General features: G+C 39.8%; 59 protein-coding genes and 6 pseudogenes (2 of these 65 running past the window's edge). 36 read left to right on the top strand and 29 right to left on the bottom strand.

From position 1 onward, the window contains the following. From gyrA to dnaA, 7 genes are all read right to left on the bottom strand, one after another. Positions 1-790, bottom strand: partial view of a DNA topoisomerase (ATP-hydrolyzing) subunit A gene (gene gyrA, locus Q3W56_RS09455; RefSeq protein ID WP_302895275.1) — the start only. It extends 1676 nt beyond the left edge of the window; the window shows 790 of its 2466 coding nt (coding positions 1-790); the start codon lies at positions 788-790; its stop codon lies beyond the left edge, outside the window. A gap of 210 nt (positions 791-1000) precedes the next feature. Next, complete coding sequence (gene gyrB, locus Q3W56_RS09450) at positions 1001-2917, bottom strand: DNA topoisomerase (ATP-hydrolyzing) subunit B (RefSeq protein ID WP_019716415.1); 1917 nt, start codon at positions 2915-2917, stop codon at positions 1001-1003. Between the two features lie 54 nt (positions 2918-2971). Beyond that, positions 2972-3217, bottom strand: coding sequence for an extracellular matrix regulator RemB (remB, locus tag Q3W56_RS09445; protein WP_019716414.1), 246 nt, complete (start codon positions 3215-3217; stop codon positions 2972-2974). Positions 3218-3234: 17 nt separating this feature from the next. Continuing rightward, positions 3235-4347 carry a DNA replication/repair protein RecF gene (recF, locus tag Q3W56_RS09440; protein WP_014112268.1) on the bottom strand — a complete coding sequence of 371 codons (1113 nt, stop codon included), beginning with the start codon at positions 4345-4347 and terminating at the stop codon, positions 3235-3237. Between the two features lie 15 nt (positions 4348-4362). Beyond that, positions 4363-4578 (bottom strand): ribosome maturation protein RlbA, encoded by a 216-nt coding sequence (gene rlbA, locus Q3W56_RS09435; RefSeq protein ID WP_302895274.1) that lies wholly within the window; start codon positions 4576-4578, stop codon positions 4363-4365. A 131-nt stretch (positions 4579-4709) separates the two neighbouring features. Continuing rightward, a complete protein-coding gene (gene dnaN, locus Q3W56_RS09430; RefSeq protein WP_302895272.1) occupies positions 4710-5846 on the bottom strand; it encodes a DNA polymerase III subunit beta in 1137 nt (378 codons plus the stop codon). 189 nt (positions 5847-6035) lie between these two features. Further along, the gene (gene dnaA, locus Q3W56_RS09425; protein ID WP_019716412.1) at positions 6036-7376 is read right to left on the bottom strand and encodes a chromosomal replication initiator protein DnaA; all 1341 of its coding nucleotides are present in this window, start codon (positions 7374-7376) and stop codon (positions 6036-6038) included. A 619-nt stretch (positions 7377-7995) separates the two neighbouring features. Between dnaA and rpmH the strand changes: the two genes are divergently transcribed. From rpmH to noc, 8 genes are all read left to right on the top strand, one after another. Then, on the top strand, positions 7996-8130 hold the full coding sequence (gene rpmH, locus Q3W56_RS09420; RefSeq protein WP_003178075.1) for a 50S ribosomal protein L34: 135 nt from the start codon (positions 7996-7998) through the stop codon (positions 8128-8130). Positions 8131-8282: 152 nt separating this feature from the next. Further along, on the top strand, positions 8283-8633 hold the full coding sequence (gene rnpA, locus Q3W56_RS09415) for a ribonuclease P protein component (protein WP_019716411.1): 351 nt from the start codon (positions 8283-8285) through the stop codon (positions 8631-8633). Positions 8634-8777: 144 nt separating this feature from the next. After that, complete coding sequence (gene spoIIIJ, locus Q3W56_RS09410; protein ID WP_050542701.1) at positions 8778-9563, top strand: YidC family membrane integrase SpoIIIJ; 786 nt, start codon at positions 8778-8780, stop codon at positions 9561-9563. Further along, a complete protein-coding gene (gene jag / locus Q3W56_RS09405) occupies positions 9560-10186 on the top strand; it encodes an RNA-binding cell elongation regulator Jag/EloR (protein ID WP_302895265.1) in 627 nt (208 codons plus the stop codon). The genes spoIIIJ and jag overlap by 4 nt, the downstream gene beginning before the upstream one ends. A 309-nt stretch (positions 10187-10495) precedes the next feature. Further along, the gene (mnmE, locus tag Q3W56_RS09400; protein ID WP_003219255.1) at positions 10496-11875 is read left to right on the top strand and encodes a tRNA uridine-5-carboxymethylaminomethyl(34) synthesis GTPase MnmE; all 1380 of its coding nucleotides are present in this window, start codon (positions 10496-10498) and stop codon (positions 11873-11875) included. Positions 11876-11895: 20 nt separating this feature from the next. Then, a complete protein-coding gene (mnmG, locus tag Q3W56_RS09395; protein ID WP_019716408.1) occupies positions 11896-13782 on the top strand; it encodes a tRNA uridine-5-carboxymethylaminomethyl(34) synthesis enzyme MnmG in 1887 nt (628 codons plus the stop codon). 13 nt (positions 13783-13795) lie between these two features. After that, positions 13796-14515, top strand: a complete 720-nt coding sequence (rsmG, locus tag Q3W56_RS09390) for a 16S rRNA (guanine(527)-N(7))-methyltransferase RsmG (protein ID WP_302895264.1) — start codon at positions 13796-13798, stop codon at positions 14513-14515. Between the two features lie 121 nt (positions 14516-14636). After that, positions 14637-15488 carry a nucleoid occlusion protein gene (gene noc / locus Q3W56_RS09385; RefSeq protein WP_302895263.1) on the top strand — a complete coding sequence of 284 codons (852 nt, stop codon included), beginning with the start codon at positions 14637-14639 and terminating at the stop codon, positions 15486-15488. 49 nt (positions 15489-15537) lie between these two features. Here noc and Q3W56_RS09380 read toward each other — a convergent pair. Then, positions 15538-15959: pseudogene (locus Q3W56_RS09380) on the bottom strand (PH domain-containing protein). Positions 15960-16194: 235 nt separating this feature from the next. Here Q3W56_RS09380 and soj point away from each other — a divergent pair. Together soj and spo0J are read left to right on the top strand one after the other, a co-directional pair. After that, positions 16195-16956: a sporulation initiation inhibitor protein Soj gene (gene soj / locus Q3W56_RS09375; RefSeq protein ID WP_003219244.1), complete on the top strand. Its 762-nt coding sequence runs from the start codon at positions 16195-16197 to the stop codon at positions 16954-16956. After that, the gene (spo0J, locus tag Q3W56_RS09370; protein WP_302895262.1) at positions 16949-17800 is read left to right on the top strand and encodes a stage 0 sporulation protein Spo0J; all 852 of its coding nucleotides are present in this window, start codon (positions 16949-16951) and stop codon (positions 17798-17800) included. Before soj ends, spo0J begins: the two co-directional genes overlap by 8 nt. Positions 17801-17838: 38 nt before the next feature. Here the strand turns inward: spo0J and yyaC are convergent, their stop codons facing one another. Next, positions 17839-18456 carry a spore protease YyaC gene (gene yyaC / locus Q3W56_RS09365; RefSeq protein WP_302895261.1) on the bottom strand — a complete coding sequence of 206 codons (618 nt, stop codon included), beginning with the start codon at positions 18454-18456 and terminating at the stop codon, positions 17839-17841. Positions 18457-18966: 510 nt separating this feature from the next. On the opposite strand from yyaC, the gene Q3W56_RS09360 reads away from it, so the two are divergent. The 8 genes from Q3W56_RS09360 to xth all read left to right on the top strand — a co-directional run bounded on the left by Q3W56_RS09360 (position 18967) and on the right by xth (position 25623). Continuing rightward, complete coding sequence (locus tag Q3W56_RS09360; protein ID WP_019716402.1) at positions 18967-19983, top strand: YkvI family membrane protein; 1017 nt, start codon at positions 18967-18969, stop codon at positions 19981-19983. Between the two features lie 93 nt (positions 19984-20076). Further along, entirely contained in the window at positions 20077-20283 is a 207-nt protein-coding gene (locus Q3W56_RS09355; RefSeq protein ID WP_003219236.1) for a DUF951 domain-containing protein, read from the top strand. Positions 20284-20333: 50 nt separating this feature from the next. Then, positions 20334-22337: a molybdopterin-dependent oxidoreductase gene (locus tag Q3W56_RS09350; protein WP_302895260.1), complete on the top strand. Its 2004-nt coding sequence runs from the start codon at positions 20334-20336 to the stop codon at positions 22335-22337. 126 nt (positions 22338-22463) lie between these two features. After that, the gene (ychF, locus tag Q3W56_RS09345; protein WP_268399598.1) at positions 22464-23564 is read left to right on the top strand and encodes a redox-regulated ATPase YchF; all 1101 of its coding nucleotides are present in this window, start codon (positions 22464-22466) and stop codon (positions 23562-23564) included. A gap of 110 nt (positions 23565-23674) precedes the next feature. After that, positions 23675-23962 (top strand): 30S ribosomal protein S6, encoded by a 288-nt coding sequence (rpsF, locus tag Q3W56_RS09340; protein ID WP_019716398.1) that lies wholly within the window; start codon positions 23675-23677, stop codon positions 23960-23962. A 40-nt stretch (positions 23963-24002) separates the two neighbouring features. Then, complete coding sequence (gene ssbA / locus Q3W56_RS09335; RefSeq protein WP_003219228.1) at positions 24003-24521, top strand: single-stranded DNA-binding protein SsbA; 519 nt, start codon at positions 24003-24005, stop codon at positions 24519-24521. Positions 24522-24564: 43 nt separating this feature from the next. After that, positions 24565-24804, top strand: coding sequence for a 30S ribosomal protein S18 (gene rpsR, locus Q3W56_RS09330; protein WP_003219224.1), 240 nt, complete (start codon positions 24565-24567; stop codon positions 24802-24804). Positions 24805-24864: 60 nt separating this feature from the next. After that, positions 24865-25623, top strand: a complete 759-nt coding sequence (gene xth, locus Q3W56_RS09325; protein ID WP_302895258.1) for an exodeoxyribonuclease III — start codon at positions 24865-24867, stop codon at positions 25621-25623. Between the two features lie 103 nt (positions 25624-25726). On the opposite strand, the gene Q3W56_RS09320 is transcribed toward xth, so the two are convergent. Further along, positions 25727-27082 carry an MFS transporter gene (locus tag Q3W56_RS09320; protein ID WP_302895257.1) on the bottom strand — a complete coding sequence of 452 codons (1356 nt, stop codon included), beginning with the start codon at positions 27080-27082 and terminating at the stop codon, positions 25727-25729. Positions 27083-27308: 226 nt separating this feature from the next. Here Q3W56_RS09320 and Q3W56_RS09315 point away from each other — a divergent pair, with 226 nt between their 5' ends. After that, entirely contained in the window at positions 27309-28208 is a 900-nt protein-coding gene (locus Q3W56_RS09315; RefSeq protein ID WP_302895282.1) for a CPBP family intramembrane glutamic endopeptidase, read from the top strand. Here Q3W56_RS09315 and Q3W56_RS09310 read toward each other — a convergent pair. Then, positions 28205-30274 carry a thioredoxin domain-containing protein gene (locus Q3W56_RS09310; RefSeq protein ID WP_302895256.1) on the bottom strand — a complete coding sequence of 690 codons (2070 nt, stop codon included), beginning with the start codon at positions 30272-30274 and terminating at the stop codon, positions 28205-28207. The genes Q3W56_RS09315 and Q3W56_RS09310 overlap by 4 nt on opposite strands. A 264-nt stretch (positions 30275-30538) precedes the next feature. Between Q3W56_RS09310 and Q3W56_RS09305 the strand changes: the two genes are divergently transcribed. After that, a complete protein-coding gene (locus Q3W56_RS09305) occupies positions 30539-31312 on the top strand; it encodes a DUF6414 family protein (protein WP_302895255.1) in 774 nt (257 codons plus the stop codon). Further along, on the top strand, positions 31309-32400 hold the full coding sequence (locus Q3W56_RS09300; protein ID WP_302895254.1) for an AAA family ATPase: 1092 nt from the start codon (positions 31309-31311) through the stop codon (positions 32398-32400). Before Q3W56_RS09305 ends, Q3W56_RS09300 begins: the two co-directional genes overlap by 4 nt. A 352-nt stretch (positions 32401-32752) precedes the next feature. Here Q3W56_RS09300 and Q3W56_RS09295 read toward each other — a convergent pair whose 3' ends face one another. From Q3W56_RS09295 to Q3W56_RS09270, 6 genes are all read right to left on the bottom strand, one after another. Further along, complete coding sequence (locus Q3W56_RS09295; RefSeq protein ID WP_302895253.1) at positions 32753-33550, bottom strand: hypothetical protein; 798 nt, start codon at positions 33548-33550, stop codon at positions 32753-32755. Between the two features lie 740 nt (positions 33551-34290). Beyond that, entirely contained in the window at positions 34291-34701 is a 411-nt protein-coding gene (locus Q3W56_RS09290) for a hypothetical protein (protein WP_268290384.1), read from the bottom strand. Positions 34702-34725: 24 nt separating this feature from the next. Further along, complete coding sequence (locus Q3W56_RS09285) at positions 34726-35205, bottom strand: hypothetical protein (RefSeq protein ID WP_302895252.1); 480 nt, start codon at positions 35203-35205, stop codon at positions 34726-34728. Positions 35206-35671: 466 nt separating this feature from the next. After that, complete coding sequence (locus Q3W56_RS09280) at positions 35672-36058, bottom strand: DUF2178 domain-containing protein (protein WP_302895251.1); 387 nt, start codon at positions 36056-36058, stop codon at positions 35672-35674. After that, a complete protein-coding gene (locus Q3W56_RS09275; protein ID WP_088680234.1) occupies positions 36045-36266 on the bottom strand; it encodes a helix-turn-helix transcriptional regulator in 222 nt (73 codons plus the stop codon). Before Q3W56_RS09275 ends, Q3W56_RS09280 begins: the two co-directional genes overlap by 14 nt. A gap of 338 nt (positions 36267-36604) precedes the next feature. Then, a complete protein-coding gene (locus tag Q3W56_RS09270) occupies positions 36605-36790 on the bottom strand; it encodes a DUF255 domain-containing protein (RefSeq protein WP_302895250.1) in 186 nt (61 codons plus the stop codon). A gap of 235 nt (positions 36791-37025) precedes the next feature. On the opposite strand from Q3W56_RS09270, the gene Q3W56_RS09265 reads away from it, so the two are divergent. Further along, the gene (locus Q3W56_RS09265) at positions 37026-37475 is read left to right on the top strand and encodes an AraC family transcriptional regulator (RefSeq protein ID WP_302895249.1); all 450 of its coding nucleotides are present in this window, start codon (positions 37026-37028) and stop codon (positions 37473-37475) included. A 556-nt stretch (positions 37476-38031) separates the two neighbouring features. Here the strand turns inward: Q3W56_RS09265 and Q3W56_RS09260 are convergent. The 4 genes and pseudogenes from Q3W56_RS09260 to Q3W56_RS21000 form a co-directional block, all read right to left on the bottom strand. Then, positions 38032-38430: a hypothetical protein gene (locus Q3W56_RS09260; RefSeq protein WP_302895248.1), complete on the bottom strand. Its 399-nt coding sequence runs from the start codon at positions 38428-38430 to the stop codon at positions 38032-38034. Continuing rightward, the gene (locus Q3W56_RS09255) at positions 38390-38617 is read right to left on the bottom strand and encodes a hypothetical protein (RefSeq protein WP_302895247.1); all 228 of its coding nucleotides are present in this window, start codon (positions 38615-38617) and stop codon (positions 38390-38392) included. Before Q3W56_RS09255 ends, Q3W56_RS09260 begins: the two co-directional genes overlap by 41 nt. Next, a pseudogene (locus tag Q3W56_RS21005) lies at positions 38610-38876 on the bottom strand (ATP-binding cassette domain-containing protein); the annotation flags it as partial. The pseudogene Q3W56_RS21005 and the gene Q3W56_RS09255, both read right to left, overlap by 8 nt. 21 nt (positions 38877-38897) lie before the next feature. Then, a pseudogene (locus tag Q3W56_RS21000) lies at positions 38898-39041 on the bottom strand (DUF255 domain-containing protein); the annotation flags it as partial. A 278-nt stretch (positions 39042-39319) separates the two neighbouring features. On the opposite strand from Q3W56_RS21000, the gene Q3W56_RS09245 reads away from it, so the two are divergent. The 5 genes from Q3W56_RS09245 (at position 39320) to Q3W56_RS09225 (ending at position 44227) form a co-directional block, all read left to right on the top strand. Then, a complete protein-coding gene (locus tag Q3W56_RS09245; protein WP_302895245.1) occupies positions 39320-40630 on the top strand; it encodes a hemolysin family protein in 1311 nt (436 codons plus the stop codon). A gap of 336 nt (positions 40631-40966) precedes the next feature. Next, positions 40967-41146 carry a response regulator aspartate phosphatase gene (locus Q3W56_RS09240; RefSeq protein WP_302895244.1) on the top strand — a complete coding sequence of 60 codons (180 nt, stop codon included), beginning with the start codon at positions 40967-40969 and terminating at the stop codon, positions 41144-41146. A 40-nt stretch (positions 41147-41186) separates the two neighbouring features. Then, complete coding sequence (locus Q3W56_RS09235) at positions 41187-41687, top strand: NUDIX domain-containing protein (RefSeq protein WP_302895243.1); 501 nt, start codon at positions 41187-41189, stop codon at positions 41685-41687. A gap of 260 nt (positions 41688-41947) precedes the next feature. Then, positions 41948-42505, top strand: a complete 558-nt coding sequence (locus tag Q3W56_RS09230) for a P-loop nucleotide/nucleoside kinase family protein (RefSeq protein ID WP_302895242.1) — start codon at positions 41948-41950, stop codon at positions 42503-42505. 1296 nt (positions 42506-43801) lie between these two features. Continuing rightward, positions 43802-44227 (top strand): MaoC family dehydratase, encoded by a 426-nt coding sequence (locus Q3W56_RS09225; RefSeq protein ID WP_019716366.1) that lies wholly within the window; start codon positions 43802-43804, stop codon positions 44225-44227. A 197-nt stretch (positions 44228-44424) separates the two neighbouring features. Here Q3W56_RS09225 and Q3W56_RS09220 read toward each other — a convergent pair whose 3' ends face one another. Next, positions 44425-45015, bottom strand: coding sequence for a YczE/YyaS/YitT family protein (locus Q3W56_RS09220; RefSeq protein ID WP_302895241.1), 591 nt, complete (start codon positions 45013-45015; stop codon positions 44425-44427). Continuing rightward, positions 45012-45437: a GNAT family N-acetyltransferase gene (locus Q3W56_RS09215; protein ID WP_302895240.1), complete on the bottom strand. Its 426-nt coding sequence runs from the start codon at positions 45435-45437 to the stop codon at positions 45012-45014. The genes Q3W56_RS09220 and Q3W56_RS09215 overlap by 4 nt, the downstream gene beginning before the upstream one ends. Positions 45438-45555: 118 nt before the next feature. Here Q3W56_RS09215 and Q3W56_RS09210 point away from each other — a divergent pair, with 118 nt between their 5' ends. Then, positions 45556-46008 carry a MarR family transcriptional regulator gene (locus Q3W56_RS09210; protein ID WP_302895239.1) on the top strand — a complete coding sequence of 151 codons (453 nt, stop codon included), beginning with the start codon at positions 45556-45558 and terminating at the stop codon, positions 46006-46008. A gap of 176 nt (positions 46009-46184) precedes the next feature. On the opposite strand, the pseudogene Q3W56_RS09205 reads toward Q3W56_RS09210, so the two are convergent. After that, positions 46185-46504, bottom strand: a pseudogene (locus Q3W56_RS09205) (winged helix-turn-helix transcriptional regulator). 387 nt (positions 46505-46891) lie between these two features. Between Q3W56_RS09205 and Q3W56_RS09200 the strand changes: the two are divergent. After that, complete coding sequence (locus Q3W56_RS09200; RefSeq protein WP_302895238.1) at positions 46892-47707, top strand: AAC(3) family N-acetyltransferase; 816 nt, start codon at positions 46892-46894, stop codon at positions 47705-47707. A gap of 136 nt (positions 47708-47843) precedes the next feature. After that, positions 47844-48115 (top strand): annotated as a pseudogene (locus Q3W56_RS09195) (LysR family transcriptional regulator); the annotation flags it as partial. A 51-nt stretch (positions 48116-48166) separates the two neighbouring features. On the opposite strand, the gene Q3W56_RS09190 reads toward Q3W56_RS09195, so the two are convergent. Continuing rightward, positions 48167-48601: a GNAT family N-acetyltransferase gene (locus Q3W56_RS09190; RefSeq protein ID WP_302895281.1), complete on the bottom strand. Its 435-nt coding sequence runs from the start codon at positions 48599-48601 to the stop codon at positions 48167-48169. Between the two features lie 17 nt (positions 48602-48618). Next, positions 48619-49467, bottom strand: coding sequence for a pentapeptide repeat-containing protein (locus Q3W56_RS09185; RefSeq protein ID WP_302895237.1), 849 nt, complete (start codon positions 49465-49467; stop codon positions 48619-48621). 143 nt (positions 49468-49610) lie between these two features. On the opposite strand from Q3W56_RS09185, the pseudogene Q3W56_RS09180 reads away from it, so the two are divergent. Continuing rightward, positions 49611-50000, top strand: a pseudogene (locus tag Q3W56_RS09180) (YybH family protein). 401 nt (positions 50001-50401) lie between these two features. On the opposite strand, the gene Q3W56_RS09175 reads toward Q3W56_RS09180, so the two are convergent. Then, the gene (locus Q3W56_RS09175; RefSeq protein ID WP_302895280.1) at positions 50402-51712 is read right to left on the bottom strand and encodes an MFS transporter; all 1311 of its coding nucleotides are present in this window, start codon (positions 51710-51712) and stop codon (positions 50402-50404) included. A gap of 437 nt (positions 51713-52149) precedes the next feature. Between Q3W56_RS09175 and Q3W56_RS09170 the strand changes: the two genes are divergently transcribed. Next, positions 52150-52596, top strand: a complete 447-nt coding sequence (locus tag Q3W56_RS09170; protein ID WP_019716356.1) for a DUF6376 family protein — start codon at positions 52150-52152, stop codon at positions 52594-52596. A gap of 234 nt (positions 52597-52830) precedes the next feature. Here the strand turns inward: Q3W56_RS09170 and Q3W56_RS09165 are convergent, their stop codons facing one another. Beyond that, a complete protein-coding gene (locus Q3W56_RS09165) occupies positions 52831-53760 on the bottom strand; it encodes a manganese-dependent inorganic pyrophosphatase (protein WP_302895236.1) in 930 nt (309 codons plus the stop codon). Between the two features lie 205 nt (positions 53761-53965). Between Q3W56_RS09165 and hypR the strand changes: the two genes are divergently transcribed. Further along, the gene (hypR, locus tag Q3W56_RS09160; protein ID WP_019716354.1) at positions 53966-54343 is read left to right on the top strand and encodes a transcriptional regulator HypR; all 378 of its coding nucleotides are present in this window, start codon (positions 53966-53968) and stop codon (positions 54341-54343) included. Between the two features lie 29 nt (positions 54344-54372). On the opposite strand, the gene cotF is transcribed toward hypR, so the two are convergent. Beyond that, positions 54373-54855 carry a spore coat protein CotF gene (gene cotF, locus Q3W56_RS09155; RefSeq protein ID WP_302895235.1) on the bottom strand — a complete coding sequence of 161 codons (483 nt, stop codon included), beginning with the start codon at positions 54853-54855 and terminating at the stop codon, positions 54373-54375. Between the two features lie 143 nt (positions 54856-54998). Between cotF and Q3W56_RS09150 the strand changes: the two genes are divergently transcribed. From Q3W56_RS09150 to gdpP, 3 genes are all read left to right on the top strand, one after another. Continuing rightward, on the top strand, positions 54999-55148 hold the full coding sequence (locus Q3W56_RS09150; RefSeq protein ID WP_014115856.1) for a hypothetical protein: 150 nt from the start codon (positions 54999-55001) through the stop codon (positions 55146-55148). Between the two features lie 227 nt (positions 55149-55375). Beyond that, positions 55376-56305, top strand: coding sequence for a YybS family protein (locus tag Q3W56_RS09145; RefSeq protein WP_302895234.1), 930 nt, complete (start codon positions 55376-55378; stop codon positions 56303-56305). A gap of 36 nt (positions 56306-56341) precedes the next feature. After that, positions 56342-57671: the 5' portion of a cyclic-di-AMP phosphodiesterase GdpP gene (gene gdpP, locus Q3W56_RS09140; RefSeq protein ID WP_302895233.1), read on the top strand. 650 nt of this gene lie beyond the right edge of the window; 1330 of the gene's 1980 nt are visible here — the first part of the coding sequence; the start codon lies at positions 56342-56344; its stop codon lies off the right edge, out of view.

The raw sequence follows: 57671 nt of genomic DNA, 5'->3' as shown, positions 1-57671 counted from the left end.
ACTCTGTAACGATAATTCTTTCTTTACCTGAAGATGTTTGTTCAATCTCAGCTTTTGCCCGAATCGTAATAGAGCCTCGGCCCGTTTCGTATGCCTTCCGTATACCGCTTCGTCCCAAGATTTGACCGGCAGTCGGGAAATCTGGCCCTGGAATAACTTCCATAAGCTCTGAGATTGTCATGTCCGGATTCTCACTGACAGCTAGTACACCGTCAATGATTTCTCCAAGCTGATGCGGAGGAATGTTTGTTGCCATACCTACCGCAATGCCGGCAGCGCCGTTTACAAGCAGATTCGGAAATCTTGAAGGCATTACAACGGGTTCTCTTTCTGACCCGTCATAGTTGTCCTGATAATCGATTGTGTCTTTTGTGATATCTCGAAGAATTTCCATCGAAATCTTAGACATTCTTGCTTCTGTATAACGCATGGCAGCCGCTGAGTCTCCGTCAACAGAACCGAAGTTCCCGTGACCGTCAACGAGCATGTAACGGTAGTTAAAATCCTGCGCCATTCTGACCATGGATTCATATACCGCTGAATCACCGTGCGGGTGGTATTTCCCGATAACTTCTCCGACGATACGCGCCGATTTTTTATAAGGCTTGTCACTCGTCATGCCCAAATCATTCATTGCATACAGAATCCGTCTATGAACCGGTTTTAAACCGTCACGAACATCTGGAAGAGCACGTGACACAATAACGCTCATTGCATAATCCAAGAAGGACGTACGCATTTCCTGACTGATATTTATTTCACGAACTTGTGGTGTGTGTTGTTCACTCATTAAAAAACCTCCCTGAAGTATCACATGAAATATGTGGGAGTAGATTGTCCATTATGATCTTCAATACGATTTCACTATTCTCCATTATATCAATAAACTTATGATTATACACATTAAATTGCTAGAATATATAGGTATTGCAAGCTTTACTGCATCTGCCCTTGTTCAGAAAAAAGCCTTATTTCTAATTGGAAATAAGGCTTTTTATGATTAGATGTCAAGATTTTTAACGTATCTCGCATTCGCTTCTATGAAGTTTCGGCGCGGTTCTACTTTGTCACCCATTAGCATTTCAAATGTCTCATCCGCATCCATAGCATCTTCTAGAGTTACCTGAAGAAGTGTTCTAGAGCTAGGGTCCATGGTTGTTTCCCATAGCTGGGTAGCATTCATTTCACCAAGACCTTTATATCGCTGCAATCCCGGCTTAGGCGTTTGAGGCAGAGCCTTTAACAGATCATCAAGCTCCTTGTCATTGTATGCATATTCAACACGTTTCCCCTGCTGAACCTTATAGAGCGGCGGTTGCGCAATGTACACGTAGCCATTTTCGATAATTTGGCGCATATATCTGTAAAAGAACGTTAACAACAGTGTCCTGATGTGCGCGCCGTCAACGTCGGCATCTGTCATAATGACAACTTTATGGTAACGGGCTTTCTCCAGGTTGAAATCTTCCCCAATACCTGTGCCGAGTGCTGTAATCATAGAGCGTACTTCGTTGTTAGAAAGGATTTTATCCAGTCTGGCTTTTTCAACGTTCAGGATTTTACCTCTAAGCGGCAAAATGGCTTGAAAATGCCTGTCGCGGCCCTGTTTAGCAGATCCTCCGGCAGAGTCACCCTCTACGATATACAACTCGGAGATGCTCGGGTCTTTTGAAGAGCAGTCCGCTAACTTACCAGGAAGGTTTGAAATTTCCAAAGCGCTCTTGCGGCGTGTTAATTCACGCGCTTTTTTCGCAGCCATTCTTGCTCTTGCCGCCATTAAACCTTTATCGACAATTTTTTTGGCCGCGTCTGGATTTTCCAGCATAAATGTTTCCATTGCCGTAGAAAATAACGTGTCGGTAATCGTCCGCGCTTCTGAGTTGCCTAACTTTGTTTTCGTTTGGCCCTCAAACTGCGGATCAGGGTGTTTGATTGAAATAATCGCGGTCAGCCCTTCTCTTACATCATCCCCGCTTAAGTTTGGGTCATTTTCTTTAATAAGCCCTTTTTTTCTGGCGTAATCGTTGATAACACGAGTCAGACCCGTTTTAAAGCCCGCTTCGTGGGTACCGCCTTCATACGTGTTAATGTTATTTGTAAATGAGTAAATGTTGCTTGTGTAGCTGTCATTGTATTGTAAAGCCACCTCAACCGTAATGCCGTCCTTTTCGCCTTCAATGTAAATCGGCTCTTCATGGACAACTTCTTTAGAACGGTTTAAATACTCTACATAACTTTTAATTCCGCCTTCGTAATGGTACTCATTTTTGCGCTCTTGTCCTTCACGTTTATCTTCAATCGTGATGTTTACGCCTTTTGTCAAAAAGGCTAATTCGCGCACGCGGTTAGCAAGCAGATCATAATCATACACAGTTGTTTCTGTGAAAATTTCAGGATCAGGGACAAAATGTGTCGTCGTTCCAGTATGATCTGTTTCGCCAATGACTTCAAGGTCTGAAACCGGAATTCCGCGTTTATAGGTTTGACGGTGGATTTTACCGTCACGGTGTACTGTTACAACAAGCTCGGTTGAAAGCGCGTTTACGACTGACGCACCTACACCGTGCAATCCTCCTGACACTTTATAACCGCTTCCGTCAAATTTTCCTCCAGCATGAAGCACTGTCATAATGACTTCTACCGCAGGACGGCCCATTTTTTCATGAATACCGACTGGAATGCCACGGCCATTATCTATTACCGTGATGCTGTTGTCTTTCTCAATTTGAATATTGATATCCGTACAATAACCGGCGAGGGCTTCGTCAATACTATTGTCGACAATTTCCCATACCAGGTGGTGAAGGCCTTTGCTGTTTGTTGAACCGATATACATCCCTGGTCTTTTACGAACAGCTTCCAATCCCTCTAGTACCTGTATCTGATTTTCATCATAACTGTTTTGCTGCTGTTCCATAGCCACGTCATTCACCTACACTTTTCTAAACGATATATTCGTGATCAAAAATTTCTAAGAATCTATTTCAAACATAAATTGCGCACGTTTTTTTAATGTGCCGGAAGATAAGGGAGAGTAATATATATTCTGAACCGTGACTACGATAGATTTGGGCGTGCCGTTTACGGAAGGCACCACCTTGTGTTTCTGTTTTTTCAGAAATTCTTCAACAATAGGCGACATGTTGGCCTTAAAGTCAAAAATGCCGACAATATCTCGTGTTGAAACCACAAAGTCATCACCTAAATGAATATACAATTGCCCACCTCATTTCTTCACTTCACTAACGCACCGTTTTGCACACGGAACATTCCTGCTTGACGTAAGGTTTCGTGATCAATGCCATCAACGCTTGTCGTTGTGACAAACGTTTGCACACGGCCTTGGATCGTATGAAGCAAGTGTGACTGGCGATAATCATCCAGCTCACTCAGTACATCATCCAATAGTAAAATGGGGTATTCTCCGATTTCTTCATGGATCAGGTCAATCTCCGCCAGCTTAAGGGACAATGCCGTGGTTCGCTGCTGTCCTTGAGAACCATACGTCTGCACATCGCGTCCGTTCACATAGAAAAGAACATCGTCACGATGAGGCCCTGACAGCGTAACACCGCGCTCAATTTCTTTTTCTCTTAATTTAGAAAACGCTTCTTGATAGCTATCTCCTATTTTCGACAAGTCTTTAGGATCTGATACCTCAAGAGCCGTATGGTACTTCAGGGTCAGCTCTTCAAGCCCTCTTGAGATGCCCGCATGGATAGGCTGAGCCCATTTTTCGAGCTGCGCTGTAAACTGCAGGCGTTTTACGACGACTTTTGCCGCAACTTCTACAAGCTGATCGGTTAAAACATCGAGCATCGTTCTGTCAGTTTGTTTTCTTGTTTGCAGCTGCTTCAAAAAATGATTTCGCTGGGAAAGGATTTTCTGGTAAAGAGAAAGGTCATGCAGGTAAACAGGAGAAACTTGTCCGATTTCCATGTCAAGAAACCGCCTTCTCACTTGAGGGCTTCCCTTTACAAGATTTAAATCTTCCGGCGCGAACATAATGGTGTTGAGGGCCCCGACATACTGGCTGAGCTTTTGCTGTTCAATATGATTGACCTTGCCCTTTTTACCCTTTTTGGAGATGACGAGCTGCATCGGGATCGCCCCGTTTTGCTTCATCACTCTTCCCTCTATTTTAGCATAGTCTTTGTCCCATCGTATAAGTTCTTTGTCATTTGACGTCCTGTGCGACTTCGCCATGGACAAGACATAGATCGCCTCCATGAGATTTGTTTTCCCCTGGGCGTTTTCTCCGATGATCACATTTACTTTATTTTCAAATTGAAGTTCAGCATGGTCGTAGTTGCGGTAAGATGTCAGTTCTAAGTTCTGGATATACAATCATTGTCACCCGCTTTAATTGACGACTTGAAATGAACCAAATCCTTCAATCTCTACCACATCTCCAACATACAGCTTTCTGCCGCGGCGGTTGTCCGGCTCGTTGTTCACAAGCACATCATGCTCACTTAAAAACCACTTCGCCATACCGCCTGACTGGATGACATCGGCTAATTTCAAGAATTGCCCGAGTGTAATCATCTCTGTATCAATTGAAATCGGATTTGCCATTATATCGACCTCTTTCAAATATCACTAATATCTAATTGTACTAAAAAAAAACGAAATAGGGAAAGGGAAAACTTGTCGGAGCAGATACCGAATAGAAAAGCTGCCGAAAGGGTCGGCAGCAGTGTATCGGATTAATAGGTTCTGACAGGAAGGATAAGTTGTACAATCGTTTCATCATTCGGTGTGCGAATTAAGAAAGGTCTCATTGCACCTGTAAAGCTTACTCGTATTTCTGCTCCTTCAAGCACCTTTAGTGCATCCAGCATATATTTTGGACTAAATGAGATATTTAATTCCTCACCTTCGATCTGATCAGCAAGAATCGCTTCTACAACTTTTCCGATTTCAGGTGAGTTGGAAGAAATCTCAATGGATTCAGCTGGTTTCGCAGACAGCTTCACCACGTTGTTGCGTCCTTCTCTGGCTAAAAGAGATGCACGATCAATTGCCTGAAGGAATTCTTTTGTGTTCACAATGATTTCTGTTTTGCTTTCTTGCGGAATTAGGCTGGTTGTATCTGGATAATTTCCGTCCAGAAGCCGTGAGAAGAATAAAACATTTTTCGCTTTAAACAGAACTTGGGTTTCCGTGATCACGATATCTACCAGTTCCTGGTTGTCGTCCAAAATCTTGCTGAGTTCAGTTAAGCTTTTTCCTGGAATCACGACGTTATAAGATCTGTCTTCTGGAATATCAAGTTTTGCCTTTCTTAATGCAAGACGGTGGCTATCCGTCGCAGTGCATAATAATTCGCTTTGCTCCACTTTCCAGTTTACACCTGTCAAGATAGGGCGTGTTTCTGAGGTGGACACCGCGAATACTGTTTGTCTGATTAGATTTTTTAACAAGTCAGTTGGAATCTGAATCGCGTGATGTTCTTCAATCTGCGGCAAGTGCGGATACTCATCAGCATCCAGGCCGTTTAGATTAAATTCAGCTTTGCCTGAACGGATAATCGTCAGATACTGATTTTGCACTTCGATTTCTACAGTTGCCATCGGCAGTTTTTTTACAATCTCACTAAAGAAGCGGGCTTGCAGAACGATGCTTCCAGGCTGTTCTATTGTGACGAGCTCCTTATCTCCGTCTTCTTTTGGAATGAAGGATTCAATTGAAATATCTGAATCACTTCCTGTAAAGGATACGCCATCATCTGATGCAACAATTTTAATACCAGTCAGAATGGGAATCGTAGTTCTGGATGAAACTGCTTTTAATACATCTTGGACACTTTCAACAAGACGATCTTTTTGAATCGTGAATTTCATTTTTATCCTCCTAACGGATAATGTATTAATATATATATTTTTAAAAAAATAGTAGAAGTAATAGTAGGGCTTGTGGATTTGTGGATAAGTTGTGAAAAAGACAGGAAACACAGCCTATCCACATGTGGACAGACTGTGTATGACTTCTGAAAAGTTATTCACACTTTCCCCGATTAATCCCCGGTCCTGCTATTTAAGCTGTTCTTTAATTTCTTTTACATGCTGCTGAAGCTGTTCATCATCTGCCAGCAGTTTTGAAATTTTTTCATGCGCATGAATAACGGTCGTGTGGTCACGGCCTCCAAACTCTTCACCGATTTTAGGAAGAGAGGAATCAGTCATTTCCCTCGATAGGTACATGGCGATTTGTCGCGGATAAGCTACTGATTTTGTTCGTTTTTTTGCTTTGAAATCCTCGAGTTTAATATTAAATTGCTGGCCTACTACCCTCTGAATTTCTTTTATCGTGATGACTTTCGGTTTTGAAGAAGGAATAATATCTTTCAACGCCTCAGCGGCCAGATCAGCATTAATATCTTTATTAATTAAAGATGAGTAAGCAACAACTCTGATTAATGCTCCTTCAAGTTCCCGAATATTGCTGTCGATTTGATTTGCGATATAAAGCATAACCTCGTTTGGAATATCGAGGCCCTCCGCTTTGGCTTTTTTTCTTAAAATTGCAATCCTCGTTTCTAAATCTGGCGGCGTGATATCCGTAATCAAACCCCATTCAAAACGTGAACGCAATCTGTCTTCAAGTGTCGGAATTTCTTTTGGAGGTCTGTCACTTGAAATGACGATTTGTTTGCTTTCTTCGTGCAATGTGTTAAATGTATGGAAAAATTCTTCCTGAGTCTGTTCTTTCCCCGCTAGAAATTGAATATCATCTATCAAAAGCACATCAACATTTCGATAGCGATTGCGGAAGTCGACGGCTTTATTATCTCGGATAGAGTTGATGAATTCGTTTGTAAATTTTTCAGAAGACAGATAAACAACTTTGGCAGAAGGATTATGATCTATAACATAATGGCCGATCGCATGCATTAAGTGTGTTTTTCCTAAGCCGACGCCCCCATAGATAAATAAAGGGTTGTATGCTTTTGCGGGTGCTTCCGCAACTGCGAGGGAAGCAGCGTGTGCAAATCGGTTTCCAGATCCGATGACAAAAGTATCAAAAGTATATTTTGGATTGAGCATATTTTGAGGAAAATCAGATGTATCTTCTTTGACCGCCTTTTTGACTTGCGGTTTTGGCAAAAAGTCTTCAACATCTTGATTTTGAGGAATGACAAACTTAATGCTCAATTCTTCCCCGGTTAATTCATATATAGTATCTGCAATCAGATGCAAGTATCTGGACTCCAGCCAGTCTCTGGCAAATTCATTGGGAGCCGTGATCGTTAATGTATCTCCTTGCAGTGAGTGCGCTTTGGTTGATTTCATCCAAGTCTCAAAACTCGGTTTGCTCAATTTTTTTTCGATTTGAGCAAGGGCTTGGTTCCACAGGTCTAATATATTTTCCATCCTCCAGCACGTCCCTCCTTTTCATAGAAAATGGTGTCTTTCTCTGTTATAGAACACAAAAAAAGAGCAAATGGCGCTTGCCATTCGTACACATTAAATGTTGAAAACATATAATATAGTAGATAAATAGCTTTTCGACAAATTTCACAACTTGTGGACAACCTTCTACACAAGCTGTGTGAAATCAATCCACAACTTATCCACACTTTGTGGATAAAGAGTAAAGGTGAGATTAGTAATCAAGAGTTAAAACACAAATATAATACCAAATTAAACGAGAGCTTGCAATGGTTGTCACAATCTTATCCACAAAGCGGACAACCTGTTGAAAAAATCTTGTCCACAGAGGTTGGTAATGTGAAAATGTTGTCGATAACCACTGTGGATATTAAAAAAGAGCTAAAAAGATATCCACATTCGTATTTTTAAAGCAGTTTTTCTGATTTTTTTTCGTTAAATTAAGGAATCTAAAAAATAAGGTTTCGAAAGTCAGGAAGGTGTGGTATCCTATTATGGTTGCAAGAAATAAAAGCACTAGTGAAGTTGACAATGAATAGGTAACGCAAATATAATAATTAAGACTGTCTTTAACAGCTATTCCTCGAGGGAGGTGTCATAAATGAAAAGAACATTCCAACCGAATAACCGTAAACGCAGTAAAGTTCATGGCTTCAGAAGCCGTATGAGTTCAAAAAACGGTCGTCTAGTTTTAGCACGCCGTCGCCGTAAAGGCAGAAAAGTATTATCAGCTTAGGCCACTGAATAATGTCAGTGGTCTTTTTTCACTTTATGGGAAAAAGATAGATGTGATGCATAATGAACCGGGGGGTATTCCCTGGTTCTGATGCATCTCATTTTCATCATAAATTTTAAAAGTTTCTGCCAGCCAGTATCGGAGTGAGTCATTTGAAGAAGCGAAATCGTTTAAAGAAAAATGAAGATTTTCAAAAAGTGTTTAAGCATGGGACATCAATAGCGAATCGCCAGTTTGTCTTATATATGCTTGATCAGCCTGAAAACGATGAGCTGCGCGTTGGGCTTTCCGTCAGCAAAAAAATTGGCAATGCTGTGATGCGAAATCGGGTCAAACGTTTGATTCGGCAGGCTTTTCTTGAAGAGAAAGAAAGACTGAAGGAAAAGGATTACATCATTATTGCTAGAAAACCGGCGAGCCAGCTGACATATGAGGAAACGAAAAAAAGTCTGCAGCATCTATTCAGGAAGTCTTCTTTATATAAGAAATCTCCGTCAAAGTAGGCATTATCACTGCTTGCTTACAACTTTTAAAAGCGCTTCCTTTCTGGTTGATCAGAAAAAGACACCATTTAAAACTGAAAGATGCTAAAATACATACAAGTATGATTTGCAATAAAAGAGTGTAAAGATTAATTATAGGAGGAAATGTTGTTGAAAAGGAGAATAGGGTTGCTATTAAGTATGGTTGGCGTATTCATGCTTCTGGCTGGATGCTCGAGTATGAAGGAGCCGATCACTGCAGATAGTCCGCATTTTTGGGACAAGTACGTAGTGTTTCCATTGTCTGAGCTCATTACGTATGTTGCGAAATTGACGGGGGATAACTATGGACTATCAATTATTCTTGTTACCATTTTAATTCGTTTATTAATTTTACCGCTGATGATTAAGCAGCTGAGAAGTTCAAAAGCGATGCAGGCTTTACAGCCGGAAATGCAAAAGCTTAAAGAAAAATACAGCTCAAAGGATCAAAAAACACAGCAAAAGCTTCAGCAGGAAACAATGGCTTTATTCCAAAAGCATGGTGTCAATCCGTTGGCGGGATGTTTCCCGATTTTAATCCAGATGCCGATTTTAATTGGATTCTATCATGCGATCATGAGAACACAGGAGATTTCAGAGCATAGTTTCTTATGGTTTGACTTAGGAGAAAAGGATCCATACTATATTCTTCCTATCGTTGCCGGTGTTGCTACATTTGTTCAGCAAAAACTGATGATGGCGGGCAATGCGCAGCAAAATCCGCAAATGGCGATGATGCTTTGGATTATGCCGATTATGATTATCGTATTTGCGATCAACTTCCCGGCGGCTCTTTCTCTTTATTGGGTAGTCGGTAACTTATTTATGATTGCACAAACTTTCCTCATTAAAGGGCCAGATATTAAAAAAAGTCCTGAGCCGGAAAAAGCCGGAGGAAAGAAAAAGTGAGGAATGTGACTGCTGCAGGGCGAAATGTCGACGAAGCAGTACAGTCCGGATTGCAAGAGCTGGAATTAACGAAGGATAAGGTAGAAATTACCGTTATTGAAGAGGGAAACAAAGGGTTTCTCGGTATTTTCGGTAAAAAGCCGGCGGTTGTAAAGCTGGTTGAAAAGATTGATCCGATTCAGCAAGCGAGGTCTTATCTTCAAACGATTGCCGAAGCGATTGCCGGGAAGTCTGATGTGACTGTTCAAGAAAGCAAAAAGGCAGTGCGTTTTCATATAACAGGTGAAAAAGCGGCATTGTTGATTGGGAAAAGAGGACAAACCTTGAATGCCCTTGAAACTTTGACACAGCTTGTCCTTAATCGCTATCCAGGCCAATATAAAAATGTGACGGTGGATGCAGAAAACTATCGTTTGAAAAGAAAAGAGACACTGAGTCAGCTGGCCATCAGGCTTGCAGACCAGGTCCTGAAAACGAAAAAAGCAGTTCATCTTGAACCTATGCCGTCCAGTGAAAGAAAAATTATTCACGATACTCTTTGTGGATATGCAAATCACCAGATCAAAACATATTCAATGGGTGAAGGCGAAAATCGCCATCTCGTTATTTCCCATAAAAGATAGCATAAAACCGAAGTCCGATAAAAAAGGGATTTCGGTTTTTTTGTATGAGAAAAATCTATTTTTCCTTGTCATATCAAGCTTTTGCCGTTTAAGTTTTTTCTTTTTAGGTGTATCCTGTTGATAAAAAGGAAGTTCAGGAAATAAAATTAATTGTTATTCACATGTGGATAAGTTAAAGTAATAGGAGGCGAATTCCTAATTCTGTGGATAACACATCTTCCACTTCGAACCAAACTATGTTATCTTTTAGTTTTGGCATAAAAAAATTTTTTATATAGATGAAAGTATCAGTAAAGAGAGGTGAAAAGCATGGATACAATTGCAGCAATTTCCACTCCGATGGGAGAAGGCGCGATTGCGATTGTACGGTTGAGCGGACCAGAAGCAATTCAAATCGCAGATAAAATTTATAAAGGACCGAAGGGAAAAACACTCAGCTCGGTCGAATCACATACGATTCATTATGGTCATATCGTAGACAGACCTTCGGATCGTGTCGTTGAGGAAGTAATGGTATCAGTGTTAAAAGCACCGAGAACTTTTACACGTGAAGATGTTATCGAAATAAACTGTCACGGGGGAATTGTGACTGTGAACCAAGTGCTTCAGCTCGCATTGAGAGAGGGAGCGAGACTGGCAGAGCCTGGTGAATTTACGAAACGCGCGTTTTTAAACGGCCGAATTGATCTTTCACAGGCGGAAGCGGTTATGGATTTAATCAGAGCAAAAACGGACCGGGCAATGAACGTCGCCATGAATCAAATGGAAGGGCGTCTTTCTGCTTTGGTGCGCCGTTTACGCAGTGAGATTTTAGAAACGCTTGCCCACGTTGAGGTGAATATAGATTACCCGGAGTACGATGATGTAGAGGAAATGACACATCAGCTTTTGGTTGAAAAGGCAACCGCCGTGAAAAAAGAAATAGAGGCGCTGCTGAGGACTTCTGAGCAAGGAAAAATTTTGCGAGAAGGTCTTTCTACAGTCATTATCGGCCGGCCGAATGTAGGAAAATCATCTCTTCTGAACAGTCTTGTACATGAGGCAAAAGCCATTGTAACCGATATTCCCGGAACGACTCGGGATGTAATTGAAGAATACGTTAATGTAAGGGGCGTTCCACTTCGTCTGGTTGATACAGCAGGTATTCGTGAAACAGAGGATATTGTTGAACGAATCGGTGTTGAACGTTCTCGCCAGGTTCTAAAGGAAGCGGACCTGATTTTACTTGTGCTTAATTATAGTGAAGAGCTTTCTGAAGAAGACGTAAAGCTTTTTGAAGCCGTTGAGGGCATGGACGTTATCGTGATTATGAATAAGACTGACCTTGAGGCGAAGATCGACAGTGAGCGTGTCCGTGAGCTTGCCAATGGACGTCCTGTTGTCACGACATCTCTATTAAAAGAGGAAGGCATCAATGATCTGGAAGAAGCGATTCAATCGCTGTTCTATACGGGTGCCATTGAAAGCGGAGACCTGACTTATGTCAGCAACACACGTCATATCTCTATTTTACAGCAAGCCAAACGAGCCATTGAAGATGCGCTTAGCGGCATCGAACAGGATGTCCCGATCGACATGGTGCAAATCGACCTTACAAGATGCTGGGAGCTTTTGGGGGAAATCATCGGAGATTCTGTCCACGAAAGCTTAATTGATCAGCTCTTTTCTCAATTCTGTTTAGGAAAATAATAAAAGGAGGAACTAAAATCATGGGGTATGAAGCAGGCCAATACGATGTGATTGTGATTGGCGCCGGGCATGCCGGTGTTGAGGCAGCCCTCGCATCAGCACGCCAAGGCGCCAAAACGCTTGTCTTAACCATCAACTTAGATATGGTTGCATTTATGCCATGTAATCCGTCTGTCGGCGGCCCCGCAAAAGGGATTGTCGTCCGCGAAATTGACGCGCTCGGCGGAGAAATGGGCAGAAACATCGATAAAACGCATATTCAAATGAGAATGCTGAATACTGGAAAAGGTCCTGCGGTTCGTGCATTGCGTGCGCAAGCAGACAAATTCCAATACCAGCACGAAATGAAAAATACGCTTGAAAAAGAACCAAACTTAACAATGCTGCAAGGAATTGTGGAACGGCTGATTGTTGAAGACGGCGAATGCCGTGGTGTTATTACACAAACCGGCGCGCATTATCGTGCGAAAGCAGTTGTCATGACGACAGGGACATATTTAAGAGGACGAATCATTCTTGGTGATCTGTCTTACTCAAGCGGCCCGAATAACCAACAGCCTTCTATTAAGCTTTCTGAGCATTTGGAGGAACTGGGCTTTGATCTCGTTCGTTTTAAAACAGGTACGCCGCCTCGCGTTAAAAGTGACACGATTGATTACAGCAAAACGGAAATTCAGCCTGGTGACGATGTGCCTCGCGCTTTCTCATATGAAACAGTGGAATATATTACAGATCAGCTTCCTTGCTGGCTGACATATACAAGCCCTGAGACACATGAGATTATTGACAGCAACCTGCACCGTTCACCGATGTATTCCGGTATGATCAAAGGTACGGGCCCAAGATATTGCCCGTCCATTGAAGATAAAGTTGTCCGATTTAATGATAAACCGCGTCACCAGATCTTCCTTGAGCCGGAAGGCAGAAATACGCAGGAAGTTTATGTTCAAGGTTTGTCTACTAGTCTTCCAGAGGACGTGCAGCAAAGAATGCTTGCAACGATTCCTGGTCTTGAAAATGTGCAAATGATGAGAGCCGGCTATGCGATTGAGTACGATGCGATCGTACCGACACAGCTATGGCCGACACTTGAAACGAAAAAAATCACAAACCTTTACACTGCAGGCCAAATTAACGGAACATCCGGTTATGAAGAAGCTGCGGGACAAGGGATTATGGCGGGCATCAATGCAGGACGAAAAGCACTTGGAAAAGAAGAAGTGATTCTAAGCCGTTCTGACGCCTACATTGGTGTTTTGATTGATGACCTTGTAACAAAAGGAACCAATGAACCATACCGTCTTTTGACATCACGTGCTGAATACAGATTGCTTCTTCGCCATGACAATGCTGATTTGCGTCTGACAGAAATCGGACACCGCATTGGATTGATTTCTGATGAGCGATATGCAGCTTTTGAGAAGAAAAAAGCGGCGATCGAAGCGGAGAAAAAACGTCTGCACTCTGTCATTATCAAGCCGTCTCCGGAAAATCAAGAATATATCCGTTCTCTTGGCGGAAGCGAATTGAAAGATGGAGTTCGCGGCACAGACTTGATGAAACGTCCTGAAATGAACTATGAAACAGTCACAAAACTGGCGCCGCCAGAAGTGCCGGTTCCGCAAGACGTAGCAGAACAAGTAGAAATCCAAGTGAAATATGAAGGATATATTGAAAAATCCCTTCAGCAAGTGGAAAAACTGAAGAAGATGGAAAACAAAAAAATTCCAGATCGAATTGATTACGACGCAATCAAAGGGATCGCGACTGAGGCGCGTCAAAAGCTGAAAAATGTGCGTCCTTTGTCTGTTGCCCAAGCTTCCCGCATTTCCGGTGTAAACCCGGCGGACATTTCAATTCTATTGGTGTATTTAGAGCAGGGACGCATTGCGAAGATAGCCGAGTAGAAAGGATGACGGCATGAATATTGAAGAATTTACTTCTAGTTTGGCGGGAAAAGGGATCACCCTTTCTCCCCGTCAGCTGGAGCAATTTGAGCTGTATTACGACATGCTGGTTGAATGGAACGAAAAAATCAATCTGACTTCAATTACAGAGAAAAAAGAAGTGTATCTTAAGCATTTTTATGATTCCATTACAGCTGCTTTTTATGTCGACTTCAATCAAGTGAACACGATTTGTGATGTCGGAGCGGGAGCGGGATTTCCGAGTCTTCCGATTAAAATATGCTTTCCGCACCTCCATGTCACAATCGTGGATTCACTCAACAAGCGGATTACATTTTTAGAGAAATTGTCTGAAGCTTTGCAATTGGAGAATACGACATTCTGCCATGACCGAGCTGAAACATTCGGACAGCGGAAAGACGTACGGGAAAGCTATGATATTGTGACCGCGCGAGCAGTTGCAAGACTATCTGTTTTGAGCGAACTTTGCCTGCCTCTGGTGAAGAAAAACGGTTTATTTGTTGCTTTAAAAGCCGCATCAGCTGAAGAAGAACTGAATGCAGGCAAAAAAGCCATCACGACGCTTGGAGGAGAACTTGAGAATATCCATTCCTTTAAGCTGCCTATTGAAGAAAGCAATCGTAACATTATGGTGATACGCAAGAAAAAAAATACACCTAAGAAGTATCCAAGAAAACCGGGGACTCCTAATAAATCGCCAATTGAAGGGTAATTTAGACAGCCTGATATGACAATACCATCATATTTTCATCAAAATTGATGGATATACAGCAGGAAAAACCATGAGAAAATAGAATTATAAAAATGGCAGTTTTTAAAGGTGGTGTAGGTACATGAAGCATTCATTCTCTCGTTTCTTCGGGCTTGGTGAGAAGGAACAGGAACCGGAGATTGCTGAACATGAGACAAACAAAGAAGAGATTCTGGAAATACCGGTAAATGCTATCGTTCCCAACCGTTTTCAGCCACGCACCATTTTCTCAGATGAAAAAATCAAAGAGTTAGCAATGACCATTCATACACACGGCATTATTCAGCCGATTGTTGTCCGGCATACAGAAGAAGAAGGCCAATACGAACTCATTGCAGGTGAAAGACGCTGGAGAGCGGTACAATCGCTCGAGTGGGAAAAGATTCCGGCTATTATTAAGGATTTTTCCGACACGGAAACCGCTTCTGTGGCGTTAATTGAAAACTTGCAGCGGGAAGAATTGTCTTCTATTGAGGAAGCGCATGCCTATGCTCGGCTTCTTGAGCTGCATGACTTAACACAGGAAGCACTCGCACAGCGTTTAGGAAAAGGGCAATCCACAATTGCGAATAAGCTGCGGTTATTAAAGCTGCCCCAGCCGGTCCAAGAGGCGATTATGGAAAAGAAAATCACTGAGCGTCATGCCAGAGCGCTGATTCCGCTGAAACAGCCTGAGCTCCAAGTCACACTGCTCACAGAGATTATTGAGAAAAGTTTAAATGTAAAGCAGACGGAAGACCGCGTGGTGAAAATGCTGGAGCAAGGCCAGAGAAAACCAAAGCCTAAACGCAAAGCGTTCAGCAGAGATACAAGAATTGCAATGAACACGATTCGCCAGTCACTATCAATGGTTGAAGACAGCGGTGTAAAATTGAATACGGAAGAAGAAGAATTTGAAGAATATATTCAATTAACGATTCGCATACCAAAATAAAAGCTCTCCTAAAAAGCAGGAGAGCTTTTATTTTTATGGTAAAAGGAAATTAATTACTTATAGTGAATAATGCTATATTAGAATTCTTTTTTTCGAGCCTGTGGATACATTCTTTAGTATTTTGCGGAGAATCACTGCATGTCCGATGGTATAACGTGATGGCATGACGAGAGCCGATCAGACGATAACCAGGCCATAGCTTCTTTCTTGATCCACTTTGTCGTTTTTTTCGTAAGAAATTTGATGTTTGTTCAGTCCAGCTTTAATGATCAGATGATTTCTCTCAATACATATTTCAGAATAAAGCACTAAATGATGAGCACGCTTAAAAGAGTCAGCAGATTAGAAATGATCCAGCCTGAAACCCCACATTTCCCAGCATAAAAGGAACATTGGCGTCTGCTTGTATCAGTATTATAGGAATGCAATCATCAGCGTAACGGGTATATCTTTCTTTGTTTTATAAACCATGTTCTCACCGTCCTGTACGTTCTGCACTAAAACTTCTTCTTTAAAAAATTCCTTTCTTAAGACAAAAAAGCATGGAAATTGCAGATTTCATAAGAGAAAGCATATAACATGCTTGGATTTTCAATTATTTCCCTTCTGAATCGGAACAAAATGATGAAAAAAATGAAACGCTTTAATCTTTTTTTGATAGAATAGAAGCAAGATAGTACATGTTCATGTGAAAGTAGGTGACATCGTGGGAAAAATCATAGCAATTACGAACCAAAAAGGCGGAGTGGGCAAAACAACGACGTCTGTCAACCTTGGGGCATGCTTAGCTTACATAGGGAAAAGGGTTCTGCTGGTAGATATTGATCCGCAGGGGAATGCAACAAGCGGATTAGGGATTGAAAAAGCCGATGTAGAGCAGTGTGTGTACGATATTTTAGTAGATGATGCAGATGTAATAGATATTATTAAAGCAACGACAGTAGAGAACTTGGACGTGATTCCTGCGACGATTCAGCTTGCCGGAGCTGAAATCGAGCTGGTCCCGACGATTTCTAGAGAAGTAAGACTGAAAAGGGCGCTTGAAGCAGTAAAACAAAATTATGATTATATTATCATTGATTGTCCGCCGTCATTAGGGCTGCTGACGATTAACGCGCTTACTGCCTCAGATTCCGTTGTGATTCCTGTACAATGCGAATATTACGCCTTGGAGGGGCTCAGCCAGTTATTAAATACAGTACGTCTTGTGCAAAAGCATTTGAATACTGATTTAATGATTGAAGGTGTATTGCTGACAATGCTTGATGCCCGTACGAATCTCGGCATCCAAGTAATTGAAGAGGTTAAAAAATATTTTAGAGATAAAGTATATAAGACGGTTATTCCGCGTAATGTCCGTCTGAGCGAGGCACCGAGTCACGGAAAACCCATCATTTTATACGATCCGCGGTCAAGAGGAGCGGAAGTATATTTAGATTTAGCAAAGGAAGTGGCTGCGAATGGCTAAAGGTCTTGGAAAAGGGATTAATGCGTTGTTTAATCAGGTCGATTTGTCTGAAGAGACAGTTGAAGAAATCAAAGTTGCCGATTTACGCCCTAATCCTTATCAGCCAAGAAAACACTTTGACGACGAGGCATTAGCTGAACTAAAAGAATCTGTGCTGCAGCATGGCATTCTTCAGCCTCTAATCGTCAGAAAATCTCTAAAAGGCTATGATATTGTTGCGGGCGAACGGCGTTTTCGAGCGGCAAAGCTTGCTGGTTTAGACACAGTTCCGGTGATTGTACGTGAATTATCAGAGGCATTAATGAGAGAAATTGCTTTATTGGAAAACCTTCAGCGTGAAGATTTATCGCCGCTTGAAGAGGCCCAGGCCTATGACTCCTTGCTGAAACATTTAAATCTCACGCAAGAACAGCTTGCCAAACGTCTTGGGAAAAGCAGACCGCATATTGCGAATCATTTAAGATTGCTGACTCTGCCAGAAAACATTCAGCAGCTTATTGCTGATGGTACGCTTTCTATGGGACATGGACGCACGCTACTTGGCCTGAAAAACAAAAATAAGCTTGAACCGCTTGTACAAAAAGTGGTTGCGGAGCAGCTCAATGTTCGCCAGCTTGAGCAGCTGATTCAGCAGTTAAATGAGAATGTTTCACGTGAAACAAAGAAGAAAAAAGAACCTGTGAAAGATGCGGTTCTAAAAGAACGGGAATCTTATCTCCAAAATTATTTTGGCACAACGGTTAATATTAAAAGACAAAAGAAAAAAGGTAAAATTGAAATCGAATTTTTCTCTAATGAAGATCTTGACCGGATATTAGAACTTTTGTCTGAACGAGAATCATAAATAAAGAAACCATCTTTCAAGCGAAGATGGTTTTTGGTTTATATACGTCCAGTGAGCCTGTGCAGCGGGTTCAGGCGTTCCTGCCTCCACTCTGTTCGATCTGTTAAACTCAATCCTTCAGCAAGAACATTGGCCATATTCATGACCAAGTGTAACCTTGTATTTTGCAATACAAAGTATTCCATAAAACCACTCACATTCACAATTCCGTTAATATGAAGATCTCCCACTTCAGGAAGGTCTTTTTGCACACCGGCACCAGGCTTTAATGGCCCTTCTCCGATTTGAAACGAGCCTACACTCTTGACACGTCCTAAGCATGCATCGACTGCTATAATAAATGGTTTTTTATGTAACTTTTGAATGTCATTGATTTTATCCTTCATGTTCACAGCATGGACAGGATCAGATAAGGTTCCATAGACATGGAATCTGGTGAGTGGCATTTGTTTGAGTTTCATTCCTACGAGCGGGCCTAATGAATCACCGGTTGAACGGTCTGTTCCGATACAAACCACGACAATTGGTTTGCCGGCAGCTTTACGTAAGGATGAAGATAGAATGGTTTGGATTTGTTTTGCAGCTGCTGCATCTGTATGTGAAACATATTGCTTTGCTCGTTCCTGAGAGGAAAAAAGCCCGCCTTTTCGATTCATAGGTTTCACTTCCTTGTTATAGTAGGTAACAAAATTGCTATGGGGTGTGCTTAGTTATGTAAGGTTGTTTACAGTATATCCAGCAGTACGATTTTTTATGCTTTGTGTATGACAACGGATATTTCCAAAAAGTAGAGGAGTGATATAGAGGATTGATTAGAAGTATTGTGCCCTAATGCCTCTATAATGTTCAAGCACAGAGTGTTTATAAAATATACTAACGAAGTTAAGAATGCTGGGAATTGAATTGATTTTCAATCCGCCTGTTTTCCCGACCTTGTCATACACATCAGCAGTTTCTGGGAGAAGATGCATACAGAGGTTCTTTCCTTATTTCCAGGGGCCAATTAATATCCTGTTTAGACTGCCTGAATCGGCAGTTTTTTTATGTGTATTTCGTATGGTAATTTCACCTTGTGGTCAATGTCTATGAAAATATGGCATGTTTGCTTTCAGTTATTTATATAGTAACAGTAAGGAACAAGCTGAACTCTGTGTTATGAGGTGATGATGTTGTGGAGAGCCGGAATGAAGTGGATGCTGCTCATATTAGGGAGCCTGATCGGGGCCGGATATGCGAGCGGTCAGGAGATATGGCAGTTTTTTGGAGTGGAAAGCGGACTTGCTATTGTGTTATTTACTATCATGTTCATTTTCTCGTCTTATATTGTGATGAAAATCAGTTTTAAGGTTCAATCCACTCATTTTCTGCCGGTTCTGGAACATTTGATGGGACCATGGCTGGCGAAAATTTATGATGTCCTTATCGTTTTTTATTTGTTTTCAACGACTATGGTGATGATTGCCGGAGGCGGTGTGACCCTGCAAATGTACAAGCTTCCTTTCTGGTGGGGAATTGCACTGATTTGCATCGTGACAGTGTGTTTGTTTCTCTGGGATGTGAAAGGAATATTATCAGTAAACGGTTTTTTAATACCTGTTTTAGTAGCAGGGCTGCTTTATGCGCTGATCTCCTTTCAGAGCACCCATCACCATACGTGGACAATTGATCTGACTCGGCAGTATAACTGGCCTGCGAGCATTACGTTTACCTCTTTAAATATTCTTTCAGTTGTCGCGATTTTATCCTCCGTTGGGAAAGAAATGAAAGGGCTCGGAGAAGCGAAAATCGCAAGTGTGGCAAGCGGACTTATTTTTGGCGTGATCTCTTTTGTTTATAATGAAACGTTAGTGGAGCTGGCGGGCTCCCTTTCTCAGTTTGAGATACCGTTGTTTGCTGTTTTGGAGGGAGCGCCTTATCTCCTTTTTTTATGTATGACGGCGGTGCTGTGTCTTGCGATTTACACGACGACAGTAGCTGGTTTACTGGGGCTGTCCAGCCGGCTGATGGCGTTTGTCCATATGCCGAGATGGATGATTGTGTTGTTTCTGTTAGTGTTCATGGTGCCTTTTACTTCTTTCGGTTTTTCTGATTTGATCGCGTTCTTGTATCCGATATACGGGATGCTGAATTTATATTTGCTAGTTTGTCTGCTGTTATATCCTATTTTAAGCAAATGGAAATAATAGGATTCCTTTCTTTTCGGATATCTTGATTGCTCTTATGATCAGTTTTTTTGTACAATAGATACAGCAGTCTATGAAAAGAGGTGAAGGGTCTTGGCGGATAAAGACTTTGGCCTGAATGATATCGTAGAAATGAAAAAACCGCATCCATGCGGAGCGAACAGCTGGAAAATTATACGCATGGGAATGGATATTCGAATTAAGTGTGAGGGATGTTCTCACAGTGTAATGATTCCGAGAAAAGAATTTGAAAGAAAACTAAAAAAAGTACTTGTCAAGCATGAGGAGCCTACTTCGTAAAAAGGCCGGCACTCATGCTTTTTCATATAGAAGGTAAGGAGAAGACGGCGATGAGCAAAGTGCATCAGTCAGCATGTCCGCTGAATTGCTGGGACAGCTGCGGCTTTTTGGTGACTGTTGAAGACGGAAAGGTAACAAAGGTGGACGGAGATCCGAACCATCCGATTACGGAAGGCAAAATCTGCGGCCGCGGCAGAATGCTTGAGACAAAAACAAATTCGCCTCAGCGACTCCGCTATCCGATGAAAAAACAAAATGGCGAGTTTGTGCGGATTTCCTGGGATCAGGCACTGGATGAAATTGCCGACAAACTTCGGGAGATCAAGGAAACGTCGGAGACGACTGCTGTTTTGCACAGCCACGATTATGCGAATAACGGTTTGCTGAAAGCGCTAGATCAGCGTTTTTTTAATGGATATGGCGGTGTGACTGAAATTGTCGGAAGCATATGCTGGGGCTCCGGTATCGAGGCGCAAAGCTGGGATTTCGGCCGTTCGTACGGGCATGGCCCGCTTGATATTTACAATAGCAAACATGTTGTTGTGTGGGGAAGAAATGTATCCAGAACGAATATGCACTTATATCATCACTTGCAGCAGGTGAAGAAAAAGGGCGCCACAATTACTGTGATTGACCCGATCTTCAATCCGACCGCCAAGCTTGCAGACCGCTATATCTCTGTAAAGCCGGGAATGGATGGCTGGCTTGCGGCAGCTGTTTTAAAGGTTCTGATTGAGACAGGAAGAACGGATGAGACGTTTATTTCTGAGAACTCTGTCGGTTTTGATGATGTGAAAGAGCTTTTGAACACCATTCCTTTAGAAGAGTTTATTGTAAAAACAGAAACTTCTATGGAGGAGCTGGAGTATCTGGCCGATTTGTATGCTGATGGCCCAGTGTCTACTTTTATGGGCCTTGGTATGCAGCGCTATAAAAACGGCGGAGAAACGATTCGCTGGATTGATGCACTCGTTGCGGCAAGCGGAAATGTCGGAATAAAAGGCGGAGGCGCGAATTTCGGAAATGTCCAAATTGGTGAAAGCTTTGCGAAAACGAAGCTGACGCTGCCGGAATTAAAAACAGCATCACGTTCGTTTTCAATGATGACACAGGCCGAAGAGGTGCTGACGGCTGTTGATCCAGCAATCGAAATGATTATCGTGACGTGCGGAAACCCGCTGACCCAGGTGCCAAACACAAATAAAGTGAGACAAGCGTTTGAAAAGGTTCCGATGACGGTAGCGATTGATTCTATCATGACGGATACGGCAAAACTATGTGACTATGTTTTGCCGACGGCCACTGTTTTTGAAGAAGAGGATATCTACTATTCCAGCATGTATCATCATTACGTTCAGTATGGGAAAAAGCTTGTGGAGCCGCAGGGTGAAGCGAAGTCGGACAGCTGGATCTGGTCAGAGCTTGCAAAACGCCTTGGATTTGGCGAGTTGTTTGAACACAGCACTGAAGAATTTTTGGAAATGGGGCTTTCTTCATTGGAAGAAGAGGATGTGACGCTTGAGCGATTGAAAGAAAAAGGCCATCTCCCTCTTCCGGTTAAACAAGTGCCATGGGATGACTATCAGTTTTTGACGCCGAGCGGAAAATTTGAATTTACTTCGTCGCTAGCTGAGGAAAAAGGATTTAACGGCGTGCTTGAGTTAAATGTGCCCGAAGAATCTGCTTTCCATAACGAGGATTTAGCTGGAAAGTATCCTTATACGCTGTTGTCCATTCACCCGCAGCGTTCTAATCATTCTCAGCATGTGCCGTTTATTGAAAAGCTTCAGCATATTCAAGTGGATATTTCTCCAGATATAGCGGCTGAGCAGAATCTTCAGGACGGAGACGAGGTTGCCATCTTTAATGACCGCGGGCGCTTGACGGGTAAGGTGAAGGTGATGAAGCAGGCTCATCCGAAGACGATTAATATAGATGAAGGCATGTGGGCGGCTTTTGGAGGTTCAGTCAATGCACTGACAAATGATACAAATTCTGATAATGGTATGGGAAGCACGCTTTTTGACTGTTTAGTGGGCTTGAAAAAAGCATAACCAATGGGATTGGCAGGCTGAAAATGCTTTTTTGTCAGCTTGTCTTTTCCAGTGAATCTCCTTATAATTGCTCTAGGTTCAAAATACGTTTATACAATGACGGTTTTATATAGAGGAGATGAAAGAATGGCTTTAACAGCTGGAATTGTTGGTTTGCCAAACGTCGGGAAATCAACGCTATTTAACGCAATTACACAGGCCGGTGCCGAATCAGCCAACTACCCGTTCTGTACAATTGATCCGAACGTGGGAATTGTAGAAGTACCTGATGATCGTCTGCAAAAGCTGACTGAGCTGGTCAAACCAAAGAAGACTGTGCCGACTGCTTTTGAATTCACTGATATTGCGGGGATTGTAAAAGGCGCGTCTAAAGGAGAAGGACTCGGTAATAAATTCCTTTCTCACATTCGCCAGGTTGACGCAATTTGCCACGTTGTCCGTGCTTTTTCTGATGACAATATTACACACGTTTCCGGAAAAGTTGATCCGATTGATGACATTGAAACGATCAACCTTGAGCTGATTCTCGCTGATATGGAAACTGTTGAAAAGCGGATTACGCGCGTCAGCAAACTTGCGAAGCAAAAAGATAAAGAAGCTGTATTTGAGTTTGAGATTCTGTCTAAACTGAAAGAAGCGTTTGAGAGTGAAAAGCCTGCTCGTTCTGTTGAGTTCACTGAAGAGCAGCAAAAGCTTGTGAAGCAGCTTCATTTGCTAACTTCGAAGCCTATTTTATACGTAGCGAACGTTAGTGAAGATGAAGTAGCTGATCCTTCCGGTAATGAAAATGTAGCGAAGATTCGCGAGTACGCTGCCGGCGAAAATGCGGAAGTTATCGTTGTTTGTGCGAAAATCGAATCCGAAATCGCTGAGCTTGAAGGCGAAGAAAAGCAAATGTTCCTTGAAGAGCTGGGCATTGAAGAATCAGGTCTTGATCAGCTGATCAAAGCGTCTTATTCCCTTCTAGGCCTTGCAACATACTTCACAGCCGGAGAACAGGAGGTCAGAGCTTGGACATTCAAAAAAGGCATGAAAGCCCCTGAGTGTGCAGGAATTATTCATAGTGACTTTGAGCGCGGCTTCATTCGTGCTGAAACTGTTGCTTATGAGGATCTTATTGCGGGCGGCGGTATGGCAGGAGCGAAAGAAGCAGGAAAAGTCCGTCTTGAAGGAAAAGACTACGTGGTAAAAGACGGAGATGTTATTCATTTCCGATTTAATGTATAGGATGCAGTTGTAAAGGGACAAGAGCTTTGGTATAATATAAAATTGTGAGTAATAGAATTATTGCTCCTTGCCCATTACGGGCCGCTTAGTCCAAAAGGAGGTGCAAACAGATGAGAAAGTACGAAATTATGTACATTATCCGCCCAAACATTGACGATGAGTCTAAAAAAGCAGTTATCGAGCGTTTCAACGACGTTCTGACTTCTAACGGTGCGGAGATCACTGGAACAAAGGATTGGGGTAAACGTCGTCTAGCTTACGAAATCAACGATTTCCGTGACGGTTTCTACCAAATCGTAAATGTTCAATCTGATGCTGCGGCAGTTCAAGAATTTGACCGTCTAGCTAAGATCAGTGACGATATCATTCGCCACATTGTTGTTAAAGAAGAAGAATAAGCAATTTTGAAATATATAATGGTAAAAGGTGGTCTTTCTTATGCTTAACCGAGTTGTATTAGTCGGAAGACTGACAAAAGACCCAGAGCTTCGTTATACGCCAAACGGTGCGGCTGTTGCTACGTTTACTCTTGCTGTGAATCGTACTTTTACGAACCAGTCCGGAGAACGTGAGGCCGATTTCATTAATTGTGTCACTTGGAGAAGACAAGCCGAAAACGTTGCAAACTTCTTGAAAAAAGGAAGCCTTGCAGGCGTAGATGGCCGTTTACAAACAAGAAATTATGAAAACCAGCAAGGACAGCGTGTCTTCGTGACTGAGGTCCAAGCTGAAAGTGTTCAATTTCTTGAGCCGAAAAACGGCGGCGGTTCTGGTTCAGGTGGATACAACGAAGGAAACAGCGGCGGAGGCCAGTACTTTGGCGGAGGCCAAAACGATAATCCATTTGGAGGAAATCAAAACAACCAGAGACGCAATCAGGGGAACAGCTTTAATGATGACCCATTTGCCAACGACGGCAAACCGATTGACATCTCGGATGATGATCTTCCATTCTAATGTGATTATCCCCTAAAATGAAAAAGAAAGGAGGGAAATGACAATGGCAGGAGGACGCAGAGGCGGTCGTGCGAAACGCCGTAAAGTGTGTTATTTCACTTCCAACGGTATCACGCACATCGACTACAAAGATGTAGATCTTCTTAAAAAGTTTGTTTCTGAGCGCGGTAAAATTTTACCACGTCGTGTAACTGGAACAAACGCTAAATACCAACGTAAATTGACTGCAGCGATTAAACGCGCACGTCAAATGGCTTTACTTCCGTACGTAAGCGGTGAGTAAGCTGAAACGTAAAGAGCAAGGGCCTTCGGGTTCTTGCTCTTTTTTATAGGGGGATGAAACATGAAGCTGATTTCATGGAATGTAAACGGCCTGCGGGCTGTCATGAGAAAGATGGATTTCCTCGCTTATCTGAAAGAAGAGGATGCAGATATCATATGTCTTCAGGAAACGAAGATACAGGATGGCCAGGTTGATCTTCAGCCTGATGGCTATCATGTGTATTGGAATTATGCAGTGAAAAAAGGATATTCCGGCACGGCGGTCTTTTCAAAACTTAAGCCACTGCGTGTCATGTATGGTATCGGAATAGAAGAGGATGATCAAGAAGGCAGAGTGATTACACTAGAATTTGAAAACTTGTTTGTGATGACTGTTTACACGCCCAATTCCAAAAGAGGAATGGAGCGAATCGATTATCGGATGCAATGGGAAGAGGATTTATTATCTTATATTATTGAATTGGATAAGAAAAAGCCGGTCATTTTATGCGGTGATTTGAATGTAGCTCATCAGGAGATCGATTTGAAAAATCCAAAGGCAAACCGGAATAATGCCGGGTTTTCTGATCAAGAACGAGGAGCATTCACCCGTTTCTTAGAAGCTGGCTTTGTAGACTCATTCCGCCACGTCTATCCTGATCTTGAAGGCGCTTATTCCTGGTGGTCGTATCGTGCCGGGGCCCGGGACAGAAATATCGGATGGCGTCTCGATTATTTTGTTGTTTCCGAAAGGCTTGAGAAACAGATTGAGGATGCCGGCATATCAGCGGACGTCATGGGTTCCGATCATTGTCCTGTTGAACTTATGATCAATATATGATGAGATAGCAGTAAGGATGTTACACTTACTGCTTTTTTAGCGGAAATCCTGCGAGGATGTTGAAGAATAATGAGGTCAGTGCGGCAGATCCGCACTGACTTTTTTAAATCTGTTTCGCATTCGTATTAGGGCCGAAGCAAATTAATAGCAAGGAGCATGCGAGCCAGCAACCGCCGATAAATAAAAAGACGCTGACATAGCCGAGCTGAACGGCGATAAACCCGACGAGCAATGAGCCGAAGATGTTTGAAAAGCGTCCGAGGCCATAGGCTAAACCGCTGCCAGAGGACCGATATTCAGTCGGATAAGGTTCTGACGTATAAGCGTATAAGTTCGAGGTGAAAACCCTCTCTGTGATATTCACGATGAAACCAAACACAATGATCATGATCGGTATAAAAGTCATGCCATATAAGAGGCCGGCGATAGCTGTCAAAAATGCACTGGCAGCTAAAATCCATTTTCTCTGAAATGTTTCAGAAATCATGGAACCGAGCAATGCGCCAAGCGGAGCGCCAACAGAGTGCAATACGTTATACCACAATGTATTTTCCATAGAGACTCCATTGCTTTTTAACAGGCTTGGAACCCATGAGGCAAATCCGTAGAATCCAAACGTTTCAAAAATCCATACAGCAGATAACACAATAGTGATTTTAAGGTTTCTTCCTTTCAATAGCCCTGCGTAACCCGCATGCTGCTGAACGGTACTGCTTGCTTTAGGCTGAGCTGGTGCCGGAAGAGGGCCTTTCTCTCGTTCAACCTGAGCCTCAATTTTATTGAGGATCGCGTCGGCTTTCGCATATTCACCACGGTTTTCGAGCCAGCGAGGTGATTCTTCGAGACGGCGGATAAAGAAAAAATAAATAAGGCCGACGGCACCCCATACAAAAACAAGTCTCCATCCCCATGAACCAAGCGGAATGACAAAGGCAGACACGATATTAGTGATCGGAACTCCGATCAATCCAATCATGGCACAGAAAGAAATATATTTCCCGCGGACACTGGAAGGAAAAAATTCAGCCAGATAGCTGTTGGTAATGACCATGGCCGCTGCGACACCAAATCCGGTAAGGAAACGGAATGTCATTAAAGACGGGATGTCCCATGCCGTGGCATTGCATAGCGATGCGATTGAGAAAACAAATACAAATAGATTTAAGGCTTTTTTACGGCCAATTCGATCGGACAGCCTTCCACCCAGTGATGCGCCTAAAAACATGCCTAAAAACGAAGCCGCCGTTACATTGGCAATGGTTGAAAGCGGGATGCCCCAGTGCTCAATCAGTGCCGGCGCTACATTGCTGAGGGTAAATAGATCTGCAAGATCAAAGAAATAAACAATGCCGAGAGCGGTTAATACTTGGAAGTGAACGCGGGAAATCGGAAGGCGGTCTAAACGATTCGCTGCGTTTGAGAAAGGATGTGAGTTCATCTGTTTGAAGATCGTATTCATAAAAAACCCCCTTTTGATTTGTAAGAAAAGAATGGAAACTCTCCTCTTGGGAATATTATAAGTATCTTGATTCATTGGCGACAGAGTTCAAATCACTAGATGGAAGAACCAAATTCACACTTTATATATTAATTTTGCTTAAAAGATTTCCAAAACTGTAGATTCATAGCCCAATTTATGCAAATATATAGGAATATTCTCGTTGAAAGGAAGAGACATAGAAGGAATGAATTCATTTATCCGTCCTCTAGAAGGAAACAATACGTTGTGGAGATACTTTCTCTCCTTTTTGGTCATGGTAGGGTTATATGTATTTGGGAATATTGCTTACCTTTTCGCTATACTGTTTACGGTTATTGTGAATTCCGATATCACATTTGATTTGGATGAAGCTGTGCTGAGTGATCCTCTGGTCGATCTTTATTTATCTCATGTCATTTATTTATTTGCGATTCCAGGAGTATGGCTGGCTGTGCGCTTTATTCTGAAACGGCCTTTCCGCACTGTGATTACACCGAATGCAAAGATCAATTGGCGGAGAATATTGTTTGGCTTTATTGCTTATTTCCTGCTGATGATCGCCGTACAATTGATTAATTTTGCGATTCATCCAGACAGCTATTCAATGCAGGATGTTGATGCTTCACGGTTTATATGGCTGCTAGCGGCTGCCCTCATTTTGGTTCCGTTTCAAACATCTGCGGAGGAACTGTTTTTCAGAGGATTTTTGCTTCAAGCTTTCGGGAGATTAACGAAAAATCCACTTATCTTGACATTGATTGTCGGGGGCTTGTTTGGCGTATTGCATTTTGCTAACCCAGAAATGAATAATGGCGCTGTCTGGGCAGGAATTGAGTACTTAACATTTGGTTTTGTATGGACCTATTACACGATTAAAACAGGCAGTATTGAAATATCACTTGGCGCCCATGCCGCGAATAATATGTTTTTATGTATGTTTATCACAGAAAAAAACAGTGTGTATGGAGGAATTCCTTCTTTATTTATGGTTACGCGGGGGAACCCAATGTGGGAGGCTTTATTTACGATAGCGGTAAATCTTATTTTTGCGGGGATCGCGCTTTGGTACCATAAGAAATCAAAAAGTAAGCAGCAGGGGTCTTAATCCCTGCTGCTTATTAACGTTTGGATGGCTTCTTCGATATTGGTTGTCGGCTGCTGGCAGGCGAAGTTTTCACAAATATACACGGTTGTTTTGCCGTCTATGATGCGGTAATCGGCCGCAAAGGGTGCTATGTCTTTGCATTGATCAGGATGCGCTGCCACCAAAATGGAGTCGTTGGGCTTAAAGGCTTTTTGAAGTGCAGTGATGATTTGTTTTCTGTCTGGATCGTCTGCGCTGCCAAAAATAACGATTTCCTTTTTAGGCGTCACATGCTTTAACACGCTTTGCATAAAGAAAGCATGGCCGCTCGGATACGCTTCGATATCCGGCTTGAACACAGAAAACATCATTTCTGCTTTTTCAATGAGTGATAAGTTGCCTGTGACTTGTCCGAGGCGCAGCAGCTGAACGGCTGCCACGCTGTTTCCGGAAGGCACGGCGCCGTCGTATACTTCTTTTTCCCGGACGATTAAGGCTTCTGCATCGTGTCCGGTGAAATAGAATCCGCCATGCTCCTCATCCCAAAATAAGCCGATCATATCGTCTGTCAGTTTCTGCGCTTTTTGTAAATAAGAAAGATCAAACGAAGCTTCATAGAGATCCAGATAAGCCCATAGGAGAAAAGCATAATCGTCGATAAAGCCTTTGTTTTTGACTTCGCCGTCTCGATATCGGACCATCACACGGCCGTCAATGATGAGTTGGTTTTCAATAAATGTGATGGCGTCCTCCGCTAAGCTGAGATATTTCGGTTCCTGATATACCTTAGCCGCTTTGGCGAGACCTGCGATCATCAGCGCGTTCCATGAGGTCAGCACCTTATCATCGACATGCGGGTAGGTTCTTTCTTCACGAGCCGTCAAGAGCTGTTGTCTTGCGTCCTCAAGCTTGAGGGTGAGCTCTTCCTCGGTTAAACCGGCATCAGCTTTGATATGTTCCCGCTTTGTGTGAATGAGGTTTGGAATATTTTTGCCTTCAAAGTTTCCTTCTTCAGTGATGTCATACACTTGGCAATACAGCGTTCCGAGATCGTCCCCGAGCGTTTTCAGAATCTCTTCCTTTGACCACACGTAGTACTTTCCTTCTTCTCCTTCTGTGTCCGCGTCTAAAGCGGAGAAAAAGCTTCCATCCTCATGGGTCATTTCCCGCTGAATGAACGTAATGATCTGTTCGCAAATCTCTTTATACCGGCTGTTTTGCGTAACCTGATAGGCTTCTGTATAAGCAGTCAGCAGCAGTGCATTGTCGTACAGCATTTTTTCAAAGTGAGGAACGAGCCACTCGTCATCGGTCGAGTAGCGGGCAAATCCATAGCCGATATGATCATAAATGCCGCCATTTGCCATGCTGTCCAACGTTTTCGTCACGTTGTATAAAGCATTTTCCTGCCCCGTATTGTGATAATAACGCAGTAAATACATCAGCATATGAGGCATCGGGAATTTCGGCGCCTGCCCGAAGCCGCCGTAGATCGTATCAAACCCGTTGGCAAGCTGCTGGAATGTCCGGTGAATCGCATATTCGCTAAGTCCTTCGCCTGACTTTGCGGCTGTTTTGGTCTGCAAATGTTTAGCGGCGTTCTCAGCAATATCCTCGACATGCTCGCGATCGTTCGCAAATGTCTCAGATAGATGCTCAAGCACATCAACGAAACCGGGACGATTGAATTTACTCGTCTTTGGAAAATATGTACCCGCGTAAAACGGCTTCTGATCTGGCGTAATAAACACATTCAACGGCCAGCCGCCCTGCCCGGTCATCAGCTGACAAATTCTCATATAAACGGAATCCACATCCGGCCGCTCTTCCCGGTCAACTTTAATCGCCACAAACCGTTCATTGAGGAGACGCGCAATTTCTTTGTCCTCAAAGCTTTCGTGGGCCATGACATGGCACCAATGGCAACAGCTGTATCCAATACTTACCAATATGGGTTTGTTTTCTTTTTTTGCTTTGTTGAAGGCTTCTTCTCCCCACGGGTGCCAGTCAACAGGATTGTGAGCGTGTTGAAGGAGATATGGTGACTTTTCATTTATGAGTCTGTTTGGGATTTTTTTCAGTGACATAGGATTACCTCATCTTTTTTGATGGAAAAAGTATTTTATTTTATCTTACCACAGTTACTTTTCAAAAATTCCTCTCTTAAAGAACAATAAGTTGCTCAGGCATTCATTTTAAACGAGTTGTCTTAAGTTATTATTCCAGTCCTAAGAAAAAACTTCATACGAGGATTGAGATTGATTTTTCTAGGGTTATTAGACCTGTAATGTTAAAATTTATAATAAACTGGAGATTGATAGTAGTCTTTGTCCATACAGGGGGGGATACTAATGAAACTTAAAAAAGTTATTTATTTTGACGAAGGTAGTGCAACTGATTTCTTGCAAATACATTTTGGAGGGAACATTGTAATTGAAGACGAAGAGCAAGGAAAAATACGTTATGATGTTGGGAGATCTGCTAAAGGTGAATTAAAGGCGGGAAATAGTTTTTTTTCCTTCTTAAAAGCAAGCTTTTCGATGAGTGGAAACGCTGAATTTTCAAATTCTAAAAATACCATTTACAAAACAACCATTATTAATACAATATTGTCATATTTTGTTGATTTTTCAAATGATCCAGAAATTAATGAAGGGATAGAAGTTTTCAAAGGATATAAAGTAAATCCAATCCCAGAGTCGTTTACATTTGTTAAGATGTATACACCTTTTATTAAAATGCTAAAAGAGGACTCTGCATTTATTAAAGAACTAAAAGATTTTAACTATATGGATTTTGATGAAATTTTAAAGGGAGGAAAAGGATATTATGAATTAAAAGCAACTAAAGATGAACATAGTGTAATCCTTCGTTTTAACATTAATGCTTTTAGAAATAGCTATAGTTTAACTGATTTAACAAAAATGAACTTAATATATTACGGAATAGAGGTTGGAGAGTGTAGTGAAGAAGATCTTAAATTAGAGAATGAGTTTGCTCAAGAAGAAAAGAAAGAGGACAACCCTTCTGTTGAGGATACTTATTATGGTCGAATGAGTAATGATCATAAAACTCTAAAAATATATGATGTTTTTTTAGCTGGGATTTCAGGTGAAAACAAATGAATATGACAGTTTTTTATGGACCTGTTGAAGAGTTTAAAAATATAATTCCAAAAGAAGAAACTAATACACTTTCTTGGATCGTTAAAGAAATAGATCTCTTACATCAAGGTATAAGACTAAAAGATTTTGAGGCTTTTCATTCGCTTATTGTTTACTCGGATGAATACTCAGGGGTAAAAGATCATTTTATAGAAGGATTTATAAATAATATTTTTGAATATAAAAACATTTACGGGTTTGAAGAAGTTTATATTCATAATCCTCCTAAACGGATAGTTGAACAACTAAAAAATTCAAAGCTGAACATTTCTTTGAGCTATAAAGAATTCGAATACAAAAAAATGACCCGCGAAACCCTAGCAAGTATTAAATACAAATTCGGTAGTGAAGTATTTGGACAAGAAACGGCAAAAAATGAAATATTACAAACTCTTTACCCATTAATAAATGGAGGAAAGCAAAAGCCTGTGGTTTTGATGTTGTACGGTCCGGCAGGTGTGGGAAAAACTGAAACGGCTAAGTTAATGAATAATATTTTGTATGGAAACAAACAAGACATGTTCAGAATACAACTCTCAATGTTTCATAATGACACTTTCAGTTCCTACTTGTTTGGAGACAGGACTAATTCTTTTGCTAAAGATTTAAATGACAGAGAAACGAACTTAATCTTACTTGATGAATTTGATAAAGCAAACCCTATATTCTATAGTGCGTTTTATCAAATGTTTGATGAAGGTAGATTTGTAGACAAGTACTATGATGTAAAGTTAGACAATGCCATTATTCTTTGCACTTCTAATTATCATAATACAAGGGAAATAGAGGAAAGACTAGGGAGTGCGATTTATTCAAGATTTGATAACTTTGTTAAATATCTTCCTTTATCAACTGAAGCTAAAAAGGAGATTATGCAAAGATCTTACGAGAGTGAGTTGGAAAATTTCAACAAAGAAGATAGAGAATTTTTAGAGAAAGAAGGAATCCTTGAAAAAATGACTCCAGTTTTAGATCAGTTACATAACGCAAGGGAAATACACAAGTTTTTGAAAAGATTATTATCATTTCCTTTGATAGAACGAATCTGAAACAATATATAAATAAGGGATTTAACTCATATTTCATTAACTATTATGGGGTGAATATAAGAGTCGACTCTTGAATTGCTTTGCTTTCTTTAATATAAAGTAGCTTATAATAAAAAGAATAGAGCTCAAAGGGAGCTCTATTCTAGGGTTTACTTTTATTTCTTCTTTTTTTCTGGAAATATATAAGTCATAATCAAAAAAACAATTATACAAATTACAAACTGAATAAGTCTATTTATAACCCAATAGTTAGTAAAGTCAATCTCGTTTGTAACTTGAATGGCAGCAAAGATAGCAAATAAAATTAGTATATATTTAAATGTTTCTTTGTTCATATCAATCAACACTTTCTTTAAATAATTGCGTATACAACACCTTGTGCAATATAACCACAGGTACTAGCTACTGAATGCCAAACATATTTATCTAGATAATTTGTAACACGATCATGAACTTCATCTAATGGTCCCATTAGAATGTAAGTATTCCAAATACCTTCCCATTTAGCACGTGAAACTTTACGTTTTAATGCACTAGGGAACTTTTTGTAAATAGCGTTAGGCAACTTTTTCTTTACATATGACTTCCCGAATATTTTTATTAGCTTTCTTCCTACAGAAATATAGCCTACCTTTTCAATCTTTATGTCACCTGAACTTACTTTAGCATTTGGATTCAATACAATTGAATTTGTACTTGTAGTACTAAGATGAATAGTATTAGTAATTGATGATGATATATCACTAAAGCCTACTGTTGAAGTATGTATATCGTTTTTTGATTCAGTATATGAATTAGAAGTGTTATCAACTGGATTGAGATATTCATCATCATTTTTCAATGCATCACCAACAAATTCGTTAGCAACTTCTTGAATGATCTTATCCATCTCTGCTTTTGACATACTTGCATCAGAAGCATCATTATTATCTTGAGTGTTTTGATCATCAGAGTTTTCCTCTAAGCCTGTACTTGTGTCATTTTTCATTTGAGAAAAAACAGTCCCTTTAACTTCAAAACTTTGATTGTTTAGCTCTAGTTTGTCTGTAGTTAAAGCACTGGCAAAAGGTGTTACAACTCCCAATGATATCGTAACAGCACAAGTTGTTGCAACTCCTAGTTTCCAATTTTTTAGAACAAAATCTTTCAAACTAACCCCTCCAAAATTTAACTCCTATATATGTATATCATACTGATTATGGATAATCAATGCAATCTTACCCATATAATTCTTAAATTAACTTTAAATTTTGGTTTTTGCAGTATTTTTATAGGGTAAATATAAATTAAGGGTTTATCGATATTAGTAAATTGAAAATATATGATTTTGAAAGTAATGACCAATAATATGAAGTAAACATGCGATGGAAAAAGATTGTCGATAGGGGTTATATTCACCATGGTGGCATTTCGGTTATTCTAATAGACATGACACCAACAACATGTTATTGCACACAAAAGAAACAGCTATTATTATAAATGCAATAAAGTCACAAGGTTGGCTACTGCATGTTAAACATATTATCAAGATAGCCTATACTAAGATTTTTCTAGTAACCTTAGTATCTCTGTTTCCGATACCCTCATTACAAGGTCAGATTATTCTTTTAAAGTGGTGGGGAATTTTGAGAGCGCAAAGAATGATTTGATGTGAGAACCAACAAAATAAAAATAGCAGACTCCTCATGGAATCTGCTATTCATATCACAGTATCAAATTATTTGATACTGTGACAGATAAGACCGAAATTACAACACTGAGAAAAGTTGTTATTGGATGATGGGCCTCAAAGACATTAAAATTTGAAACTATCCCCAGACAAACAACTATTAGAAAAAGACAAATCAAAACTAAACTTAAACGTTTATTTTTCATCTAACGTAACCTTTACTATTCTTGAGATAAATAATTGAAATCTGTTTCTTCAAATTCAGGAAGTTTTTTGTCAATTTTTAAAGTGGACAATAACTCTTGAACATATTTACGTATAGCGAGCATATCAAATGGGAAATCGAAATCAAATTCCTCTTTAACAGTTAAAGTGTCCATTACATATGAACAATTATGTTTCATACCCAATAGATCATCATTAAAACTAAGCACATCTTGATATGATGAATCAGGTAGTTCAAAGTGAGAAATCAAATAAACATTAATATTGTTACCTTCTTCAGAATCTGGCAATCTTTCATCAACGTATAATAAAAAAGCACATCTCTCATCATCGTTTAATTCTACCTGAAAGAATTCAAAATCTCTTAATCTCAATAAACGTTTAAATCTCGTATTTAAAGTTCTCATTTTTCATTATCTCCGTTTCATATTTTAAGCTGTTACTATCGACTTCCATTGAAGCATAGAAAGGGTTTTAAATGCAATACCTAAAGCTCCAGCTAATACAATAAGAGGTGAAGGCTGAGCTACCAGTTGCCACCAGCTTTTTTTATGTACTTGTTTTCGAGCTTCAGATAGTTGGTTTTCTTTTTTCTTATATTTTTTCCACTTTGCTGTACTTTTTAATTTTTTAACAACGGATTTAGGTGCATCTGACAAATGTTTACCATCATGCTTTGTTCCATCCATATTTTCCGCTGCAATTTCTTTTTTGCCTTTATATACATGTACATGCCATTTACCAGTCTTTTTATCATGTGGCTCATCAAATCCAGCTTTATACCCCTTACCTAGGTCTACCCAGTCTCTTCCGGCAGCTTGTGCGGATTGACTCATTGCTGTAGAGAAAACAGCAAAGCTAAATATAATTGTCATCATAATAACTAATGACTTACTTAAAACTTTTAACAATACAAACATCTCCTTAATTATGTAATTGCTCAAAAATTATACAAAAAAAGAGACGGCATTGTATGGTTTTGTAAGAAATTTAAGGTAAAATTAAAGTAATGTTAAGGTAATATTACCTGTATTTTACGGGGCGATATTACCTTAGTGATATATATTTATTTCAAAATACCCACATATCATTGCTCTGTTGTTGAATAATGGTTCTAATGCTTTTTAACCTTCTAGTAATGTGCATTGCGCAGTTCAATATGGAGGTACCCAAATGAAAGACAGCATACTCTTCTTTCTTCATGAATGGTTATTCTAACAAACATGACACCAAATGCAAGTCATGATTACTTCAAAACTTTTTGTCGATTAATACGTAGGGTGCAACAAAATAAGTATTAGAGAGAACATACCAAATAATGCAGGTATGTTCTTGTATTTTAAAATTATTGGGTTAGGTTAATTCATGTAAATCCACTTATATATGTTTTTTTATCAAAATAAATTGGATTAGGGGATAAGTTATATATGCAATACATAAAGCGATAAATAATGTATAGTTCTTTCCGTTATTAATGAAAAAGAAATCGATGATCCAAAGTATAAATAAAGTGATAATAACGATGTTATAGCTCACTTGAGCACTTTTTTTAAGTATTTGTTTGCCCATTTCATCTTTTTTTACTTCATTTCTCGTTCTCCATGTAAAGAATTGGCCCCATGCTACTAGCAAGCTAATCAATAAAAACCATTCAGTAACTCCAAATGTTGCCCCGTCAATTTTAAAATAGCTCAGTATTGTTCCCCCGAAGTATAAAGAAATAATGATTAGAAATAACAAACTAAACACTTCAATTTTTCTCATTTCTGACATCCCCTTCTGATTCAAATAAAAATAGTTGATCAACTGTTACACCTAAACAATAGGCCAATTGAAAAGCAAGAGATAAACTCGGATCATACTTATTATTTTCAATAGCGTTAATGGTTTGACGGGAAACGCCACACGCTTTGGCCAATTGCTCTTGGGAAAAACCTTTTTCTTTTCTTGCATGTTTAATAACGTTTTCCATAAGTGCTCCCTTTTTGTAAAAGATGTTTTACACATTCATCGTAAATGATTGGCTTTTTTGTGTCAAACATATTTTACATTTGTTTTTTTAAAAAAAAAGGATAGTACCGTCATCTCTTTCGTTTTTAGTGTGAGATGACAGATTCTTAATATTATTAATTGAACAAGGAGCGAAGGTAAATATAATATCAAAGCTCAAGAGCTTTAATAATGGAACTTTAATTTATGTAATTAATTTTATGTATAAAAAAAGACAACGTTAATGTTGTCATTTACCGACAATGAATTAGGCTAGTTAGGGTGTTCTGACTAAAGATGGAGTCTATCATATTGGCTGTTCTAAAAAACATGCCACCAGTGACAACAGCTGTAACCAATACTTACCAATACAGGTTTGTTTTCTTTTTTTGCTTTGTTGAAGGCTTCTTCTCCCCACGGGTACCAGTCAACAGGATTGTGAGCGTGTTGAAGTAGGTAAGGAGACTTCTCAACGATTAATCTATTGGGTTTGTTGTTAGTTGGCATGGAATCACCTTCTTTCTATACAAATTTTTATTCAGTATGTCTATACATTATTTAATATACCAAAAAACGAGAAGAAGAGACCTTTTGAGGTAATCTCTTCTTTCTTTTTATGGATCTTCGGAATATACAGTGGCTAATGGCTTAATTAAACTATACTATAATCAGAATATTTTTAAAAATAACTTGAAAAACATTTTAAATGGAATTACCTTATCTAAGAAAGGAGGATTAAAGTTTGAAAATAACTATTGAAGAATTACCTGAATCAAGGATTGCTTATTTCAGAAATGTTGGGGAGTATGGTGAAAAGCAAAACAAAGAATTAATGGAGACTTTTAAAAAGTGGGCAAAATTGAATGATGTATTTGATAATTCTACAATTTTAGGCATACCGCAAGATAACCCAGAGATTACTCCTAAAGAGGAATGTCGTTATGATGTTTGTGTTGTTATAAATAAAGATTTCAATGTGAAAAAACCAGCTCATGTTGGAGAATTTTCTGGTGGGAAATACGCTGTTTTCTTGCTTGACCATACAAAAGAGGCAGTCAGAGACTTTTGGGGCAATATTTCTTCTGAGATAGAAAGAAATAATCTATCAATAAGAGAACAACCAATTATAGAAAGATATACTCCACAAATGATTGATAGTCATTTGTGTGAAATATTAATTCCTATACAGTAAGGAAGCAGGGACATTTCCTACCTTCTATTTAAAGGACGAACAACATTAGGCCTACTATGTATTTCAGATCTAACTGCAATTGAACCACCACAAGAAAATGACACAGATATGATGTTTGAAGTTTAAGCAGTGGTCCCACCTGAACGTTATCCTGAGTGTGGTTTTGACATGTCTGAGGAAGATATTTAGGGTCATAGGTTAGAGAAAAGTTTTTAAACTTAGGTTTCCAAAAATTCGCATTAAATTTATTGAAAGGCAACTGAAACTGGTTGCCTTTTTGAATATTCTTAGAGACATGTCACCAATGGCAACCGATGCTGACCAGAATCCGATTGTATTCGCGTTTCACTTTTTCATAATTTTTTTCTTCTCAGGGGTAACAGTAACAAAAACGAATAGATTCTGGATAAAAAAACTAGATTACGGGTACGATAGAACAGAAGGTAATGTCATAACCGAAAGAAATATTTTGGATTATATGAAAAGAGGAATAAGAGGTAAAGTTAGAGGAGTAGAGAAAATTCTACTCCGTTTTATTAACACTATGACATAAAATTTACACTAATTTAAGTTTAATTTTGATGTTATTGTCTTCCTCAAACATTGTTTTCTTAATTTCTAGTATATTGCCTTTATCAAGTGTTATTGTGTAAGATTTATCATTTTCCAAATTGATTGATTTTTTAGGAGTTCCTCTAAACTCAGGTAAGACCTGAACAAAAGGTTTACTTGTTGTTTTTTTGTTATTCTCAGTAATGTAACTAACTTCGTACTTTCCAGCAGGTATTTGTTTACCTACTACATAAAAACCAGAGTGAATAATATTATAGATATCATTTTGGTTAGCAATTTTTTCAGATTTTGCTGGAGAGAGCTTAATATTCCCTTTTCCTTCAATTATTAGAATTGACTGATCAGGAATATATATAAACCATGTTATCATCCAAAGCTTCAATATCATAAAACCCAGGCATAATATCATCACCAGCCTTATACTCACCTTCTGATAGAGTATAGTTTTTTGCTTTACTTACTGCCATGGGATTACTTTTTTCAATTTTACTCATAACAAAAGAGTAGCCAAAGTATAACACAAATACCAAGGCTATTATTATAAAGACGGTGGTTTTAAACTTATTCATTATTTAAAGCCTCCAATACACCTTCATTCATTTTTAGTGTGCAATCACATAAAGAGACAATATCTTCTTTATGATGACTTGCAATAATAATAGTTGCGCCTCTCGCCTTTTCTTCCAAAAGGATTTTATGGACCAATTCAACACCTTTTTCGTCAATTGCGTTTGTCGGCTCATCAAGTAATAAGATATCTGGTTTTTCAAAAATTGCTTGGGCAATGTTTAATCTCTGCTTCATACCTAAAGAGAACTTTTTTACTTTTAAATTTGAAGTAGGGTCTAAAACGAGAACAGGCTTGTTTTCGCGTTTCGCTTTTTCAAATGCTTCATCTCCCCAAGGGAACCAATTCACAGGGTTATGAGCATGTTGAAGTAAATATGGAGACTTCTCAGCGATTAATCTATTGGGTTTATTGTTAGTGGGCATGGGATCACCTTCTTTCTTAGTTTGACTTTGATAAACAATACTCAATACTAACTTATCACAATCAGAAAAAAAAATTCTCATACAGATTAATTTAAATAATTTTAATTGATTTTAGGTTCTGATGAACTTATAATTGTGTTATAAGTGTTATATATTTAGAATAAATGGAACTAAAATGTTTTTGTTTGGTTATTGTATGTTTAAAGTATTAATATTAAGGAATATGTAAAGAAGATCTTTATACAGGAGGTGTTCGCCTTACTTAGTAAGGCAAACTATTGACAACGATTAATCTTATTATATTTGCCATTTTAATTGTGTTAACCGCATTTTTTGTTGCAACTGAATTTGCGATCGTAAAAATTAGAACTTCGAAAATCGATCAACTCATATTAGAGGGCAAAAAAGGTGCTGTATCAGCAAAAAAAGTCGTTACTCATTTGGACGAATATTTGTCAGCCTGTCAGCTGGGAATCACTGTCACAGCGTTAGGGATTGGCTGGGTTGGAGAGTCGACTTTTGAAGTGATTTTGCACCCCTTATTTGCTTACTTTCATGTAAGTGAACCCGTCTCACATGTATTGATTTTAGTCATTGCTTTTGTCATGGCAACCTTTTTGCATGTAGTAGTCGGTGAGCTTGCTCCCAAAACTCTTGCAATTCAAAAAGCTGAAGCGATCACTCTTTTAACAGCAAAGCCAATTATCTGGTTTTACCGTATCTTATACCCTTTTATCTGGCTTTTAAATGGTTCAGCCCGATTTATCGTCGGACTCTTCGGGTTAAAACCTGCGTCAGAACATGAACTTGCTCACTCTGAAGAAGAACTGCGCATCTTACTGTCTGAAAGCTATAAAAGCGGCGAAATCAATAAAAATGAGTTAAAGTATGTCAATAACATTTTCGAATTTGATGAAAGAATCGCTAAAGAAATCATGATTCCAAGAAGAGAAATATTAGCGATTTCTATCGAGGATTCTTATGAATCTGTCGTTAAAACCATTAAGACAGAGAGCTATACAAGGTATCCGGTTTTGAATGGTGATAAAGATACCATTATTGGTTTTATAAACGCCAAAGAGTTCTTGTCAGCTTATATTGATACAGACCAGAAAACAAAAGATCATTTCAAATTAGAAAATCATATCAATCCTGTCATCCATGTGATTGAATCGGTTCCGATCCATGACTTATTAGTGAAAATGCAAAGAGAGCGAACTCATATCGCTATTCTAGTGGATGAATATGGCGGAACTTCAGGTTTAGTCACTGTTGAAGATATTCTTGAAGAAATAGTAGGCGACATCAGAGATGAATTTGATGAACATGAAGTGTCTGATATTAGAAAAATAAATGATGATCATTATATTTTAGATTCAAAAGTTCTTATCGAGGATGTAAATGAACTTTTGGAAACCGCGTTAGCGAGTACTGAGGTGGATACAATAGGCGGCTGGTTTATGACTCAAAATATCGATGCCGAACTTGGTTCTGAAATAGAAGCCGCAGGATATGTGTTTAAAGTGCACAAAATAGACGGGCGGCATATTCATTATTTAGAGGTAAAACGAAACAAAAAAATATCATAAAAAGCAAGAACTTAAATATTCAAAGCTGAGGATAACTTTTGTTATCCTCTTTTAATTTTTTTCTTCATTGCAATATCTTATCAAGCCACAAAAGTATTGCTATTACCGCAAAAAAACGCAATTAATTTGCTTGCATGTAGCCTAAATGTACCTTTTTACATTAAGAATGGTAAATGGGTTTTTGATCTGACATAACACAATTAATGTAATATTAAATAATTTTGTAAAACTGTCGGGTGAGACTTGCTTGGACCATACATCTATAAAAAAAGAAAGGATTCCCTATGAAGTTTTAATATCTAAGTTGAATTCATGGTATAAACCTTAAAGAAAAATATGATTGAAGAAGCCCAAAAGAAGAAATCAGAAATTGAATCTTTAGAAGAAGTTGAAATGATGCAAGATGTCCTCCTGTATTATCAACTTTTAGATTTTAGACATGAACTAATGTTAATTTATTTGAGATCAAAAGACGTTGAAGAAGTTCGGTCTATCGAAGAAAACACCAGACTATGAAGAAGTAAAAGGTGATGAGACCAAGTTAGAGGAGTAAACCATGTGTTTACTCCTCTTTTTTCTGTTTATAAAAGAATTGCCGTACTTGTTTAATAGTGAAGTTAAGATAGAAGTGCGTAAGAAACCACCTTATCAATGGACAGAACAAGTTAAAGCTGGAGTCGCTGGAATAATAATCAAAGAATCAAGTTCGGTTTTATTAATGAAGCGTGCTGATAATGGTCTATGGGGTATCCCTTCAGGACATGTGGAACCTGGTGAATCAGCTGAACAAGCGATAATAAGAGAAATAAAAGAGGAAACCGGATTAACTGTTAAAGTTTCTAAAATGAGAGGAGTTTATTCAGATCCAAGCTCACAGACATTTATTTACCCTGACGGAAGAGTCAGTCAATTTATTACCAACTGTTTTCAATGTGAAGTGATTGGAGGGACATTGAAGAAATCCACAGAGGAGGCCTTAGAAATTAGGTATTTAATATTCACGAGTTACCAGATAATCTATTGCCAACGCACCCTAGGTGGTTGGAAGATGCTTTAGCACAGAAAGACCTTGCTTTTATTCGTTAAGTTAATTATCATTTCCATTGTCTTTTTTGTTTTTTTATTCTTGATGCAGTATCAGTGATTATTTTATACACAAAATGAATGTCACTTTATGCAAACATCGGGATTGAATGGGCCTCCACACCTGAAATATAGGATCAGAAAAAAATCAAAAGAGACTGGCATGGCGACTAATACGTCATGATAATTGTATAGCTATACGAACTTGTCATATTCATTTAGGAGAGATGAAATATGTTATATCTTATAGGTGGTTCTTCAAGGAGTGGGAAGACAACTACAGCAAAAAGAATGTTAGCAGAAACAGGAATCCCTTATTTCTCATTAGACTATTTAATGATGGGGATCGCGAATGGGGTACCAGAAATGGGAATTCATCCGACTAATGAAGATTTTAATAATGGACAGCGGCTCTGGGAGATAATCAACCCTTTGATGACAGCTATGGTTGAGAACAAAATAGATTACATAATAGAAGGTGTACAGTTAATACCTAGTCACGTAACAAAGTTTGAGCAACGCTATTCTGGGCATGTTAAAACCTGTTTTATAGGAATAGCAGAAGTAGATATAGAAAATAGTGTGGAAAAGATGAAGTTTCACTCTAGCATGACAGAGAATGACGGATTGAGAAATCTAGATCATGTTCAGATCAAGTCAGAATTAGAGAGGATGAAAACAGATAGTATCCGAATAAAGGAGGAATGCCAAAAGTATAAACTTCAATACTTCGAAAGCTCTTTAAACTTTAATAAAACTATAGAGTCAATAATAGCTTATCTTATTGCATGATGATGTAGCAAATACATTAGCACGTTTATTATGTATAACTATACCAATTATTCTTAATTTATGTTATTGGTTAGTTTAAGTTGATTGCGATCAGTAGTACAATAATGGAAAGAAAGGTGCTGTAAATTATGAAGTGGAGGATGAACTATGTAGTCTTGTTCATTATGTTATCTGAAGGGTCTTTTATAGCAGGTTTTGCACTAGAAAATGTTCTTAACTATTCATTGGTAATCGGAATCACCTTACAGATCATATTTGTTATCTGTGCCTCAATTTTATCAATGAGAAACCAAAAAATACAAACAGAAAAAATTAAGTAATTGCCGTGTGATTTATCAAGGTGAATACTTAACGTTTACGAGGCATCTATTGCATTTGACATTATAATTAATCACTTGATTTGTTTTGGCAATAAGTGTTGTTAAACAACATTCATTTATAGCTTAGTGTTTTTATAGAGATTTTTACTAGGCAAATGTTCAATATTATAGAAAGGAAAATGAATTTTTATGCCTAAACATATTATTTTTATATTTCTTTTTTTATTTATGATGATTAGTAATTGGATTGCTTATAAAGTTTATCCTCATAAAACAAGCAAAAATCTACCATCTATTGCTGTGATTTTAGTATTGTTACAGTTAAGCGCACTCACACTAATTTATGTAGTTATATAACAAAAATATAGATGCCCTAAGTCTACATACCTTTTCTTAATGTTAATGCCGGCAGTGAGGGTTAAAGTTATAACCGCAATTTTAAATTATCTGTAGGCACTCATTCATATCCTCTTTCTTACTCTGAATTGGAACCATTGTTCTTCTTGAAACTCTCTTTAAACTCACTCTTATCGCTTTCCTTAAACTTGGGATTTACAAAGTCTTGAACTGTCTTTTTTGTTAATTTAATTTTACCTTGCATTAGATAGAATCTAAGATACTTGCCACCAATGTGAATAGGATAACCGAGGCTAGTCAGTATAGATAATAGAACAAATATTATAAAAGAAATTTGTTGTAATGAAAAAAACAGCGATATGTTGTCCTTTTTTTGTCTTAGAAAGTTTCATTATTCTCCTTTAAGTTAAGCCCGAGAATTCCGAAGATCAGTAAATTCAAAAATTGGTGGTAACGATTTCAGCCCTCAACATGGAATGTTCACCTGTAATTATAGGTTATGGAGACTTTACGCCAGCCTTGCAAAGGGGATTATCTCCGCGAGGTCTTGGATATGTTAGAATGTTAATGGGTAAAGTGATGAACAATAAATTAGAATAACAAATTAGGGGGTGTAGCTGTGAAGTTAGATGAATTTACTATTGGACAGGTTTTTCAAACTAAATCTTTCGAAGTAACAAAAGAGAATGTCATGAATTTTGCAGAAGAATATGACCCTCAATACATGCATGTGAATGAAGAGAAAGCCAAAAAGGGCAGGTTTAATGGGATCATTGCTTCTGGAATACAAACACTAGCCATTACTTTTAAGCTCTGGATTGAAGAAGGATGTCATGAAGACGATATTATTGCTGGAACAGGCATGAATCATATAAAATTCTTAGCACCCGTTTATCCAAATGATAAACTGAGAGCTAGAGTCGAGGTTATTGATAAAAAACCAAATAAAAGTCAAACAGGGATACTTACTGTATTGTTAGCTACCTATAATCAAAAAGAGGAAAAAGTATTTGAAGGCGAGTTATCAGTACTCATTAAACGATAAAACACTTTCGAGATGATGATATGCTGCTTCATTTACTTATGATCCTATGGTAAGTCATTTGAAATAGTCTTAATAATACTTTTAGACAATTCAGCTACTGGTCACTTTCTGCCTATATCAGTATTGGCTTTGACTAATATAGCAAATATAGAAAAAAAGAGGTCTTTTAGTGAACCTCTTTTTTTATTAAAAGCAATCTATATTTTATAAAAACGCCGTTCAACTAAAGGCATAAAAAAGTGAAGGATCATGCCTCCTAAACAAACAGTTAAAAGGGTTCCGATGCCAATAGGGCCTTTACATATAATAGCTAATACTAGGAAAAGAGCATATACCAATGTTCTTGAGAATAAGATTGTTCTTTTGGAGAGATCTCGAATAATGAGTGTTAAATGATCAATAGGTGTTGATGCAAATGTTGTCTGAAGATAGAAGGCTGTTCCAAGACCGATGAACACCAAACCAATTCCGAAACAAATCAGTCTGCTAAACAATCCGTTAAGGTAAATGGTGTTTTTTACAACATACAACCATAGGTCAATGCCTACCCCAGTAATGAATGCTGTAACTAACCCCAGCAACATAGGCTTTTTTCTCGTTAAGATAGAGTTACAGATTAAGAGGATCACAGAAATAAGGACCTCCCAGCTACCCACGGTAAGACCGACTTCTTCTGAAAGACCAACCAACAGGGCATCGAAGGGGGATGTGCCCAGTCCTGATTGTATCGTTAAAGAAATGCCCAAACTTAATATGAGAATGCCTAATCCGTAATAACTATATTTCATGTTATATTCCGCGATATTTCTTTTGTCATCAAGATGTGCGGGATGCCGTCTTCCATAAATTCAGGTTTTTTATAAAAGCCTGCTGCTTGTGTCTGTCCATGCAGCTTAATTTTAGTTATTCCTTTTTCTTTCATGATGTTTTCTAGCTCTCCACTAATGACTTTTCCCAATTCGTACTTACGGTAAGGTTTTAGAATGCAGATTCTTTCCAGCTTTGCTGTATGGTCAACGATGCGCACACGGCCTGTGCCAACGGGCTGATTTTCATGATATACCAAGACATGCCAGCATTGTTCTTGGATCGTATCACATTCATTGAATTCATCCGATTCAGATACATGCTGCTCCTCAACGAATACCATTCTTCTCCTATCTAGAGCAACATGTAAATCAGTTTCTGTTGTTATTCTTTTTATATTCATCATTGATCAATCCTTTCTGATATTAGTCTGGACTGTACAGCATGCATGTGGTCTTATATTAGTAAGGTTAAAACAATTTTGTTGTAATTACAACAAAAATATGTGAGGGGTTTTAGGAATGAATGACATTTTGCGTGAGATCGGCATGATAGCAAGAGCGTTAGATTCCATAAGCAATATTGAATTTAAAGATTTGGACTTAACAAGAGGGCAGTATCTCTATCTCGTACGTATATACGAAAATCCGGGAATTATTCAAGAAAAATTGGCGGAAATGATAAAAGTGGACCGAACAACAGCTGCGCGGGCCATTAAGAAGCTGGAAATGCAGGGATTTATACAAAAACTGCCGGATGAGCAAAATAAAAAAATAAAAAAGTTGTTCCCGACTGAGAGAGGGAAAAAGGTGTATCCATTGTTAAGAAGAGAAGGAGAACATTCCGCGGAAGTAGCTTTGTCTGGTTTTACTGCTGAGGAAAAGGAAACAATTTCTGTACTCCTTCATAGAGTTAGGAAAAACATAGAGCGGGATTGGGAATATGTGAAGAAGGGGAACAAAAGGGATTATTAATGGACAACATTAGTATATCGAGCCGAGTCGGCGAGAACCGGCATCTGATTCATGCATTGTGGGAACATTTTCAAGATAATTAACCTTGAAAATGTTCCGTTCACTTAAAAGGAAATTCCTCTGTTTCTGTAAAATCTATAAAGTTATTTTCATTCATTTTTACTCATAAATTCATTTCACCATCTCCTCATGGATGCAATAATTGGAGAAAGCTTTTCACCTAGTTCTGTCAGAGAATACTCCACCTTCTTGGGGACAGTATTCTCTACATTTCTCTTCACAACGCCATCTGCTTCCAGTTCTCTTAGCTGCAGCGTCAGCATTCTTTGTGTAATGCATGGTATGAATCGTTTCAGCTCATTAAATCTGACTGATGTGTGAGACAGGATATCGATGATAATTCCTTTCCATTGTCGCCGATAATATGCAGCGTCAGTTCCACGGGACAAGCCTTTTTTACTTTTACATTGCAAGCGCCAAATAACCAGTTTCTGATATTTGTCACCTCAGAATGTAAGTTACAAGTTTGTGCGTGATTACATAATTAACGAAGATGTATTACAGTAATGATAACAAAAAATTTCTAAAGGGAGTGGGGTGCATGAACTTGAGACAGTTATCAGAATATGTCTTTCAATGTGAACTTGAACTTGAAGTGTCTCTTTATAACAAAGAATTGTATAAAAACTAAGTGTTAAGGTTATGGGCTAAAAAAGTATAATAAAGTAAAAGGTGAAAAATGAGAATGAAATAAAACATATAAAGATGAATATGCCGTAAATTTTTATCGTTGTTTAGTTGTAAATGCACTGATATTCTTATGAAAATTTCTAATAGAGAGTCAGAAAAAATCCTTACATCTTAAAACTGGAGCTGTATAAGAATGAAATCAATAATCGAGAATACAAGTTTGCCAAGAACTAGACAATCAATAGCAGAAGACTTAAAAGCTTTAGGATTAAAAAAAGGAATGACTGTACTAGTGCATTCCTCTTTATCATCAATTGGGTGGGTAAATGGCGGAGAGATTGCTGTTATTCAATCATTAATGGATGTTGTGACAGAGGAAGGCACCATCGTGATGCCTTCTCAGTCTGTGGAATTATCGGACCCATCAGAATGGCAAAATCCTCCTGTTCAAAGGGAATGGTGGAATTTAATAAGAAAAACCATGCCGGCATACAGTGCGGATTATACACCAACCACAAGTGCAATGGGCAGAATAGCAGAAGTGTTCAGGAAATTTCCAGGTGTTATAAGGAGCAGTCATCCAAACTATTCTTTTACAGCTTGGGGGAAAGGAAAAAATCAAATTCTTGACTGCCAAAGTTTACATTTTGGACTAGGTGAACAATCACCTCTTGGGAAACTGTATCAGTTTCAATCGTATGTTTTACTGTTGGGAGCCCCTTTTGACAGCAATACTTGTTTCCATCTGGCTGAATATAGGATTCCTTATCAAAACATTTTAAGCAAGGGGGCACCTGTAGTAATTGAAGGGAAAAGAGTTTGGAAAGAGTATCAGGAATTAGAATTTCGAGAGGAATTATTCGGTGTTATTGGCGAAGACTTCGAGAAAGAAAATCAAATTTTAACTGGAAAGGTTGGTTCGGCAAGTTGCCGGCTTTTTTCTCTTAAGAAAGCAGTCGATTTTGCAGAGATATGGTTAAAAAATTATGATAATAAAAAGATGAGTTAACACACCAACTCACTTGTTATGTTTAGAAAGAGAATGTAAAGATACTCTGATGTCTCAATGAGGTTCTGAACGGGGTCACTTATATAAACGGATAGAATCGGGCAGAGTGCACCGGTTCTTTTTCTTTTTATGGGCTTTCCTCGACATGGATCTGTTGAGAATCGAAGTGATCAAACAAACGGTCATGAGCAGGATTAGATTTTCTGTTTTGCCTTATATCACAGTGAAAGAAGAAGCGGAGGCGTGATGCTAAAAATTCATGCTGAAACTTTTGATCCGCTTTATTCTCATATGTTAATCAAAAAGAAAGAATGGCAGCTGCCTGTCACGGAGGGTTTTGCGGAGCTTGTTTTACATCGATTCGTGAGGCGGTGTGCTGAGGATCATCGTGAAAAGGAGTGTGTGTAACGCTCACCCCTTTTCTATTTAAATAGCAGCTGTTATTTGGTTTTACAAACTTCACAAGTATTCTTTTGTCATCAGCACATGCGGAATGCCATCCAGCATAAATTCTTCTGTTACTGTCTGGTAGCCGAGTTTTTCATAAAAGCCTGCCGCCTGTGTCTGGCCGTACAGTTTGAATGAAGAATTGCCTTGTTCTTTCACAATACGTTCCAACGCATCGACAATCACTTTGCCCAGCCCGCATTTGCGATAAGGTCTCAGAATGCAGATTCTTTCCAGTTTGCCCACGTAATCAACGATACGGACACGTGCAGTGCCAACAGGTTCATTCTTATGATAAACGAGGATGTGCCGGCAATCTTCGCGGAGTGTATCGAACTCATCGAATTCATCGGAAACAGGACAGCCTTGTTCCTCAACAAATACTGACTGTCTGATTTCAAATGCTGTATGTAAGTCATGTTCTGACGTTATTCTCTTCACATTCAGGAGGCGATCCTCTCTTTTCATCGGTTTGTGACCCAATGGGCAGGCATCTGTAGAGACGGCGGAAGCTTTGTGTTTGAATCGCCGTTTGCGGCATTCACCTGTGCCTGCGTCAGAAAGATGCTACCGGTCAGGTCGGCGCCGCTAAGATTAGCATCTCTTACATCTGCACCGATAAAGTCTGACATTCTCAGGTCTGCATTTCTCAGATCGGCAGCTATGAGCAGTGCCCCTCTTAGGTTTGCTCCTCTTAGATCGAGCCCTTTCAGTTTCGCGCCAATCAGGACACTTCCCCGGCCGACTTTTTTCGGGCGTTTTGGATTGCGTGCTTGAGCGCGCACCAGTTCACTCGTTTTTAACAGCCATTCATTGATCTCAGCTCGGTGCTCGTGTACTTGCAGTGTCAGCAGCTTTTCCTTGCTGAGTCTGGTGAGATTGTTTATCTTTTCGAAACAGGTTCGCAGCTCGCGATGAATCGGTTTGACCGTCTCTATAGAAAGCGCTTCATGTAAATACCAGAGCATTTCGTGCAGCTGCTGCATGATAGGAAAAACGTCAAACATCTCGTTGGCTGTTTCCGGGTTGTTTCGCCAATCCTTTCCCTCATAAGTGATTTGGGACACCTTCTGGCCGGCGCCAAAGCATTCATAAGCAGAACAGCCTCGAAACCCCTTTTCTCGGAGGTCTTTATGTATAGAACATTGATAGTTTGATTGTAAGTTGAGGCAAGGCGTGCCCCCGCCTTTATCAAAAGCAAAATCAGCTGATTTTGCATAAGGCAAGGCGACACAGCATAGGCCAAAGCAATGCTGGCAATCCGCGCTTAAATCATAATGTATACTTTCATGCAACGTTATTTCCGCAGTCAATATCGTCCACCCCTTCACTTGGGAACTTTGTTAGATATTCTATTTGATTATACAGGAAATAGGGATAATTTTCATTTTTTCACGGTTCTAGCGGGTCAAAAGATGTATAATATATCCAATCATGAATGATTGGGGGGATCCTTTTGGAACAGCGAGTGAAAGACATCATCTCTGCATGTGATTTGGCAATCAAAAATGAAGATTTTGATACACTAATGAATTACTACAAGGAAGAAGCATTTTAGTTGTGAAGCCCAGCATGATCGCACGAGGCAAAGAAGAAATCAAAAAGGCGTTTATGGCGATCGCGGACTATTTCAATCATCATATGGTCCCGACACAAGGGGATATGATCATTTTGGAAGCAGGCGACATTGTACTCGTTCTTTCTCAGACACTGCTTGATTCGGAAAAAACGAATTCCGAATATGCGATGGAAAGAAGGGCGACCTATGTGTTTAAGAAGAATGCGCAAAGGCGAGTGGCTTTGTGCAATCGATAATTCATATGGTACGGATTTAATTGGTGTTTAGCGTCCAGATATGTCTTCGGTGTGCCATTCCTGCATATAATAATTCATTCAGCTGACCTAGGGAAGGTGACTCCGATGAATCTGTATGACGACATCAGAATATGTCCTTATCGGTTTAATGCTGGCAGACACAAAGTACTAGTTCCACATCCATACGTAATTCGGGAGTATGTCTCCTTCGCAATTTGGGAAAGTTCTTTTACTGTTAATTTCACAATCCAATTCCTTCTTTCTTCTTTCACTATGAGGCCTTACCTTTGGTTGGAGTCAAGGATAAAAATGATGTTATTTTAACACGGAGAGAATGGGATATAGTCTGAATAGAATCCTGAGAAGCCGTTTCAAAGCTGACGGCTCTTTTTTTAATGATCAATGAAAAGAGTGCTTGCACACAAGCACTCTTTACTCCAACTTAATCCTTTTTACATCCCCTAACACAAACACGTAAAAAATCAGCCCGAGCAGCAATACAAAGCCGGCAACCAGAAAGCTGAGCGTAAAGGAACCTGTCACATCAACCAAATACCCTGTCAGTGAAGCAGCGATAATGCCTCCAAACAGGTTGTTTGCCAGGTTCACCATGGAGCTTAGCATGGACACGGAACCGATCGGCGCCAGCTCTGCGGAGATGGACCAGCCGACTGGAGCGGTGGCAGAAATACCGGCAAGGCCGATTGAAATACAGATTATCGCGATTGTGATATTGTTCGTCAGAATCGAGCCTAAAAAGAAAAAGCCGAAGCTCATTCCGACAATGATCACGGTTCGGTACACCTTGGTGTTAGAATAACCTTTCTTAATAAAGTAATCGACGAGCCAGCCCCCGACCACAATTCCGGAAATGGTTGAGATCAGCCATGGTACGGCTGTAAATAAACCGGACGACATGAGATCCATTCCGTATGTGTGTTTAAAGAAAGTCGGAAGCCAGGTGAGCAGCAGGTTGAATGTATAGCCGTACCCTGTAAATCCGATCATCAAGCCCCATACTTTCCGGTTGGAGAAAAGCTTTTTTAAAAGCGGACCCGTTTTGTAAGGGATTTGCTCTGTTGTCATTGAATTGTGTCTTTGAATATAGTTGAGCTCACTTTTGGAAATGCGTTTGTGCCGTTCAGGCTGCTCATAATACTGCCAGAAAAAGATCGTAAACAACACGTTTATGCAACCAATCGTCAAAAAAGCAACACGCCAGTCAAAAGTAGTAACAAGAAAGGCAACCAATGGAGCGCCGATTACGTTTGAAAACTTCGCGGCCGAATCAAACAGTGAGTTTGCCAATCCCCGCTCACTTGGAGGAAACCATTGAGCGGTTGCCTTGGAGGCGGCAGGGAACGCAGATGCGCTCGTCAGCCCAATGAGAAAACGGAACAAATATAACAGCAATTTTCCTTGCAAAAAAGCAAGAAGGACCGTTAAAAAGCTCCATATTGTCATTCCAACCCTCGTGACCCATGCCACACCAAACCGGTCTAATAAACTTCCGACGGGCAGCTGCATCAGTGTATAGGAATAAGTGTAAATGGAAAACACGATGCCGAGTTCGGTTGCTGTAAGATGAAACGAATCTTGTATCGCAGGGGCCGCTACAGAGATGGCCACTCGGTCAAAATAATTAAGAATAATAATGCCGCTGAGCAACGAAGATATGTACCATCTGGTATGTCCAGGCCGTTTCACTCGCTCTTGACTCATGATGAAAACCTCCTCTGTAATAGCATGATCTCCTGATGGAAATACCATTCAAATTTTAAATACCACAGTGTACTTTTGCGTAAACAGACAGCAGGAATTTGACTGGAAAAGCCCGGTGCTTTAGAATGAAAGTAATAAAAATGAACACTCCAAAGGGGAGTAGCTTTCACAGTAAAGTCGTCATTACGGGGCAAGATGTCCTCGGCTTTGCTGGCAATCTTATTTGTTAGCGAGACCTTTGCCAAATCTGATTTGGTGAAGGTCTCTTTGTTTCGGAACTTCACCAAATCGGTGGAGTTTTTTTCATTTTTATCAAAAAGGGAGAGGAGCGTCAGGATGTCTAAGCTGAAAAAGTGGCTGAAGCGAGAATTGGTGAGGAAAGGGCTGCCGTTAGCAAAAGAGAAATTGATCCCGATCTTAAAAGAAAAAATGAAGAAGAAGCGATGAGGAGGCTAACGATGAAAATCATTTTGACTGTTCTTGCCGGAGTGGGGCTTTTGAGTGCAGGCGGATGTGGCATGCTTGATCAGGTGAATGACGGATTGAATTATACAAGTGAAGCTGCCGGCTATGTGGAGAAGGTGAAGACATTTGCAGAGGAGGCGCCTGAATTGGCTGAGCAAGCTGTACATGACAGTGAGGCGAAAGAAAAACTTAAAGCACAGCTTGAGTCGATTCAGCAGGCTGCCGCTGATTTTAATGAATTAACACCGCCTGATGCCGCGGCGGAGATTCATCAAACGGTTCAGGAGCATAACGAAACCTTGCAGAAAAGTGCTGAAGCTCTGTTGAAACAAGTGGAGGAAGGCAAGGTATCGCTTGAAGAATTGGAGCAGTCAGACCTTGTCCAAAATGCAAAGCAAATTACTGACGTGATGGGCCAGATTGAAAAGCTTGGCGAATAAGAAAAAGCATCCCGACGACGGGATGCTTCAGCGTGTCGACAAACCCTCGCATTTGTTGTCAGGCCTGCGCTTCGGTGCTCACGAATTCCAACATTCGCTGTGCTCCGATGCTCGTCCTTCCTAGACTTCAAGGGTTTTCAATCACGCAGAAGATGACAAAATCCTAAAACGATAAACCGTCTTAGGGTTTTGTCAGTAATATGAAGCATCCCGACGACGGGATGCTTTTTTTTATTATTCAGCCATTGCGTCAGTTAAGACAGGAACGACTTGTTTTTTACGAGAAACAACGCCTTTAAGAAGGGCTGTGTTGTTTTCTAATGTAACGTTGAACGCTTTTTCTACTTTCGCTGCTTCGTTACCGATCGCAAGGGCAAGTGAATCATTTTCTAAGATGTCTGTGATGACAAGAAGGAACAGGTCAAGGTTCTTCTCAGCCACAACCTTTGAAATCACTGCTTCTAATTCAGCTTGGCGTTTTTTCACATCTTCAATGTCTACTGTGTTCACTTGTGCGATTTCGACTTTTTTGCTGCCGAGTGTAAATTCTTTCGCATCAAGAGAAATCAGCTCTTCCACTGTTTTTTTGCTTAAATCAGCGCCAGCTTTCAGCATGTTCAAGCCGTATTCTTCAGCATCTACGCCAGCGATTTCCGCAAGCTCTTTTGCTGCCGCTACGTCTTGGTCTGTGCAAGTTGGAGATTTGAATAACAGTGAGTCAGAAATGATCGCAGAGAGCATAAGGCCGGCAATTTCTTTCTCAATTTTTACGTTATTTTCTTTGTACATTTTGTTTAAGATTGTAGCCGTACAGCCTACAGGCTCAGCACGATAGTAAAGCGGCTCAGCTGTTTCAAAGTTAGCGATGCGGTGGTGGTCGATCACTTCTAGAATCTGAACATCTTCAATGTCCTTGATGCTTTGTTGGCGTTCGTTATGGTCAACCAAGATAACGCCGTTGACTTCGTTTGCAGCTGTTTCAACAAGACGCGGGCTTTCTTGTTTGAAATAGTCAAGTGCGTATTGTGTTTCGCCGTTGACTTGTCCAAGACGGACTGGCTCAGCATTAAAGCCGAGTTTGTTTTTCAAATCAGCATAAGCAATCGCAGAACAAATCGTATCTGTGTCTGGGTTTTGGTGTCCGAAAATAAGTATCTTTTCCATGATAGCTCCTTATCCTTTTTTAAGTAGTGTAATCTTTATATAGTTTAACACGTCTTGCTGCAGGTGTAATCATACAAACCCGTAAAAATTGATGTGAATAAGAAGCATTTTCTTTGAGCTGAAAAGAAAAGGTGTGTAAAATACTGGGTAGCTTAGTTGCGAAATGTGATGTAGTATCAAAAAAGGTACTATTGGAGGGTTAACTATGAGTGAAAAAAAGAATATATACCCGAACAAAGAAGGCTGTCCAGTTGAGTTTACATTAGATGTGATTGGCGGAAAGTGGAAAGGCATTCTTCTTTATCACATGATAGATGGCAAGAAACGGTTTAATGAGTTTCGTCGAATCTGTCCGAGTATCACCCAAAGAATGCTTACCCTTCAGCTCCGGGAGCTGGAAGCGGACGGCATCGTACATCGTGAGGTTTACCATCAGGTGCCTCCCAAGGTTGAATACTCTCTGACGGAATTTGGTCGAACGCTTGAACCGATTGTTTTGCAAATGAAAGAATGGGGAGAATCCAACAGGGAGACGCTGGAATCTTACCGTTCGAGCGGATTGCTGAAGAATCAGCAGAAATAGCAGCAAAGGGAACTCCTTTGCTGCTTGTTTTATTTCATTGAAAGGGCTCTGTTGGCGTTTCTGACGTCATTTTTTAACAGTTCAGAAAGGTTGTAAGACGGATAGTATCCACGCTGATACATGTATCGGAAAACTTGCGCATGCAACTGTATGGCAGCATTCAGTTGCTTGACCAGTACGTTTCTTAATTGAGGTGTTGCTGTTTCTGTAATCGCAATGGCATAGCTGCGGACAGACGTTTTGACAAACCCGAGAAGATTACCGCTGTAAAATGGGTTATCCGCTCGTTCTTCTTCCTCATCCTCTCTGTGCGGCGCCTGTGGAAAGAATGGAAGAAGCTCTCTTAGATTTTGCTCAACAGCCTGAATGGATACACTATAAAGCTGTCTGAGCTGAGGGTCTTTTACTTCTCTTATCATTTTCTTCAGCCTAATGAGTCCATTTGATTGAAAAGCAACCAGCTCGTGCATTTCTAATGTTTCATGCCAAGCCAATGTTCTGCGTTCATCCATGTAATAAGTCTCCTTTATCAATCAGATTCCATATCAGCATATGCCCAACGCTCAATGTTGTTCATGATGTTTTGAAGTTTTTAAAAAGGGAAATTCATTTTATATAGGATACGGATTGAACATGCAAAAAGAGGTGAAACGCGATGTGGGAGATGATAAAGAACTTTTTCTTGTTTAGCAGCGGCGTTCTGCAAGCAACAACCCTTTTACTGGTGATCTTAATTTTTATGTATGTCAGAAAAACGAAAAAGAAAAACAAGGAATCTTCTGGCTTTATGGATGATAAACATTAACTGTGTGATGGGCATTCTTTTCAAAGAATGTCTTTTCATTTGCAATGTTTCACATGAAACATTGGCGTCATTTTACTTGCGATTTGGACTTATGTTAAAATATAAAAGTAAAATGTAGAGATAATATAAAAACATTCGGTGCAAAGCATGTTGCAGCGATGAAAGAAGAGCAGTCGTTTATGCTGCTCTTTTCTATTCGTATGTTCAGGATGATACGAGGTGACTAAGTGAAACAAACGAGAGCATTAATGGAAGGTGCTATTTTAATCAGTCTGTTTGCGATCATCACGCTTTTGGTCGTTTATGTTCCCGTGATTGGAGCAATTCTCTTATTTGCACTGCCGCTGCCCATGATCGTGTATACGATTAGATATGGATTGAAGTTAGGAATATGGATGGGCGTTGTCAGTCTTCCGGTTGTTTTTATTGTCGGGTCCATTAACGGACTGATTGTAGCATTTATGTCAGCTTGCGCAGGCATTGCCATGGGGCATTTTTTCAAAAAAAGAGAACCCGGTCATGCTATTATTTCGGGTGCCCTTATTTATATGCTTTGTATCGTGTTCTATTTTGTGATAAGCATTCAGTTTTTGGGTATCAATATCATTGATGAAGCGATGACACAATACCGGCAATCTCTTGATATTGTAGAAACTGTATTGAAGCAGTCGGGCAATGCTGAACAGCTTGAGAAGCAATTGAAACTGATGGAAGAACAATTGGGTATCGTTCAATATCTTTTTCCAACAGCTATTGTGATGGTAGGAGCTATTTTTTCTTTCCTCAGTTACCTTATCGCTAGGCCGCTCTTAAGGCGATTCTCCCCCGATATTCCTAATCTAAAGCCTTTTAGAGAGTTGAAGTTTCCGCAAAGTGTTGTAGTGCTGTATTTAATGATTGTCATACTTTCATTTTTGCCATTAGAAAAAGGGCAAATGCTGTACTCTATCGCTTTAAATGGGGAGTTTATACTCGGGTTTCTGATTTTTATCCAAGGTTTATCATTTATCTTTTTCTATTGCCATAAGAAACAATATCCGAAGGCTGCGGCTGTCATTGCAGTGATTCTTGGGTTGATGCATCCGATCTTTATGGCAGCCATTCGCATTTTAGGCGTTATAGATATGGGCTTTAATATAAGGAATAAGGTGAAGTGAACATGAGTTTTACTCACGTGGTGGGGAGTGATAGAAGTGCCAAGCTTTTATGAAAAACCGTTGTTTCGGTATCCCATCTATGCATTGATTGCTCTGTCAATCATTACAATCCTCATCAGCTTTTATTTTAACTGGATATTAGGAACCGTCGAAGTACTGCTGCTGGCAGTTATTTTGTTTTTTATTAAACGTGCTGATTCTCTTATTCGACAAGAGATTGATGCTTATATTTCTACGTTATCCTACAGATTAAAAAAAGTCGGTGAAGAGGCATTGATGGAAATGCCGATCGGCATCATGCTTTTTAATGACCAATATTATATAGAATGGGCAAATCCGTTTCTTTCTTCTTGCTTTAATGAAAGCACATTAGTGGGGAGATCCCTTTACGATACTTGTGAGTCGGTTGTGCCGCTCATCAAACAAGAGGTGGAATCGGAAACGGTTACTTTGAATGACCGCAAGTTTAAGGTTGTCATCAAACGGGATGAGCGCCTGCTGTACTTCTTTGATGTAACGGAACAAATTCAGATTGAAAAGCGATATGAAAACGAAAGAACTGTGCTAGCGTATATTTTCCTTGATAACTATGATGATGTGACCCAAGGATTAGATGACCAGACGAGAAGCACGATGAACAGCCAGGTCACATCTTTGCTGAACGCTTGGGCGCAGGAGTACGGGATTTTCCTGAAAAGGACGTCTTCAGAACGCTTTATCGCTGTACTTAATGAACATATCTTAACTGAACTCGAAAATTCGAAGTTTTCAATTCTAGATGAGGTGCGGGAAAAAACCTCATTTGACGGTGTAGCACTGACGTTAAGCGTCGGAGTCGGGGCTTCAGTCTCCTCGCTGAAAGAACTTGGCGATTTGGCGCAATCCAGCTTGGACTTAGCGCTGGGGCGCGGCGGAGACCAAGTAGCCATTAAGCTGCCGAACGGAAAGGTAAAGTTTTACGGAGGTAAAACCAACCCGATGGAGAAACGAACAAGGGTGCGGGCCCGCGTCATTTCTCATGCCTTAAAGGAAATTGTCTCTGAAAGCAGCAATGTGATTATCATGGGGCATAAATTCCCTGACATGGATTCTATCGGCGCAGCAATCGGGATTTTAAAGGTGGCTCAGGCAAATAATAAAGATGGTTTTATCGTCATTGATCCTAATCAAATCGGATCAAGTGTGCAGCGTTTGATTGAGGAGATCAAAAAATATGAAGAGCTGTGGTCAAGGTTTATTACGCCTGAAGAAGCGATGGAAATTTCCAATGATGACACGCTGCTTGTGATCGTTGATACACATAAGCCGTCACTTGTCATGGAGGAACGGCTGGTCAATAAAATTGAACATATCGTTGTCATCGACC

Source organism: Bacillus sp. C28GYM-DRY-1 (assembly GCF_030519405.1).
GTDB lineage: Bacteria > Bacillota > Bacilli > Bacillales > Bacillaceae > Bacillus > Bacillus spizizenii_A.
This window is presented reverse-complemented; position numbering and strand designations above follow the sequence as displayed.

Excerpts from the sequence above, each read along its gene's own strand:
- spo0J (WP_302895262.1), top strand. The coding sequence starts at position 16,949 with ATGGCTAAAGGTCTTGGAAAAGGGATTAATGCGTTGTTTAATCAGGTC.
- cotF (WP_302895235.1), bottom strand. The coding sequence starts at position 54,855 with ATGGATGAACGCAGAACATTGGCTTGGCATGAAACATTAGAAATGCAC.
- rpsR (WP_003219224.1), top strand. The coding sequence starts at position 24,565 with ATGGCAGGAGGACGCAGAGGCGGTCGTGCGAAACGCCGTAAAGTGTGT.
- Q3W56_RS09315 (WP_302895282.1), top strand. The coding sequence starts at position 27,309 with ATGAATTCATTTATCCGTCCTCTAGAAGGAAACAATACGTTGTGGAGA.
- Q3W56_RS09275 (WP_088680234.1), bottom strand. The coding sequence starts at position 36,266 with ATGGAAAACGTTATTAAACATGCAAGAAAAGAAAAAGGTTTTTCCCAA.
- Q3W56_RS09290 (WP_268290384.1), bottom strand. The coding sequence starts at position 34,701 with ATGAGAACTTTAAATACGAGATTTAAACGTTTATTGAGATTAAGAGAT.
- Q3W56_RS09255 (WP_302895247.1), bottom strand. The coding sequence starts at position 38,617 with ATGAATAAGTTTAAAACCACCGTCTTTATAATAATAGCCTTGGTATTT.
- Q3W56_RS09305 (WP_302895255.1), top strand. The coding sequence starts at position 30,539 with ATGAAACTTAAAAAAGTTATTTATTTTGACGAAGGTAGTGCAACTGAT.
- spoIIIJ (WP_050542701.1), top strand. The coding sequence starts at position 8,778 with ATGTTGTTGAAAAGGAGAATAGGGTTGCTATTAAGTATGGTTGGCGTA.
- dnaN (WP_302895272.1), bottom strand. The coding sequence starts at position 5,846 with ATGAAATTCACGATTCAAAAAGATCGTCTTGTTGAAAGTGTCCAAGAT.
- gyrB (WP_019716415.1), bottom strand. The coding sequence starts at position 2,917 with ATGGAACAGCAGCAAAACAGTTATGATGAAAATCAGATACAGGTACTA.
- Q3W56_RS09310 (WP_302895256.1), bottom strand. The coding sequence starts at position 30,274 with ATGTCACTGAAAAAAATCCCAAACAGACTCATAAATGAAAAGTCACCA.
- noc (WP_302895263.1), top strand. The coding sequence starts at position 14,637 with ATGAAGCATTCATTCTCTCGTTTCTTCGGGCTTGGTGAGAAGGAACAG.
- Q3W56_RS09300 (WP_302895254.1), top strand. The coding sequence starts at position 31,309 with ATGAATATGACAGTTTTTTATGGACCTGTTGAAGAGTTTAAAAATATA.
- Q3W56_RS09230 (WP_302895242.1), top strand. The coding sequence starts at position 41,948 with ATGTTATATCTTATAGGTGGTTCTTCAAGGAGTGGGAAGACAACTACA.
- Q3W56_RS09215 (WP_302895240.1), bottom strand. The coding sequence starts at position 45,437 with ATGAATATAAAAAGAATAACAACAGAAACTGATTTACATGTTGCTCTA.
- ychF (WP_268399598.1), top strand. The coding sequence starts at position 22,464 with ATGGCTTTAACAGCTGGAATTGTTGGTTTGCCAAACGTCGGGAAATCA.
- mnmE (WP_003219255.1), top strand. The coding sequence starts at position 10,496 with ATGGATACAATTGCAGCAATTTCCACTCCGATGGGAGAAGGCGCGATT.
- rsmG (WP_302895264.1), top strand. The coding sequence starts at position 13,796 with ATGAATATTGAAGAATTTACTTCTAGTTTGGCGGGAAAAGGGATCACC.
- Q3W56_RS09320 (WP_302895257.1), bottom strand. The coding sequence starts at position 27,082 with ATGAATACGATCTTCAAACAGATGAACTCACATCCTTTCTCAAACGCA.
- rlbA (WP_302895274.1), bottom strand. The coding sequence starts at position 4,578 with ATGGCAAATCCGATTTCAATTGATACAGAGATGATTACACTCGGGCAA.
- Q3W56_RS09240 (WP_302895244.1), top strand. The coding sequence starts at position 40,967 with ATGATTGAAGAAGCCCAAAAGAAGAAATCAGAAATTGAATCTTTAGAA.
- Q3W56_RS09350 (WP_302895260.1), top strand. The coding sequence starts at position 20,334 with ATGAGCAAAGTGCATCAGTCAGCATGTCCGCTGAATTGCTGGGACAGC.
- Q3W56_RS09360 (WP_019716402.1), top strand. The coding sequence starts at position 18,967 with ATGTTGTGGAGAGCCGGAATGAAGTGGATGCTGCTCATATTAGGGAGC.
- hypR (WP_019716354.1), top strand. The coding sequence starts at position 53,966 with ATGAGTGAAAAAAAGAATATATACCCGAACAAAGAAGGCTGTCCAGTT.
- Q3W56_RS09165 (WP_302895236.1), bottom strand. The coding sequence starts at position 53,760 with ATGGAAAAGATACTTATTTTCGGACACCAAAACCCAGACACAGATACG.
- xth (WP_302895258.1), top strand. The coding sequence starts at position 24,865 with ATGAAGCTGATTTCATGGAATGTAAACGGCCTGCGGGCTGTCATGAGA.
- rpmH (WP_003178075.1), top strand. The coding sequence starts at position 7,996 with ATGAAAAGAACATTCCAACCGAATAACCGTAAACGCAGTAAAGTTCAT.
- ssbA (WP_003219228.1), top strand. The coding sequence starts at position 24,003 with ATGCTTAACCGAGTTGTATTAGTCGGAAGACTGACAAAAGACCCAGAG.
- Q3W56_RS09200 (WP_302895238.1), top strand. The coding sequence starts at position 46,892 with ATGAAATCAATAATCGAGAATACAAGTTTGCCAAGAACTAGACAATCA.
- Q3W56_RS09280 (WP_302895251.1), bottom strand. The coding sequence starts at position 36,058 with ATGAGAAAAATTGAAGTGTTTAGTTTGTTATTTCTAATCATTATTTCT.
- yyaC (WP_302895261.1), bottom strand. The coding sequence starts at position 18,456 with ATGAATCGAAAAGGCGGGCTTTTTTCCTCTCAGGAACGAGCAAAGCAA.
- mnmG (WP_019716408.1), top strand. The coding sequence starts at position 11,896 with ATGGGGTATGAAGCAGGCCAATACGATGTGATTGTGATTGGCGCCGGG.
- Q3W56_RS09170 (WP_019716356.1), top strand. The coding sequence starts at position 52,150 with ATGAAAATCATTTTGACTGTTCTTGCCGGAGTGGGGCTTTTGAGTGCA.
- dnaA (WP_019716412.1), bottom strand. The coding sequence starts at position 7,376 with ATGGAAAATATATTAGACCTGTGGAACCAAGCCCTTGCTCAAATCGAA.
- Q3W56_RS09220 (WP_302895241.1), bottom strand. The coding sequence starts at position 45,015 with ATGAAATATAGTTATTACGGATTAGGCATTCTCATATTAAGTTTGGGC.
- Q3W56_RS09150 (WP_014115856.1), top strand. The coding sequence starts at position 54,999 with ATGTGGGAGATGATAAAGAACTTTTTCTTGTTTAGCAGCGGCGTTCTG.
- Q3W56_RS09210 (WP_302895239.1), top strand. The coding sequence starts at position 45,556 with ATGAATGACATTTTGCGTGAGATCGGCATGATAGCAAGAGCGTTAGAT.
- rpsF (WP_019716398.1), top strand. The coding sequence starts at position 23,675 with ATGAGAAAGTACGAAATTATGTACATTATCCGCCCAAACATTGACGAT.
- Q3W56_RS09270 (WP_302895250.1), bottom strand. The coding sequence starts at position 36,790 with ATGCCAACTAACAACAAACCCAATAGATTAATCGTTGAGAAGTCTCCT.
- Q3W56_RS09235 (WP_302895243.1), top strand. The coding sequence starts at position 41,187 with ATGTGTTTACTCCTCTTTTTTCTGTTTATAAAAGAATTGCCGTACTTG.